The organism is Paenibacillus pinihumi DSM 23905 = JCM 16419 (genome assembly GCF_000422505.1).
Taxonomy (GTDB): Bacteria; Bacillota; Bacilli; order Paenibacillales; family Paenibacillaceae; genus Paenibacillus_D; species Paenibacillus_D pinihumi.
In genome coordinates this window covers 173,015-230,508 of record NZ_KE383869.1, presented here as the reverse complement: position 1 = coordinate 230,508, position 57,494 = coordinate 173,015, and the positions used below count along the sequence as shown (strand labels likewise).

Annotated in this window: 60 protein-coding genes (2 of these 60 running past the window's edge); 25 read left to right on the top strand and 35 right to left on the bottom strand. The window is 47.7% G+C overall.

Features of this window, described 5'->3' with window-relative positions:
* On the bottom strand, positions 1-28 hold the beginning of the coding sequence (locus H583_RS0130130; protein WP_028563735.1) for a class I SAM-dependent methyltransferase. It extends 728 nt beyond the left edge of the window; 28 of the gene's 756 nt are visible here — the first part of the coding sequence; the start codon lies at positions 26-28; its stop codon lies beyond the left edge, outside the window.
* 275 nt (positions 29-303) lie between these two features.
* On the opposite strand from H583_RS0130130, the gene H583_RS0130125 reads away from it, so the two are divergent.
* The 4 genes from H583_RS0130125 (at position 304) to H583_RS0130105 (ending at position 4,955) form a co-directional block, all read left to right on the top strand.
* Positions 304-672: a hypothetical protein gene (locus H583_RS0130125; RefSeq protein ID WP_028563734.1), complete on the top strand. Its 369-nt coding sequence runs from the start codon at positions 304-306 to the stop codon at positions 670-672.
* 244 nt (positions 673-916) lie between these two features.
* Positions 917-2,209 (top strand): UDP-N-acetylmuramate--L-alanine ligase, encoded by a 1,293-nt coding sequence (murC, locus tag H583_RS0130120; protein WP_028563733.1) that lies wholly within the window; start codon positions 917-919, stop codon positions 2,207-2,209.
* 424 nt (positions 2,210-2,633) lie between these two features.
* On the top strand, positions 2,634-3,836 hold the full coding sequence (locus H583_RS0130110) for an MFS transporter (RefSeq protein ID WP_028563731.1): 1,203 nt from the start codon (positions 2,634-2,636) through the stop codon (positions 3,834-3,836).
* Positions 3,837-4,601: 765 nt separating this feature from the next.
* Positions 4,602-4,955 (top strand): hypothetical protein, encoded by a 354-nt coding sequence (locus H583_RS0130105; RefSeq protein ID WP_028563730.1) that lies wholly within the window; start codon positions 4,602-4,604, stop codon positions 4,953-4,955.
* A gap of 148 nt (positions 4,956-5,103) precedes the next feature.
* Here the strand turns inward: H583_RS0130105 and H583_RS0130095 are convergent, their stop codons facing one another.
* Positions 5,104-6,057: a phosphotransferase enzyme family protein gene (locus H583_RS0130095; RefSeq protein ID WP_028563729.1), complete on the bottom strand. Its 954-nt coding sequence runs from the start codon at positions 6,055-6,057 to the stop codon at positions 5,104-5,106.
* 180 nt (positions 6,058-6,237) lie between these two features.
* Between H583_RS0130095 and mraY the strand changes: the two genes are divergently transcribed.
* Positions 6,238-7,191 carry a phospho-N-acetylmuramoyl-pentapeptide-transferase gene (mraY, locus tag H583_RS0130090; RefSeq protein WP_028563728.1) on the top strand — a complete coding sequence of 318 codons (954 nt, stop codon included), beginning with the start codon at positions 6,238-6,240 and terminating at the stop codon, positions 7,189-7,191.
* Between the two features lie 8 nt (positions 7,192-7,199).
* On the opposite strand, the gene H583_RS0130085 is transcribed toward mraY, so the two are convergent.
* The gene (locus tag H583_RS0130085; RefSeq protein ID WP_028563727.1) at positions 7,200-7,691 is read right to left on the bottom strand and encodes a hypothetical protein; all 492 of its coding nucleotides are present in this window, start codon (positions 7,689-7,691) and stop codon (positions 7,200-7,202) included.
* 307 nt (positions 7,692-7,998) lie between these two features.
* Here H583_RS0130085 and H583_RS0130080 point away from each other — a divergent pair, with 307 nt between their 5' ends.
* Positions 7,999-10,998: an ATP-binding response regulator gene (locus H583_RS0130080; RefSeq protein ID WP_245586040.1), complete on the top strand. Its 3,000-nt coding sequence runs from the start codon at positions 7,999-8,001 to the stop codon at positions 10,996-10,998.
* Positions 10,999-11,143: 145 nt separating this feature from the next.
* On the opposite strand, the gene H583_RS0130075 is transcribed toward H583_RS0130080, so the two are convergent.
* The 3 genes from H583_RS0130075 to H583_RS34830 are packed head-to-tail and all read right to left on the bottom strand — an operon-like array spanning position 11,144 to position 13,255.
* Entirely contained in the window at positions 11,144-12,619 is a 1,476-nt protein-coding gene (locus H583_RS0130075) for a protein adenylyltransferase SelO (RefSeq protein WP_028563725.1), read from the bottom strand.
* A gap of 58 nt (positions 12,620-12,677) precedes the next feature.
* Positions 12,678-12,842 (bottom strand): hypothetical protein, encoded by a 165-nt coding sequence (locus H583_RS37090; protein ID WP_161631231.1) that lies wholly within the window; start codon positions 12,840-12,842, stop codon positions 12,678-12,680.
* On the bottom strand, positions 12,839-13,255 hold the full coding sequence (locus H583_RS34830) for a class I SAM-dependent methyltransferase (RefSeq protein WP_051237242.1): 417 nt from the start codon (positions 13,253-13,255) through the stop codon (positions 12,839-12,841). Before H583_RS34830 ends, H583_RS37090 begins: the two co-directional genes overlap by 4 nt.
* A 354-nt stretch (positions 13,256-13,609) precedes the next feature.
* On the opposite strand from H583_RS34830, the gene H583_RS0130065 reads away from it, so the two are divergent.
* Together H583_RS0130065 and H583_RS0130060 are read left to right on the top strand one after the other, a co-directional pair.
* Positions 13,610-14,347: a glycosyltransferase family 2 protein gene (locus tag H583_RS0130065; RefSeq protein WP_028563724.1), complete on the top strand. Its 738-nt coding sequence runs from the start codon at positions 13,610-13,612 to the stop codon at positions 14,345-14,347.
* A complete protein-coding gene (locus H583_RS0130060; protein ID WP_036711518.1) occupies positions 14,347-15,066 on the top strand; it encodes a glycosyltransferase family 2 protein in 720 nt (239 codons plus the stop codon). The genes H583_RS0130065 and H583_RS0130060 overlap by 1 nt, the downstream gene beginning before the upstream one ends.
* Positions 15,067-15,219: 153 nt before the next feature.
* Here H583_RS0130060 and H583_RS0130055 read toward each other — a convergent pair whose 3' ends face one another.
* From H583_RS0130055 to H583_RS0130045, 3 genes are all read right to left on the bottom strand, one after another.
* The gene (locus H583_RS0130055) at positions 15,220-16,035 is read right to left on the bottom strand and encodes a hypothetical protein (RefSeq protein WP_028563722.1); all 816 of its coding nucleotides are present in this window, start codon (positions 16,033-16,035) and stop codon (positions 15,220-15,222) included.
* Between the two features lie 80 nt (positions 16,036-16,115).
* Positions 16,116-17,000: a cell wall hydrolase gene (locus H583_RS0130050; RefSeq protein ID WP_028563721.1), complete on the bottom strand. Its 885-nt coding sequence runs from the start codon at positions 16,998-17,000 to the stop codon at positions 16,116-16,118.
* Positions 17,001-17,029: 29 nt separating this feature from the next.
* Positions 17,030-17,527, bottom strand: coding sequence for a hypothetical protein (locus tag H583_RS0130045; RefSeq protein WP_028563720.1), 498 nt, complete (start codon positions 17,525-17,527; stop codon positions 17,030-17,032).
* A 196-nt stretch (positions 17,528-17,723) separates the two neighbouring features.
* On the opposite strand from H583_RS0130045, the gene H583_RS0130040 reads away from it, so the two are divergent.
* Together H583_RS0130040 and H583_RS0130035 are read left to right on the top strand one after the other, a co-directional pair.
* A complete protein-coding gene (locus tag H583_RS0130040; protein ID WP_036711515.1) occupies positions 17,724-18,065 on the top strand; it encodes a hypothetical protein in 342 nt (113 codons plus the stop codon).
* A gap of 95 nt (positions 18,066-18,160) precedes the next feature.
* Positions 18,161-18,664 (top strand): GNAT family N-acetyltransferase, encoded by a 504-nt coding sequence (locus H583_RS0130035; protein WP_028563718.1) that lies wholly within the window; start codon positions 18,161-18,163, stop codon positions 18,662-18,664.
* Between the two features lie 166 nt (positions 18,665-18,830).
* Here the strand turns inward: H583_RS0130035 and H583_RS0130030 are convergent, their stop codons facing one another.
* Positions 18,831-20,069, bottom strand: a complete 1,239-nt coding sequence (locus H583_RS0130030) for an ATP-binding protein (RefSeq protein WP_028563717.1) — start codon at positions 20,067-20,069, stop codon at positions 18,831-18,833.
* Between the two features lie 269 nt (positions 20,070-20,338).
* Between H583_RS0130030 and H583_RS0130025 the strand changes: the two genes are divergently transcribed.
* A complete protein-coding gene (locus H583_RS0130025) occupies positions 20,339-20,887 on the top strand; it encodes an RNA polymerase sigma factor (protein ID WP_245586039.1) in 549 nt (182 codons plus the stop codon).
* Entirely contained in the window at positions 20,871-21,650 is a 780-nt protein-coding gene (locus tag H583_RS0130020; RefSeq protein WP_028563715.1) for a hypothetical protein, read from the top strand. The genes H583_RS0130025 and H583_RS0130020 overlap by 17 nt, the downstream gene beginning before the upstream one ends.
* A gap of 162 nt (positions 21,651-21,812) precedes the next feature.
* Here the strand turns inward: H583_RS0130020 and H583_RS0130015 are convergent, their stop codons facing one another.
* A complete protein-coding gene (locus H583_RS0130015) occupies positions 21,813-22,577 on the bottom strand; it encodes a phytanoyl-CoA dioxygenase family protein (protein WP_028563714.1) in 765 nt (254 codons plus the stop codon).
* A 117-nt stretch (positions 22,578-22,694) separates the two neighbouring features.
* Here H583_RS0130015 and H583_RS34825 point away from each other — a divergent pair, with 117 nt between their 5' ends.
* A complete protein-coding gene (locus tag H583_RS34825) occupies positions 22,695-23,570 on the top strand; it encodes an AraC family transcriptional regulator (protein WP_081667662.1) in 876 nt (291 codons plus the stop codon).
* Positions 23,571-23,616: 46 nt separating this feature from the next.
* Here H583_RS34825 and H583_RS0130005 read toward each other — a convergent pair whose 3' ends face one another.
* Positions 23,617-24,072 (bottom strand): J domain-containing protein, encoded by a 456-nt coding sequence (locus H583_RS0130005; protein ID WP_036711513.1) that lies wholly within the window; start codon positions 24,070-24,072, stop codon positions 23,617-23,619.
* Positions 24,073-24,439: 367 nt separating this feature from the next.
* On the opposite strand from H583_RS0130005, the gene H583_RS0130000 reads away from it, so the two are divergent.
* Complete coding sequence (locus H583_RS0130000) at positions 24,440-25,255, top strand: DUF817 domain-containing protein (protein ID WP_028563712.1); 816 nt, start codon at positions 24,440-24,442, stop codon at positions 25,253-25,255.
* 146 nt (positions 25,256-25,401) lie between these two features.
* Here H583_RS0130000 and H583_RS0129995 read toward each other — a convergent pair whose 3' ends face one another.
* The 4 genes from H583_RS0129995 to H583_RS0129980 all read right to left on the bottom strand — a co-directional run bounded on the left by H583_RS0129995 (position 25,402) and on the right by H583_RS0129980 (position 27,896).
* Positions 25,402-25,866: a hypothetical protein gene (locus H583_RS0129995; RefSeq protein WP_028563711.1), complete on the bottom strand. Its 465-nt coding sequence runs from the start codon at positions 25,864-25,866 to the stop codon at positions 25,402-25,404.
* Positions 25,867-25,925: 59 nt separating this feature from the next.
* Positions 25,926-26,345 (bottom strand): SRPBCC family protein, encoded by a 420-nt coding sequence (locus H583_RS0129990; protein ID WP_028563710.1) that lies wholly within the window; start codon positions 26,343-26,345, stop codon positions 25,926-25,928.
* Positions 26,342-26,671 carry an ArsR/SmtB family transcription factor gene (locus H583_RS0129985; RefSeq protein WP_028563709.1) on the bottom strand — a complete coding sequence of 110 codons (330 nt, stop codon included), beginning with the start codon at positions 26,669-26,671 and terminating at the stop codon, positions 26,342-26,344. Before H583_RS0129985 ends, H583_RS0129990 begins: the two co-directional genes overlap by 4 nt.
* A gap of 163 nt (positions 26,672-26,834) precedes the next feature.
* Complete coding sequence (locus tag H583_RS0129980) at positions 26,835-27,896, bottom strand: ankyrin repeat domain-containing protein (protein ID WP_028563708.1); 1,062 nt, start codon at positions 27,894-27,896, stop codon at positions 26,835-26,837.
* 149 nt (positions 27,897-28,045) lie between these two features.
* Between H583_RS0129980 and H583_RS0129975 the strand changes: the two genes are divergently transcribed.
* On the top strand, positions 28,046-28,723 hold the full coding sequence (locus H583_RS0129975) for an alpha/beta fold hydrolase (RefSeq protein ID WP_211228370.1): 678 nt from the start codon (positions 28,046-28,048) through the stop codon (positions 28,721-28,723).
* Positions 28,724-28,825: 102 nt separating this feature from the next.
* Here H583_RS0129975 and H583_RS0129970 read toward each other — a convergent pair whose 3' ends face one another.
* The 3 genes from H583_RS0129970 to H583_RS0129960 form a co-directional block, all read right to left on the bottom strand.
* Positions 28,826-29,263 carry a hypothetical protein gene (locus H583_RS0129970; protein ID WP_028563706.1) on the bottom strand — a complete coding sequence of 146 codons (438 nt, stop codon included), beginning with the start codon at positions 29,261-29,263 and terminating at the stop codon, positions 28,826-28,828.
* 126 nt (positions 29,264-29,389) lie between these two features.
* A complete protein-coding gene (locus H583_RS0129965) occupies positions 29,390-29,809 on the bottom strand; it encodes a DNA/RNA helicase domain-containing protein (protein ID WP_028563705.1) in 420 nt (139 codons plus the stop codon).
* 51 nt (positions 29,810-29,860) lie between these two features.
* Positions 29,861-30,538 carry a YdeI/OmpD-associated family protein gene (locus H583_RS0129960; protein ID WP_028563704.1) on the bottom strand — a complete coding sequence of 226 codons (678 nt, stop codon included), beginning with the start codon at positions 30,536-30,538 and terminating at the stop codon, positions 29,861-29,863.
* A 243-nt stretch (positions 30,539-30,781) separates the two neighbouring features.
* Here H583_RS0129960 and H583_RS36975 point away from each other — a divergent pair, with 243 nt between their 5' ends.
* On the top strand, positions 30,782-30,955 hold the full coding sequence (locus tag H583_RS36975) for a hypothetical protein (protein WP_154666034.1): 174 nt from the start codon (positions 30,782-30,784) through the stop codon (positions 30,953-30,955).
* A gap of 197 nt (positions 30,956-31,152) precedes the next feature.
* Here H583_RS36975 and H583_RS0129950 read toward each other — a convergent pair whose 3' ends face one another.
* From H583_RS0129950 to H583_RS0129930, 5 genes are all read right to left on the bottom strand, one after another.
* Positions 31,153-32,043, bottom strand: coding sequence for a class I SAM-dependent methyltransferase (locus H583_RS0129950; RefSeq protein WP_028563703.1), 891 nt, complete (start codon positions 32,041-32,043; stop codon positions 31,153-31,155).
* Between the two features lie 52 nt (positions 32,044-32,095).
* Positions 32,096-33,496 carry a DHA2 family efflux MFS transporter permease subunit gene (locus tag H583_RS0129945; RefSeq protein WP_425414548.1) on the bottom strand — a complete coding sequence of 467 codons (1,401 nt, stop codon included), beginning with the start codon at positions 33,494-33,496 and terminating at the stop codon, positions 32,096-32,098.
* 55 nt (positions 33,497-33,551) lie between these two features.
* Positions 33,552-34,478, bottom strand: coding sequence for an NAD(P)/FAD-dependent oxidoreductase (locus H583_RS0129940; RefSeq protein ID WP_028563701.1), 927 nt, complete (start codon positions 34,476-34,478; stop codon positions 33,552-33,554).
* Positions 34,479-34,528: 50 nt separating this feature from the next.
* Entirely contained in the window at positions 34,529-35,008 is a 480-nt protein-coding gene (locus tag H583_RS0129935) for an RrF2 family transcriptional regulator (RefSeq protein WP_028563700.1), read from the bottom strand.
* Positions 35,009-35,121: 113 nt separating this feature from the next.
* A complete protein-coding gene (locus tag H583_RS0129930) occupies positions 35,122-35,823 on the bottom strand; it encodes an aspartate/glutamate racemase family protein (protein WP_028563699.1) in 702 nt (233 codons plus the stop codon).
* A gap of 278 nt (positions 35,824-36,101) precedes the next feature.
* Between H583_RS0129930 and H583_RS0129925 the strand changes: the two genes are divergently transcribed.
* Positions 36,102-37,076, top strand: coding sequence for an Ldh family oxidoreductase (locus H583_RS0129925; protein WP_028563698.1), 975 nt, complete (start codon positions 36,102-36,104; stop codon positions 37,074-37,076).
* 87 nt (positions 37,077-37,163) lie between these two features.
* Here H583_RS0129925 and H583_RS0129920 read toward each other — a convergent pair whose 3' ends face one another.
* The 3 genes from H583_RS0129920 to H583_RS0129910 all read right to left on the bottom strand — a co-directional run bounded on the left by H583_RS0129920 (position 37,164) and on the right by H583_RS0129910 (position 39,993).
* Positions 37,164-37,361: a hypothetical protein gene (locus tag H583_RS0129920; protein ID WP_028563697.1), complete on the bottom strand. Its 198-nt coding sequence runs from the start codon at positions 37,359-37,361 to the stop codon at positions 37,164-37,166.
* An 84-nt stretch (positions 37,362-37,445) separates the two neighbouring features.
* Positions 37,446-39,152 (bottom strand): alpha/beta fold hydrolase, encoded by a 1,707-nt coding sequence (locus H583_RS35795; protein ID WP_051237239.1) that lies wholly within the window; start codon positions 39,150-39,152, stop codon positions 37,446-37,448.
* A gap of 130 nt (positions 39,153-39,282) precedes the next feature.
* A complete protein-coding gene (locus H583_RS0129910; RefSeq protein WP_028563695.1) occupies positions 39,283-39,993 on the bottom strand; it encodes a MerR family DNA-binding transcriptional regulator in 711 nt (236 codons plus the stop codon).
* Positions 39,994-40,146: 153 nt separating this feature from the next.
* Here H583_RS0129910 and H583_RS0129905 point away from each other — a divergent pair, with 153 nt between their 5' ends.
* The 6 genes from H583_RS0129905 (at position 40,147) to H583_RS0129880 (ending at position 45,449) form a co-directional block, all read left to right on the top strand.
* Entirely contained in the window at positions 40,147-41,031 is an 885-nt protein-coding gene (locus H583_RS0129905) for an alpha/beta fold hydrolase (protein ID WP_028563694.1), read from the top strand.
* 249 nt (positions 41,032-41,280) lie between these two features.
* Complete coding sequence (locus H583_RS0129900; protein ID WP_028563693.1) at positions 41,281-41,862, top strand: TetR/AcrR family transcriptional regulator; 582 nt, start codon at positions 41,281-41,283, stop codon at positions 41,860-41,862.
* A gap of 43 nt (positions 41,863-41,905) precedes the next feature.
* Complete coding sequence (locus H583_RS0129895; protein ID WP_028563692.1) at positions 41,906-42,760, top strand: transporter substrate-binding domain-containing protein; 855 nt, start codon at positions 41,906-41,908, stop codon at positions 42,758-42,760.
* A gap of 29 nt (positions 42,761-42,789) precedes the next feature.
* Positions 42,790-43,434: an amino acid ABC transporter permease gene (locus H583_RS0129890; protein ID WP_028563691.1), complete on the top strand. Its 645-nt coding sequence runs from the start codon at positions 42,790-42,792 to the stop codon at positions 43,432-43,434.
* Positions 43,435-43,449: 15 nt separating this feature from the next.
* Complete coding sequence (locus tag H583_RS0129885; RefSeq protein WP_028563690.1) at positions 43,450-44,208, top strand: amino acid ABC transporter ATP-binding protein; 759 nt, start codon at positions 43,450-43,452, stop codon at positions 44,206-44,208.
* A gap of 23 nt (positions 44,209-44,231) precedes the next feature.
* On the top strand, positions 44,232-45,449 hold the full coding sequence (locus tag H583_RS0129880; RefSeq protein ID WP_036711580.1) for a M24 family metallopeptidase: 1,218 nt from the start codon (positions 44,232-44,234) through the stop codon (positions 45,447-45,449).
* Between the two features lie 54 nt (positions 45,450-45,503).
* Here H583_RS0129880 and H583_RS37770 read toward each other — a convergent pair whose 3' ends face one another.
* From H583_RS37770 to H583_RS34810, 7 genes are all read right to left on the bottom strand, one after another.
* Positions 45,504-45,782, bottom strand: a complete 279-nt coding sequence (locus tag H583_RS37770) for an SMI1/KNR4 family protein (protein ID WP_483823579.1) — start codon at positions 45,780-45,782, stop codon at positions 45,504-45,506.
* A gap of 14 nt (positions 45,783-45,796) precedes the next feature.
* Entirely contained in the window at positions 45,797-45,949 is a 153-nt protein-coding gene (locus H583_RS37765) for a hypothetical protein (protein ID WP_169456528.1), read from the bottom strand.
* A 212-nt stretch (positions 45,950-46,161) separates the two neighbouring features.
* Entirely contained in the window at positions 46,162-48,858 is a 2,697-nt protein-coding gene (locus H583_RS0129870) for a glycoside hydrolase family 38 N-terminal domain-containing protein (RefSeq protein WP_028563688.1), read from the bottom strand.
* An 87-nt stretch (positions 48,859-48,945) separates the two neighbouring features.
* Positions 48,946-50,586, bottom strand: a complete 1,641-nt coding sequence (locus H583_RS0129865) for an extracellular solute-binding protein (protein ID WP_028563687.1) — start codon at positions 50,584-50,586, stop codon at positions 48,946-48,948.
* Between the two features lie 100 nt (positions 50,587-50,686).
* Positions 50,687-51,577, bottom strand: a complete 891-nt coding sequence (locus H583_RS0129860; RefSeq protein ID WP_028563686.1) for a carbohydrate ABC transporter permease — start codon at positions 51,575-51,577, stop codon at positions 50,687-50,689.
* Between the two features lie 13 nt (positions 51,578-51,590).
* Positions 51,591-52,445, bottom strand: coding sequence for an ABC transporter permease (locus H583_RS0129855; protein WP_051237249.1), 855 nt, complete (start codon positions 52,443-52,445; stop codon positions 51,591-51,593).
* Between the two features lie 319 nt (positions 52,446-52,764).
* Positions 52,765-53,550 (bottom strand): DeoR/GlpR family DNA-binding transcription regulator, encoded by a 786-nt coding sequence (locus H583_RS34810; RefSeq protein ID WP_051237237.1) that lies wholly within the window; start codon positions 53,548-53,550, stop codon positions 52,765-52,767.
* Positions 53,551-53,760: 210 nt separating this feature from the next.
* Here H583_RS34810 and H583_RS0129845 point away from each other — a divergent pair, with 210 nt between their 5' ends.
* Both H583_RS0129845 and H583_RS34805 read left to right on the top strand, forming a co-directional pair.
* Positions 53,761-55,512, top strand: a complete 1,752-nt coding sequence (locus H583_RS0129845) for a class I mannose-6-phosphate isomerase (protein WP_028563684.1) — start codon at positions 53,761-53,763, stop codon at positions 55,510-55,512.
* 14 nt (positions 55,513-55,526) lie between these two features.
* Positions 55,527-56,453: an ROK family protein gene (locus tag H583_RS34805; protein ID WP_051237235.1), complete on the top strand. Its 927-nt coding sequence runs from the start codon at positions 55,527-55,529 to the stop codon at positions 56,451-56,453.
* Positions 56,454-56,629: 176 nt separating this feature from the next.
* On the opposite strand, the gene H583_RS0129835 is transcribed toward H583_RS34805, so the two are convergent.
* Positions 56,630-57,494, bottom strand: the 3' end of a protein-coding gene (locus H583_RS0129835; RefSeq protein ID WP_028563683.1) for a family 16 glycosylhydrolase. It continues 1,748 nt past the right edge of the window; the window shows 865 of its 2,613 coding nt (coding positions 1,749-2,613); the start codon falls outside the window, past its right edge; it ends in the stop codon at positions 56,630-56,632.

The window sequence follows — 57,494 nt, the reverse complement described above, 5'->3', positions numbered from 1 at the left end:
GGTTGGAAAACCGCTCTTTGCTGTTCATCAGATTCACTCTCCTGATCCTATGAGGAATGGTCTTTCAATGCTGAACTGAGTTTCGCTGGATGAAATTTTATTTCGTTTATTTTTCCCAGTTTATAATAATCCCCGTCGATTAACCACCTCTATTAACCAATTGGGGCAGGTATGAACAGCGGCTGCAACTTCCCCATATAACAAATTCCATCCAGAGCACATCCATACTCCATTCAAACTCCAGATACACAAGCTAAACTTCTAATTGTTCAACAAATTCAAACCTAGAGGAGCTTGATCACAATGAAGAAGAAATTGATGATGTTAGGAACTGTTTTGGTTATTTCCGCCGTGTCCGCACAGGCTGCATTTGCTGCCACACCGAATGAAAATTTGCAGGGTCAAGCAACGCTCTCCGTCTCCGAAACCCAATTTGATATGTCCAAGTTTGACTGGTCCAAGGTTAAACAAGGAAAGGCTGTGGAGGCGGGCAAAGTGTCCGAAGCAGCAAAAGGCACATTGACATCTCCTGGCGGAGGCAAGAGTATCAGTGCTCCTTCGCTTGCAGCGACTGACGCTGAGATTGACCTTTCCAATGTCAGAGAAGGCAAAGCCAAAGCCATCGGAAAAGTGTCCGGTACCTCGAAAGGCGCAACTACAACCAAGAAATAAACAATAGACATGAGGTATTTCCCTGCATGAATCCTCCCCTTTAAGCATTCGGGTTTAACCAAAACCCGGCTGCTTAAAGGGGAGTTTCTTTTGTCACAAAGTGAAGCGACTAATGTTAAAATTCCTTCAGATCCCGGATTCCGGGTGAAGTTCAGGAGACGAGCTTGTATAATAGTTTTTATGGGCAATCGCACAATTCGTTCTCTAACATATACTATCTCGATTACTTTTTCTGGAGGTCGCTATGGACAACTTTCACTTTATCGGCATTAAAGGCAGCGGAGTGAGTGCACTCGCACAAATTCTCTCCGATCTTGGCCACCAGGTTCAAGGAGAGGATACGGATGCCTTCCTCTTTACGCAGACCCCTCTTGATGCACGTAATATTCCGCTGTACCCGTTTGGGGAGGCGCCTTTGACACCCCATATGAAGGTGATCGCCTCTAATGCTTATGACAATAATCATCCCTCCGTCCTTCGATGCAAGGAGCTGGGCATCCCCGTACAGCGTTATCATCATTTCCTCGGCGAATGGATGAAGGGCTATACGAGCATCGCGGTGACGGGAGCTCACGGCAAGACGACAACAACCGGGATGCTCGTTCATGCGCTGCAGGCCGGAGAACCGCCATGCAGTCTCATTGGGGACGGGACAGGGACAGGGAACCCGGATTCCAATTTGTTTGTATTTGAGAGCTGCGAGTACCGGCGGCACTTCCTGGCCTATGAGCCCGATATCGCGGTCATTACGAATATTGATTTTGACCATCCCGATTACTTCACAGATGTTGATGATGTCCGCAGCGCTTTTCAGGCTATGGCTGCCCAGACAGGCAAGCAACTGGTCGTATGCGGGGATGATCCTCAGGTGCGGCTGCTCGAGACCGCCAAGGACACGATTTACTACGGCTTTGGGACAGATAATGAGCTCAGGGCATCCAATGTAACGGTAGAGCGGGACGGCGTAGTCTTCGATGTTCATTATAAAAATACCGCCATCAGCCGGTTCAAAATACCGGTATTCGGGAACCACAACGTACTTAACGCTTTGGCGGTCATCGGTGTCGCACTTGTATTGGATCGCGATATGGAAGGGGTAAAAGCGCAGCTGGCCACTTTCGCGGGAGTGAAGCGCAGATTTACGGAAAGGCAGTGGGGCAGCAACGTTGTCATTGATGATTATGCCCATCATCCATCAGAAATCCGGGTCACCCTTGAAGCTGTCCGCAGCAAATATCCGCAAAGGAAGGTCGTCAGCATCTTCCAGCCGCATACGTTCAGCCGTCTGGAGAAGCTGATGGATGATTTTGCCCTGTCACTCAAGGATGCCGATGATGTATTCCTGTGTCAGATTTTCAGTTCCGCCAGGGAGGGGGCCGGTAACGTCTCGATTGAAGACTTGAGATCACGAATTCCGAACGCCCGTCTTGTCTCCGATGATATTCGCTCTGATATGTCCGGTTACGATGATTCCATTCTCGTGTTTATGGGAGCCGGGGATATCCAAAAATATCAGGACCAATTGCTCCAATCATAAAACGCCCGGCATTTAAAATAGACCGCCCTGCCACAACAGCTACTGTCATGGCAGGGTTTTGTATTGCAAAAATCAGCTTCTCTCCACATCGAGCCGGAACAATAATGAATTCCGGCCCATCTATTCCCAAATGGTCTATCACAAAAATAAATGGCTCTCCCCTGCACTGTCCGAATTTATCAAGCTGACCTTAAAACATGCAGCGGACTGGACCTCGTCGCGTCCATCTGCCTCAGAAGCGATTGGACAAGAATTCTGAGAGCAAACAGGGATTCGCAAATTTGGGAACAATTTTTACACAAAAGTCCTTGATTCCTGAGCCGGAAAGTCACAAAATAGGGAAGGTGGCTGCTGCTGCGGGCAGTGTCCGGCAGCTGAGACCGGCAGCACAAATGACATATCATTGAAAGGTGAACACAGCATCATGGGATTATCTGATTCTGCTCTACCCAATGAGAAGGCCGCGAACAAATCGTTCCCCATCTCATTGATTTCCTTAACCGTCGGTGCCTTTGCCATCGGGATGACTGAATTCGTCATTATGGGCATTCTCCCGAATGTTGCCGATGACTTAGGCGTCAGTATTTCGGCGGCTGGACAGCTCATTACGATGTACGCCCTGGGCGTAGCCGTAGGGGCGCCCATACTGACGGTTCTAACGCGCAAAATCCCGCAAAAGAAACTGTTACTTTTTCTGATGGGATTATTTATTTTTGGCAATGTCATGGCAGTAGTAGCTCCCAACTATTCGATTCTAATGGTTGCCCGGCTAATTACCGCACTCACGCACGGGACGTTCTTTGGGGTTGGCGCCGTTATCGCCTCGAATCTGGTCCATCCCGACAGGCGCGCCGGGGCTGTTTCTCTGATGATGGCTGGTCTTACAATCGCCAACATTATCGGGGTTCCGATCGGGACCTTCATCGGGCAAAACATGGGATGGCGGGCTTCCTTCGCCGCGATTGCCATTATGGGTGTCGTTACGATGATCGGCATTATCATCTTTATTCCGAAGCTCAAGCAGGAGAAAGCTGCAGGCATCATGCAGCAAATTTCGGAACTGGTTAATCCGCGGCTATTGATTTTCCTGCTGATTGCTGTACTAGGGAACGCCGGATTGTTCGCGGTTTTCACCTACATCACACCGCTGCTGGTGCAGGTGACCGGCTTTGCCGAGCATAGCGTAACGTGGATTCTGATCCTGTTCGGTGTCGGCGTTACCATCGGTAATCTTATCGGCGGCAAGCTCGCAGACTGGAAGCTGATGCCTGCCCTTCTCGGCATTTACTTCACGATCTGCGTCCTGCTGACGCTGTTTACCTTTACCGTCTATAATCCGATTGCCGCTGTCATTACCATCTTCCTGTGGGGCGCCGCTTCGTTCGCCGTATTCCCGGGGATGCAGGTGCGCATTATGAGTCTGGCCCAATCAGCTCCTGCCTTGGCTTCCACGACCAGCCATTCCGCCGGTAACCTGGGGAATGCAACAGGCGCCTTCATCGGAGGACTGGTCATTACGCACATGTCCTTAACGGCTCTGCCATGGGTTGGAGCTATACTGGTAGGGCTGGCCTTGTTGCTAGGAATCGCCTGTCTGATGTGGGACCGCAAGTTCGAGCGTGCATAGCAGTGTAGGAAACAGAGCCCCGGCTTCGCGAAGAAGCCGGGGCTTGTATGTGTAATCGTTATTTTGAGTTATTTGCATACCCATACCGGGTTGTATGAACTAACTCATTCATTTGTTAATAAATAAGAAATGATGGTTATTTTTGTCGGATTTAATACATAGCGACTTTATATTCTTATTTCTGTTGACCAAATTTTACCTTATAATTATAATAGAATTAATTTACTAAATAGTAAGTAGTTTCATATATAAAAACACTCAAAATCGACGTTACCTGAACCTCCCGGAGCTCCTTTCTTCAACCCGGAGCATCTGGTAAAATCCTCTACTCTTCTATTATATAGTCGTTGTACAACAAATCACTAAAATGACTACGCTATTCAAATAACCTCATCCTAGTCTTTCTCTCACAGCTCTAGTGCGCATATGTTCAGCCAGGACAAGCAACTCTCCAACAACTTCTCCCTTACACCTTGGTCCGGATGACCTCCAGATCAGACTTTTACAATAACTCAGCAAGATCACCGCTTAAAATTGTCTATGTGCACCATAATTTCCCAAGCTCGCATTTTGATCATGAATTATAATCAATAACCCTATAAGGAGGTGGTGAACAGCTAACCCGGCTCATCAAGCTCTTGGTACAAAATGAATAATCGTTCCACTATTGCTATGCCCATTAATACCCCTTCCCATGCCTCATTGCTATCGTTTGGCTGGCGTTTTTTTGCTGATCCATAACCCAATTACAAGGAGGATTTTGTTATGAAAAAATTAAATTTGGCTTTGCTCGTCATGGTGATGCTTTTCACTTTTGCTACCACAGCATTCGCCTCTCAACGGGAATCCAGCGGGACATACACACACTCCGGCGGGGAGCTCCGGGTGCACTATCAATTCAACGATTCACATGTGCACGGTTTCTTGAGGGTGGAAGTGTATCGGGTAACGGCCAGTGGCGAAGCCTTTGTTTCATCTTTCTGGGAAGAAGGAGGCAGACCCGGACACGATATTCATAACGGGTCCTGGAGCTTAGGCACCCAGCCTGCGGGAACCTACAAATATGTGGCTACCGTTCCTAATGCCTGGATGGGACCTGCAATTTGGTTCAATCTTTAATTTGAAGATTCACAATGACAACGGCCCCCTTGGAATCCGAAAAGATTCCAAGGGGGCTTTTCACCGTGAAGCCGGAGGTTGCTGTAAGCCCCGTAATCTCACAGTTATAAATGTCCACAACGGAATATCCGCTGCCGCTTTGGAATGATTATTCACCGTTTAACGCTTGCAGTTCCCTGATCAGATGGTTCACGGAATCCTCCCTGTCCTGCTCGCTTTGTGTATCAAACAGGAGCTGCTCCACGAACTCCCATATATCCTCCAGCCGCCTGCGGGTCTGGTAAAACGCCAATGCTTCTTCATTCATGACGAAGCCGGGATGTACCTTGGTATAGACAGACAAAAACGTCTCGATATAGGGCTGATCCACAAGCGACATGAAGTCCGCTTCCACCGGAGCCAGCTTCAAGCCTTCCCAATCGATTAGAATAAGCCGGTCGTTCTCCAGCATCAGGTTCCAATGGTGAAGATCCGTATGGCACAGCCGCATGGGCAGGCTGCACTTTTGTAATCGGGAGGAAAGCCGCCGCAGGTTGTTGATCTTTTCCTGCACAACCAGTTCGTATGCCGCAACGATTTCTCTTAATCCTTCGGGAAGCTTGTCCACATTCGTTATCCATTCTTGCAGTTCATTCAGAAAAGGCACCTTGTAATTCTCGGTCAGACTCGAAACAGCATGAGGAATCTCACTGCCATAACGATGAAGCTCTGCAATAAGGGCGGCTAACTGCTGAATTTGGTCATTGCCCGGTTTCTTCTCCCCGATCGTCTCCCCTTGAATATACGGATAGAGCAAATAGTATCCCTGCTCATCCTCACACACATAGCCTCCGTTATTTGAAAGTAGTGGTACCGGGATCTTCCCGGCCAGATTCGTATGTGCATTCAGCCATAATGTTATGGGGATATAGGTATTCAGATTGGCTGTAAGCTTCGGGGTGGAAGCCCGCTTTTTATCATAGACTTTGAGAAAATAGGCCCGGTAATCGTCCATTTCAATTTTGTATGCCAAGGAGGCCCAGCCTCCCTGTTGAGAGGCAATCCGGGAAGGACTCAGGTTGTATTGAGCCTCCAACATCGTTTGGATCGGGTTAAGTTCCATTTCCGCCTCCTGAGTATAAGGTATCGCAGCAGGTTTCTGCCGCAACACTGCATATTGCCAACTTACTTCTATTCTAGTAAAATTTCGGACATGCTCTTTTTTTTGGAATTCTGGAATATTTGTCCGCTTCCTAAAAATATAATATATGAAAATGATATTGTCAGAGGGAGAAACTATTTTATGGAGACATCCTTGCTCACGGCTTTAGGAGTTTCATTTGTGATGGTGACACTGCTTACACCATTCCTTATTTGGGGCTTGCGCATATTGAAGCTGACACAGCCGATCCGTATGGAGCTTCCGCCGGACCATCAGGCCAAGCGGGGCACACCGCTTATGGCAGGGCTCATTCTGCTTATTGGCGTGTTCACTTCCGCTTACTTTCATCCTGAGCCGATGGTGCTTTTCCTGGGTGCCACGTTTGTTTTATTTGGTTTGGTTGGATTCCTTGATGATTTTAAGAAAGCGGCCTTTCAGGACCCGGCCGGCATATCCGGGAAGACGAAGCTTGTGTTTCAATTCGCCTTTACCATTGGATTGCTGCTTGTCCTGCTGAACATATTTAATTTGACCTCAGGCATTGCTTTGTTTGCAGGATTTACGCTTGAATTGCCGCTACACGTATATATAGGGATCATGACCCTGTTTATTGTCGGCAATGCCAATGCGATCAATTTTACGGATGGACTGGACGGGCTGCTGATCAATGTCTCGATTCCGACCTTCTTTTTCTTCTTTGCCATCTCAGACCGCATAGAGGTCCAGACCTTCTCGCTGGTGATGATCGGCTGCCTGCTGGGGTTGTTTATTTATAACATTTATCCGGCAAAAGCCTTTATGGGCGATACGGGTTCCATGGCAATCGGCGGCTCCCTTTCCTTTCTGGCGGTTCTTGAGAAGGTCGAAATTCTGATTCCGATCCTGTTCTTCGTCTATCTGGCGGAGCAACTATCGGTCATCCTGCAGGTGTGGTACTTCAGGAAGACGAAGCTGCGGCTGTTCCGCATGGCGCCAATACACTTTCACTTTAGCCTGAAATACGGCTGGAGCGAGAATAAAATTGTAATGGTATTCGGATTTATATCCTGGCTTTGTGCGGGGATCGCCTGGGTATTGTGGAAGTATGTGATGTAGCGGGGGCATCATTTGCTATCGGGAGGCTGCCCGGTGGGTCTTACGAGCCTCCCTCCATCAAAATGTCTGCCATACGTTCTAATCATGTGTTCAATCTCTTGTTCATCCGGAATGCAACCCGTGATTTTCCACGTCAGAAAATACGCCTGTACACCACCGCTATAAAAAACCCACGAAAAAAATCGTTTTGCGAATTTATGAGCCCCATTCGTTCGGAAATGATTCATATCTGTTCCGCTCCTCCACACGGTAACGGTCTGTCCAATTCCGCCCTCCAATTGTCCCGTTAATTCGGCGTAAAGCAATTTTTGATTCCGTATCAGTTGTTTCTTTACAAACTCATTTATGACGCCATTGATCATCAATTTGACAAGACTAAAGTTCTCGCCGCGCGTCACGGAAATGATTGCTTGCTCCGGCAGCTCGATATTTCGGTCTCCCCACGTATATTTGGCTCCATATTTCTGATGCGGATCTGCATGCTTTGTCCACCTCACCATAGCCACACCCCCATGTATCCATATGTATGTGATTCATCCCGCATCAGACCTGTTTGACAGATGATAATATATGACGTATTATTTCCGGTTTTGCTGCAGTCGTGAAAGCGTGGAAATCGCCTTGCCTAAAGGAAAAAGAATGCTCTGTATCGAATTCCCTTGTATGATGCCAATAAAAAAACATGCCGTTTTCAAAAATATAGCAACGATATTACTATTTCTCTTAATTCTCTTTGGCCTGCGGATAGTCTTCCTCCATCATTTCGGAGCGTTCGATCAGGCTCGCATCGTTGGCGGCGTACTGGATATGCGCGGCACCAACATGAAGAATTTGAACTCCATTAAGCTAAATGGCGAGTGGGAATTTTACCCCGGTAAATTACTCTCCCGGCAGGATCAGTCTTGGACTACAGAAGGGCCCCGTCTGATTCAAGTCCCGGGCAATTGGAGCTCATCCATGTCTGACGGGGCGGTCTCATCATTTGGGTATGGCACATACCGGCTGCGTATCCTGATTGATCCGCTTGAGAAGCCTGTCTCCTTTTGGAGCAGAAGCATCGAGACTTCCGCCTCTGTAGAAATTAACGGTCACCAGTCGGCCAATTCAGGGGTTCCGGCAACTACCCATGCTGAATACACTTCCCGGAACGTCCCTTTCACCGCGTCTTATTTCGAAAAGGGTGTAACGGAGCTGGAATTGTTGATTCATGTGGCCAATTTCGATAATCCGTCCAAAGGCGGTATTCTGCGCTCCATCCGTTTTGGCCCTCAGGAGACGGTTGAGTCCTTGCGCTGGTACTCCATGTCCTTTCAGTTGACGACCTTTATTATTTTGCTGCTGCACGGGATATACGGGTGTGTGGCGTATTTATTAAATCCAAAGGAGCGGACGTTGCTTCTCGCGGCGTTGTTTGTGACGGTTACGGGGCTTTCCGTTCTCGTCCGTCATGACAATCTCATGCTGACATGGGTGCATATTGATCATATATGGGCAGTCAAACTGAAGCAACTGCTGCTTATATGGCAGACCTTCTTCATACTGCTCATTTTCAGGAAGTTTTCCCTTGCTTCTGAGAATAACAGGTGGTTCAAAATGTATACGGCCCTTCATGTTGGCTATTCCCTCTTTTTATTGCTTGGGCCAGCACCGCTTGTATATAAGTCTATTGATATTGGACTGGGCAATTTCTTCTATATGTTCCCCTTTGCCTGGTTTCTATACATTATGGGGACCCTGCTCTTCAGAAGGCAGGAGGACAAGGATTTCGTATTCATCCTGTTATCTGTAGCCGGCATTCTCTCCAACATGCTGTGGAGCACTTGGAATTCCGTTGCGGATGTGATCGTGGTCTATTATCCGGTCGATATTATTTCCGCGATTATCGGATTTTCGGCATACTGGTTCAAACAATATTTCCGCAATGCCAGTGAGAACCGGAAGCTGAACGAGCAGTTAAGAGAAGCCGACAGGATGAAGGACCAGTTCCTGGCCAATACGTCACATGAGCTGCGGACACCCTTACATGGCATTATGAATATTGCAGAGGCTGTGGTCACCAAGGAGCGAAACAAACTGGAGGAAAATAGCCTGCACGACATGCGGCTGCTGATCAAAATCAGCCGCCGCATGTCCCATATGCTCGGCGATCTGCTGGATGTGGTCCGGCTTCAGGAACACCGGATTGTGCTCAAGCAGGAGCCTGTGCGATTGCAATCCATCGTACAAGGAATTATGAGCATGCTCAAGTTTATGATTGAAGGCAAGCCCGTCGAACTGAAGAATAAGATCAGGAATTCCGATCTGATCGTAATGGCAGACGAGAAACGGCTGGTGCAAATTCTATATAACCTCGTGCATAATGCCCTGAAATATACAGAGAATGGCACGGTTTCCGTATTTGCCGAGTCCCAGCACGGGAGAGCGACCATTCATGTTTCCGATACAGGGGTAGGCATGGACGAAGAGACGCTTGCCCGGATATTTCTGCCGTATGAGCAAGGGACTTACGGGATGAACGATGGGCGGGGGATCGGGCTGGGCTTGAGCATATGCAAGCAGCTTGTGGAGCTGCATGGCGGCACCTTGTCTGTATTCTCCCAACCGGGCAAAGGCTCTGTTTTCACCTTTGAGCTGCCCTTGGCTGAGGCTCAGCCTTCGGACAGGGTGGACGCAAAGCCTTCAGACTGGCTGGATTACCTGGTGCCTGCGGAAGAGCTCCGCCTGCATACGGAGGCCGTCTTTACTGGTGTCGCGGCAAATGAGTCGGCTGGCGCGGAGGCTGTTCCGCCCTTGCTTCATGAGGAGCCGATCCATATTCTCGCTGTGGATGACGACCCTGTCAATCTGAGTGTGCTTGTCGGCATCCTGTCAGCGGAGCCTTACCATATTACAACTGTGCAATCTGCCTCCGAGGTCTTAAAGCTAATCCAGACAAAGCCATGGGATTTGCTTATTGCGGATGTGATGATGCCCAATATGTCCGGATACGAGCTGACAGAGCGGATACGCGAGGATTACTCCATATCCAAACTTCCTGTCCTGCTGCTCACTGCACGGAGCCAGCCGGAGGACATCTACACCGGATTCTTGTCCGGAGCCAATGATTATGTAACCAAGCCTGTCGACGCAATGGAGCTGAAATACCGGATTCGGGCATTAACGACGCTAAAGCGTTCCATCCATGAACATCAGCGTATCGAGGCAGCTTATTTGCAGGCACAGATCAAGCCGCATTTCCTGTTCAACACCATGAACTCCATTCTTGCACTGAGCACATTGGATATTGACCGGATGCGGGGACAGCTGGAGGCATTTGCTTCCTATTTGCGGATCAGCTTTGACTTTCTGAATACAGGCGAGCTGGTAGAGCTGTCCCATGAGCTGGAGCTGACGAAGGCTTACTTGCATATTGAGAAAGAGCGTTTCCCTAACCGGCTGACCATTGAATGGGATGTCCAGCCCGGAATCAGCCTGCGGATTCCGCCGCTGTCCATTCAGCCTCTAGTCGAGAATGCCCTTAAGCACGGGCTGCTGGGACAATTCAAAGGCGGCATGGTGCAAATCCGGATTGCCCGCACAGACGATGCTACAATCATTGAGGTACGTGATAACGGCAAGGGCATGGAGCAGGAGACAATTGCCCGGATCTTAAGTCCGACAATGGAGGGCAAGGGCGGAATTGGCCTCGCCAATACCAACCGGCGTCTGACTCAGCGCTATGGGAAAGGGCTGCAAATCGACAGCAAGCTGAATGAGGGGACAACCGTGTGGTTTGTTGTGCCGGATGGAGAAAGCAAGAACGAATAACGCATCATATGAAAATAATAATAGTGGTGCGTTCATGTTGAACAGCCTCCGGCGGACAAGTCCGGGGGCTGTTATTGTATTTATTATAGTGTGACCATTCAAATGTCCCTACTGATCCTCACCTTTTGTTGCCGGCATTTCAGTTCTAAGTTCCGCAAAACGTCTGATACGGCATCTTTGAGCTTGGGGGCACTGTGGCATATTCAGCCTGCTCTTCAGAATGTGCATATGGGTTCCGAAGCGCATGAAGCAGTTCTTCCATTACACTGTAATCCGCCTCTTCCACGGCGGCGTCCAGCGCCTCCTCCACACGGTGGTTACGCGGGATTACTGCCGGATTGCTCCGCTTCATCAGTTCCCGGGAGGCTTCCCATGGCTCCTGCTGCCGCTGCAGGCGGGCCTGCCAACGTTCATGCCACTCTATAAATTCGCTGCTGCCATGCAGGCCGGAGCTGTCCTTCCGGTTGAAGGTTAAATCCAGAAATGTATTCGTGTAATCGGCCTGATGCTTTTGCATCGTTGCAAGCAGGCTTTCGATCAGGTCCCCATCCTGCTCCTCCTGATTGAACAAACCAAGCTTCGCCCTCATCCCGTCCAGCCAGTGACCGCGGAACAGATCAGGATATTCCGATATCGCATCCTGGGCAATGTTCACAGCCTCCTCCGGGTTCTCATGAAGGAGCGGTAGCAGTGTCTCCGCAAGCCTTGCGAGGTTCCACCCGGCAATCTGAGGCTGGTTGCCAAAAGCATAGCGGCCGTCTGCATCAATTGAGCTAAACACCGTACCAGGATCATAAGTGTCCATGAACGCACAAGGGCCGTAATCGATCGTCTCCCCGCTAATCGCCATATTATCCGTATTCATGACCCCATGAATAAAACCAACAAGCTGCCACTTTGCGATCAAAGAAGCCTGACGTCTGACAACTTCCCGGAACAATTGAAGATAACGGTCCGCGGAGCCGGCAATGTCCGGGAAATGCCTTTGCAGAACGTAATCCGCCAGCTCCCGGATCTCACCGTGCTTGCCCCAGTTCGCAGCATATTGAAAAGTCCCTACCCGGATATGACTCGCAGCGACGCGGGTCAATATCGCCCCCGGAAGCACGGTCTCCCGCAATATATCCTCGCCAGTTGCCACTACAGCAAGACTGCGTGTCGTCGGTATCCCCAGGCCGTGCATCGCTTCGCTAATGATATACTCACGCAGCATCGGTCCAAGTGCTGCCCGTCCATCGCCGCCGCGGGAATATGGCGTTCTCCCGGAGCCTTTCAGTTGAATATCAAAACGTTCACCGGAAGGTGTAATCTGCTCGCCAAGCAGTAGCGCGCGGCCGTCACCCAATCTGTTAAAATAGCCGAATTGATGTCCGGCATAAGCCTGGGCCAGCGGTTCTGCCCCCTCTGGAACATCGTTTCCTGCCAACACCGCCACACCCTCATCACTTTTCAGCACTTGTGCCTGCAATCCCAGTGTTTTTGCAACTTCCTCATTGAAAATGATCAGCTTCGGCGCACTTACCGGACCTGCATGGAGCTTCGTATAAAATAATTCAGGAAGACGGGAATAGCTGTTATCGAAATGCCATCCCGCTCCCGGAGCTTGTGTATTCTTCACCATTTTTGATCCTCTTCTCTTGTATTGGCTTGAATGTCTCTTCTCACCTAAGTATACCCTTTTATTGGAGAGATGACCTAATGGCCAGAGAAATGGAGTCTACTTTTGAGGTTTGGAGCATTTGATTATCATGGTCGCCGGAAGAAGCGCTGCTTTTGCGGATGGCGGTGTGCTCCCCCCATGCTTCACATTGATGGAGTCCTTCTTCAAAATAGGATTTGGTCATGACAAAAGCCTCGTTCTCATACTTGATCCGGTTGTGCAGCGGATGCTCCCAGCTAAAAATAAATAGGCCTGTGGCAGCCCCGGGTTCGTCTCCATTGGGCCTTGGAAAAGATTGAGGCTTGGCTCATGATCAGCCAGCAATCCTCTTGCCGCGGTAATTTGAGTATCGGATAAATCAAGGCCCCATAGCTCTGCAGCTCCTCTGGATGCCATGTACGCCAGCGAATGCCCGCTCCCGCATCCAATCTCCAATACTTTAAGCCGGGATACATCACCGAACAAATTCAAATCATCTTCCGTCGGCGCAAATGGTCCATACATCGGGAGCGCCGTCCGGCCGAAAAACTTGGGTGCCACCTGGTCCCAGCTCTTCTTGTTGGATGAAAGCAATTCTTCCTGAGTCTGATTTACCAATGGATTTCATCTCCTTTACCAGTTTTAAGATTGCGGCTTTAGCCTTATTCCTGCTAGTGGGGCTGGAGAAGTATTCGGCTGGATTGCCGGACACTGCCGGACATTCAGAATCTGAAAAATCATCTATTTATATTTTAGCAGAAAATGGAACTTTTTGTGATTGGAGACTACCAAATGCGAATGGAATTGGCAGATTATCATAGCGAAACAGATTGGCAGTACACTATTGGACTGAGCTAAAAGCTGCGTCAAGCCTGTGCTTATGCTCTATTTTGTAAATAGCCGTTACCCTTACCTGTTGTGGACATATTGTAGAAGGAGAAGAATCTATCTGTGATTAAGGGGAGCGATATAATGGGAGCCAGCCCGAAGAATTCTGCCAGAAAGCAGGGAGTTTCCATTATTACATGCACAAATCGCCAAGGTTATCTTGACAACCTGTTTCGTAATTACATCCGGCAGGCCCACCCTAAGAAAGAACTCATTATTATTGTGAATCATAACAATATATCTCTTGTACCTTACCAGCGGCTAGCCAAAAAGCTGAAAAACATACATGTCTTCCGCGTTCCGGGGCAATTATCTCTTGGGGCTTGCCTGAATTACGCGGTCGGGAAAGCCAGATACAGCTATATTGCCAAGTTCGATGACGATGATTACTATGCCCCTTATTATTTGACCGAAAGCTTGCAGACATTTCGCAGAACAAAAGCTGATGTCATCGGGAAACGCGCACATTATATGTATTTGCGCGGCTCGAAGACGCTGATCCTCCGGTTTCCCCGGGATGAGTATCGTCCCGCTACCAGGCTTCCCGGCGCAACCCTGGTTATGAAACGAAATGTGTTCAATAAGGTTCGCTTTCCTCATGTAAACGTCGGTGAGGACGATCTTTTTTGCCTCAGAAGCAAGAGAAAGGGATTCAAGGTGTATTCAGCAGGAAAATACAATTTCGCAGCCATTCGCCGAAAAAACTCTTCCAACCATACGTGGATCATCAGCGACCAAAAACTGCTTGCCCATCATCAGAAGGTTCCTTATGTTCACAATTTCAGAAAGTTTGTACAACGCAAGCCAAAGGGTGCTGTGTAATGGTGATTCATGGCCCTAAACTTGACCAGAAGTCCGTCTCGATTATTACCTGTACCAAACGCCGGCCTTGCATGCATACCCTTTTTCAAAACTACAGCAGACAGAATTACAGCCGTAAAGAGCTGATCGTTATCCTGAATAGCAAAAACCTGATGCTAAGTGAGTATAGAAAGGCAGCAAAATGCTATCCGGACGTCAGAGTTTTCAGTGTGCCGGAATATGTATCACTTGGGAACTGTCTGAATTACGGCGTGAAGTTAACAAAATACAGCCTTATTGCCAAATTCGATGACGACGATTATTATGCCCCTAACTATCTGACAGAAAGTGTCCGAAGCTTGTCCAGACACAACGCGGACATTTCCGGAAAAAGGGCCCATTATATGTATCTACAAGGTAAAAAGCTGCTTCTCCACCGCTATTATAATAAGGCGAATCAATATGTCCAACTGGTTCAAGGTGCGACCCTGCTTGTCAAGCTTCACGTATTCCGCAAGGTCCGCTTCCCGAACAGAAACCGGGGAGAATGTGTAAAATTTTGCTCCAACAGCCGGGCCAAAGGCTTTAAAATTTACTCCGGAAGCCCGTACAACTTCGTCGCAATACGCAGGAGAAACTCCCGGGATCATACCTGGATCGTCAGCGACAAGCAGTTGATCTCGCGAAACGTCAAAGTACTGAAAGTGAGGAATATCCGAAAGTATATAAGCCGGAGTTAATTCCTAGCAGTAATTCTCCTGGTTTCTAGAGTTGCACAAACCAAACTTTTTACAGGATGCCGTTCTTTTCATAAAATCACAACTAACCTCCTCGGAGACAGTTATCATCATAATTGTCCCCGTGGTGGTTAGTTGCAAATTTGTAATGAAACTCTACGAATCACAGGTGAACTGCAGCACTGCATCTCCTGTATCCCGCTCATACATAAACCTTGCAAGATCATTCGGATCAAGCGATTCGACAGCTTCGATTTCAAATCCTTTTGCGCCACCTGCTTTAATAGTCGCATCCTTTTCCACAAATCCTACCGGTGTGTAAGATACAACCCCATCATTACGGACAATCCACGCGGAAGCTCCATCTTCATATTCATAAAAGTCTGCAAGGTATACACGGGCACCCTTCCATTTTTCACTTTCAGTACCCTTAGCGAAATCCTCGCAAAGTACAAATCTTAAATATTCCTCCGCGGCAACAATCATTTTTTCTTTACGGGGAGAACTCCCATAGTTTGGTTTGTGTGGCTCTTCTACAAGAACTGAAAAATTGGAAACCACCCTATATTTCCCTTGTGGCCAACCTGGTTCATCTTTAGCCACACGACCGTCCCCATAAACGATACCATCTTTAATTTTCAGGAGTATCAACCATTCCCCAATATTGGTTTCTATGTACAACTCCTTCTCCGGCATATCATCATACTTTCTTACTTTAAAATCAATTATCTGATTTATGTAAGGCTCGAAGCTTTTCTCACTTACCGTCCCGGTGATACGGATAGGATTAACCCACAGCTGATAATTTATATATTCTTTAGTAGCGCTTTTTATATTTTCATGTGAAAAGCCTTCTGGCAGCAGGACATGATTATTATCATTTTTCCCTCTAAAACTATCAATTGAAGAACAAGAAGCAAGTATCAAGATATTACTAATCAATAGAAATAAAATTAGTGCTCTATTTTTCACTTCATACACTCCTGGTTTTTGATTTACACTAAGAGATAGTGCAGCAGAGTACTGTTTCCCTGCTGCACTAAAATTCGATACTAATTATCTAAGTTAAAAAAGATATTATGTCTCAGTCTTTTGGCAGAGTTGTCCAGATTGGAGTGGCTCAATATAGCGTCCTTCTTTGAAGGATTTTGAAATGATGTTGTTGTATCAAAAACAATAACTACATTTTTTATATTAATATAATTACTCCCCATTTTATATCTTAAACCAGTACCTGATGGGGTCTTATCCTGACTAATAGTACCCGATAAGAAATAAGGTAACCCAACAAAGAATAATTGGTTTGAAATTCCTGGTGCTTTTGGTATTAAGCTGTTGTAATCAGAAGTGCTTGACGTGTACATAAGCGTACAAGCAGACCATACAGCAGTATTCCATTGGTTAGAACTAGTGTTAGGGACCCGGGCATTTTCTGTACCATTTTCTCCTCCTGTTATTGGCTCAAATGCTCCTGACTTGGTGGCTACGCCCTTATACGTACTCCCCCCAAACTCAGACGAATTTGCGTTTTTACGATTAATAAGCACCCATGCCACAGCATACTGATCTCCTGCATTAAAAGTATTCTCACCATATAGTAAGCGGGACAATAACTCAATATCTGATAGATTATTATACCAAGATGAACTGTACGTAATAGGCTTGCCAAAATTATTATCATTCAAGCGTGTAGTTTGACAATTTTGAATCTGCATTATTAATTGAACATCTGCAAAAGGTGTAATAACAGATTCTTTATTTTTTAAAACATCATTTAAGGAAGGTGGCTGCAGCTTAACTGCACCTTTTAAAAATTCATTTTTATTTGAATCATAGTACCGGGAGCCCGTATAGTACCAACCAGTTTCTTCATCATAATAAAAAGAATGTAACCGTATCAGATTGATAGTTCCGATAAATGATTCGTCCGTGCCCATATCAACCCAATTACCCTCTTGATCTTGACCTAAATGGAGTTTGCTTTCCCATCAATCTCATACTCATATTTTGCAATAATAGATTGGTTAGAATCTTTAATCGCTACAATATTAAGATCATAGTCTTTCTCATAGTAATATGCCGAGTTGTCTAGCGTAAAGCCTGCTATAGACTCTAATTCATCGTAAATATATGAAATTTTATAATTACCTCTAAGTTCAGAAATAAGCTTGGATTCATTATAGGTGTAAGTGATTACACTATCTCCTATAGTTTTTGAAATTCTATTATTATTTTCATTATATGAATAGAGCACGTCCACATTATTTGAAGTTGCATGGGATAAAGACTCTTTCCCTGTAGATACATCCCATGTTAAATTATATGCTTCTCGCTGACTGTTGATTTGAAAGTTTTGACCCGTTGAGCTAAATTCAGAAGCATCTGCTTGCACAGGGAGAATATTAAATGAACTTAATACTACAGCAATTGCTAGAGAAACTTTTAATTTTTTGAAATTTAACATAACTTTCGCCTCCTATTTACTCTGTTTATAGAATGTCTTCTATTGATTCTGATTTTCAGTTGTTATCGCCCCCTTTGCTAACATCATAAATTCTTCGGATTTGATTTTAACATAAATACCAAAAATATCAATTAAAACTTTTATTTAGAAACTATTTAATCCTGTGACCCATTTGACCCGCGAAATGGCCAAGGTTATGTATAGCATCGATCCAGTTGCTTTGCCTAAGCCGCCTGAGCGCATCGCATGTACACATGGTGAATCTCTCACTGGCATCTACTCCATAAATGACGGGACAACAACCTTGGAAATTTCCATTAATCATGAGGAGCTTTATTTAACTGTATCCAAAATGTACGGAGTGCCTTATAAATTCAAGCTCTTGCCTGTCAGCCATGAAGCTGGGCGCACCACATGCATTACGGAAATGATTCATGAACAGCTTGTCTTTCATTATGTATCGTCCGGTGAAGCCGAATGCTTGGAGTATACCGATTATTATGGAGTCAAGCATATTGGTTCCAGGGTCAGATTGTAATACAAGCATCAGAAGTTGGCTGTCCCGCCCACATTTTCTTTCCTCCCGTTGTATCGGTATAATAATTACCACAACCCTAACAACCGGAGGAAATTATGATTCGAGAAGGCCGTACAGAAGACTTACCCTCCATACAGGAGCTCATTCATCAAACCATAGATATGATGCACGCGGAAGGAAGCGACCAGTGGGATGCATCTTACCCGCAAATGGAGCAATTTGAACAAGACATTGAGCATCACTCCCTATTTGTGAAAGAAACGGACGAAGGTGTCCAGGCTTGCATCACAGTCGATCAGGAAATGGCTCCGCAATATCTGGATATCCCTTGGACGAGTCCGGACGAGCCTGCTATGACCTTCCATCGGCTCGCTGTAAGCCCCCATGCACGTCAGGGCGGTCTGGCCAAAGAACTGATCCGGTTCGGTGAGAATCTTGCCGCGGCACGGGGAATTCGTTGGATACGTATCGATACCTATTCATTGAACGATAAAGCTCAGGCTCTCTTCAACCGATTGGGCTATGCGAAAAAAGGAGAAATGACCTATCACGGCAAAGCCAAGCCCTTTTACTGCTACGAAAAGGATTTGCAGGGGTAGCTCGCCCGCCGCTATTGCGGATGGTATAAGAGTCCCCCGTGAAAAGGATTGCCGATAGAAATCCATAAGACAGCATATAAAAAAGCTAAAATCCCGGCTCAGGGATTTTAGCTTTTTTATAGTGAAACAACTGTTATTTTCAGATGATTTCCATTCAACCTTCCATTTAAGCAGGAATCGTAATCAAAAACGTCGTCCCTTTTCCCTTCTCACTTTGAACGTCAATGCTTCCTTTGACCTTTTGAATTGCACTATAAACCATGAACATGCCCAAGCCTGTTCCTTCCTTCTTGGTGGAGTAGTAAGGCTGGCCCAGACAAGCAATCTCGTCCTTCGTCATCCCGATTCCCGTATCCCGCACGAGGATGATAATATTTTGCTTGTTCTCCCAAACCTCAATATCCAGAATGCCCCCACCCTTTTCCTTCATCGCCTCAACCGCATTTTTGAATAAATTAATGAAGCATTGCTGTATTTCATTGCGGTCATAGTCTTTACTCAAGGTATTGTTAAAGCTAAAATGAATCTCCACCTTATGCGTTGAAGCATATGGCATGATAATATTTTTGGTATACTCCAGCTCCGCACTCATATTTGAATATATCATGGTTTCCGACTGCGGCTTGGCGAACGAAAGATAATCATTTACAATCTTCTCCGCCCGGTTCAGCTCTTGCAAAGATAAATCAACGTACCCCTTCTCCTCTGAAGAAAGGGACTTGGACTTATTCAGCAGTTGGAGAAAGCCGCTGATGACCGTTAGCGGATTCTTTATCTCATGGGACACACTTGCCGCCAACTCACTCACTACATTCAATCGTTCCGACTGCATGATCCGTTCACGATTTTTAATATTGGCAAGTATGCGTTCAATGAGAATCATTATGACACATGTTACCCCCGCATAAGTCGTTAATGCATTCATTGTAAGAATCCAGAATTCGCGATCGACCTCCACCTCAATGATGCTTAACGTGATCAGATAGCATCCTATTGTCAGAAAAGCGATGGCAGCTGCCGATATAATCCGCCCTTTAGCATTGAGCTGAATAAATCTCCGGCTATATAGCGGTACCAGAAGCAGAACCGCTGTTGAAAAGATTAGGGAGCTAATCGTTCCGTCCCCGCCTACCATGAACCGGTGAATGTTCAGGACGATATACAGTGGCAGCACATGCTTATATCCGCCAAACAACGCCACGATAATGAACGGAATGTATCTTAAATCAAATATGAATCCGATATCCAGTTGAATCGGCTTGGCAATACAGAGGCTCATCGTCACAGCCGACAGCAAAACGAGAATTTTTCGGTTATAGGAATGGGCTTTATGTTCAAAAAAGATAAGAAAGGTAACTACGGGAAGCAGCAAAAACAAGAAATTTAACAACAACGTCTCAAACAAAGGGATGACTTCCTCTCGGCCAACAAAAATAGATTGCTTACATTATAAAACATTACATGGCTTAATGGTTATAAATTAAGTTAAACCTGTTAAGCGAATCCTTAATGAATTCATAGCTGAGAGGAATAGCTGATCCGATTGATTCACTCCAATTTCAGACCTTTACCGTCAAAGAGCCGATCTTCTCCCCTCCCTTCGGAGCAGACTTGCTGGAATAAAATGAACTGGGAGACGGCCTATTTTGTCTATTCTATAGGAGGTGAACGCCGGTGGACTATGATTACTTAAAATACGCCGCTTCAATGAATCCCGATATGCTGGAATCGCTCATACGGGATTACGGGCAGGAAGTCTGGAACTATGCCTTCCTGATCGGCCGCAACCGCAGCCTGGCTGACGATATTACGCAGGACGTATTTATAAGGGCATACCGCCACCTTGATTCATTCCGGGGAGAAGCATCCGTGAAGACCTGGCTGCTCCGCATCACACGCAACCTGAGCTACAATTACAAAAATTCAGCCTTCTTCCGCAGAACAATTCTGCCTGGCCGTATTATCCCAAATGGACAACAACGTTCTGCCGAGCAAGCATTCCTGGACGAAGAAGCAACGAACGAGGTTTGGCGGCATGTATTCAGCCTGCCTGCCAAGCATAGGGAGATTCTGCTGCTTCATGCGCGTCATCAACTGTCTATGACGGAGATCGCCTCGCTGCTCGGCATTCCCGAAGGAACAGCCAAGTCGAGATTATTCGCTGCACGTCAAAAGCTATCCCGACTGTTGAAGGAGGAAGGAACCTATGAAACGTTCATCTAACCCGGAATGGTACACTACACTGAAGGAAGATCAGCCGCTCAGAAAACGCATGTTCAACGAAAAACTCGCCACCCATATTTATAAGCAGGCTTTGGGGGAAGGCGACCATAGCATTCGTCCCCGGCACTGGCTGAAGGTGTTTGGAGCCGTGGCGGCGGCTGCAGCCCTATGTGCGGTCTTCATTTTCTCCGACATACTGGCACCTGACAGCGCACCAGCATTCCCATTAATTATAGGTAAATCTACTGTCGTGCTTGAACCCCAAATCCGGGACACATTAATTAATTCCGGCCGGGGTGACGATGAGAAGAAACAGGTGCTCTTAGAAAAGCATATCGCCGGAAATTTTGCATTGATCTATTCCGCTCCGCCAAAAGATGCAGACAACACTGGCGTATATATTGATGTTTTGAAATGGACAGATTACAATGGCAATTATTCGACCGGTACCGGGCTGGGCGGCTGGTCTCGTGATTACAGCGGTCAACGAACAGGGACGGAAAGCTCCATTATGCCCGGAGTTGTATTCGATGGGCAGATAACCTACGGTAATCTGAATATTTTCTCCGGGAATCTGTCACAGTCCGGCATTGCCGGCATTAGGATCAGAGACAGGCTCGGCAACCACTGGGATGCGGATATTATCCCAAGCCCTGACGGCTCCCGATATTGGTTGGCGGACACTCAAAATACGGGAAAAGGGACTACTATAGAGGCTATCGATGGCCATGGAACCGTGCTATCTTCTTATACGCTGCATTAACGGCTTTCTGGCGAATCATACATTCTTCAATAAGCCCCACCGGGCTGATGCTTCGAGAAAAAACGCAAGTCCCGAGGCTTCCTCAGCCTTGGAACTTGCGTTTTTTCAATTGCGGCTACAGGCCAAACCTGCTTGCAATTTAAACTTATCGTCAAACCTCGCTCAATGCGCCCCTTTATAAGCTTTAAAAATCGGATTTTGACCGCATACCATAAGCCCCTGTCCCCAATTCACATGTGTCTCTTCACTTGGCATATCCTCAGGATCGCGGTACTGGAACAGCACATTGCGCCGTGTCCGCTCGCTGCGGTTCGGGCCCGAACCGTGAATCGTCAAATAATTGAAGAACAATACGTCCCCTGCCTTGGCCGGACAAGGAGTTCCCATCGAAATCGGGTATTGCTCATGATTCAAATAGTGTCGCCCTACGTGCCCAACCGGGCCGTCCTTGTGAGATTTAGGGATAACACACAAGCATCCGTTCTGCTCGTCCGTGTCGTCCAGGTGCACGCTGGCAGCCATCATTGTATGCTTCTCATGGGGAAAATACGGGTGATCCTGATGCATTGGGAATGCGGCTCCATTCTCCGGCGGCTTCACCAGCATTTTCGAATGATGAAGCTGTACATTCGGGCCGATCAGCATCGACAGAATCGACGCCATGTTGGGATGGGACAAAGCCCGTGTAAAAATCGCATCGTGATAATGAACATCGTGAAACCCTTTGAGTACCAGCTTCTTCAGTTCCTCTGAAGGCAAAAAATCGCCCTGCCATGCCGCATTATGGTCAAATTTCGTGCTTGCTGCGCGTTCAATAATCCCATCCATCGCCTTGCGCATCATCCCGATCTCATCGGTACTGAAGACACCCTCCACTAACAAATAACCGTTTTCCTTGTAAAAATCCGCCTGCTCCTTCGTAATCATCGAACCCGCTCCCTCGGCTTGTGGTGTTGGCCTTTCGATGTTATTGTAAAATGAATCGGCAGCATCGTATTTGACCGGATCGGACTTCTTTTTGCACTTTTGAGACAGAGGAGGCAGATGATGAGGGCGCTGGAATTCAAGGATCGTGAAAATTGGCTCAATATCGCGGCGGAACGCCCAACTGGCGGTCAGCTTTCGTTTCAGGTTCAATACTGGGGTATCAATCCGAATCATTACGATAATCCTCTGCACAAGCACTCTTTTTACGAAGCATGCTACGTGCGTGAGGGAGAAGGTACTTACCTGGACCACGATACCGAATACCCGCTGTACAAGGATACATTATTCCTGTCCAAGCCGGGCATTCTTCACCAAATCCGTAGTAAAAGTGGTCTTGATCTGTGCTATGTGGCTTTCGAAATCGATGAATCGGGTTCAGCGCCGGAGGCCCTTGCAAGCTGCCGTGAGTTGGAGAGCTCTTCAGACTGCATTCGCTATGGAATCGGGGAGACACCGACTGCGCTCATCTGGCGTGCATTGATTGAGCAGACCCGGAACTATGATTCTCTCAACGATACGCTGCTGAACAGTACCGCACAGTCACTGCTGCTCTCCTTATGCAACGCCTTTGCAGAGGAGAACGAAGGGAAACGGACGCCGCCTCCACGCAAGCTATCGCATCATTCCCTGCGCAGTGTGGTCCTGTATATCCGTGACAACCTGTCAGCTGACTTGTCTGTGGGCGATATCGCCCGTTACATGCATTTATCCAGCCGCAGTGTATCCCGCTTGTTTCAAGAAAATTTGCAGACCAGCTGCCAGGACTATATCCAACGGGAAAAATTAAAGCGCGCCGCGCATCTGATCCGGCACACCGACCTTGGCTTCTCAGAGATCGCCGAACGCGCAGGTTATGCAAGCGTGCATTATTTTACAAGAGTATTTACCAGAACCTACGGAATGTCACCGGGAAAATATAGAAGCGGCCGCTAAGGGCCGCTTCTATATGACAAATTCAGGGGTATCAGCCATCAGCGCTCTACCCTTGCCCGCCTAATAACTTCTTATAGGAATTCATGAGCTCAATAAACATCGCGGCGTCTCCGCCTGCGTCAGGATGGTATTTCTTTGCAAGCTCCCGGAATCTTTTTTTAATTTGATACTCATCCGCATTACACGGCAGCCCAAGATTTGAAAGAATAACAGGGTCATGCATTCCGGACTCGCCAGCCATCCCGTTATCTTTATAATACTCATAATAAACCATTGATGAATATTCATTCATGACACTCTCATACTCTTCACGACTCATCGATACTAACATTCGCAAGGAGTATTTCGCGTTACTGTTATTGGTCTCACGAAGCTCAAAGAATTGATCCCAAATGAGCTTGTTATGGGGCTTCAAGATACCGTTAAACCGAATTTTGACTTCAAGCTTTTTGAGCCTTCTCAACTTTCGCTTTATTTCATCCATTCTATAAACAGCATCCATTTCTATCACCCCCGCTACACTTGATCATACACCGTCTGATGGTTCTCAATGTATTCCTCAGCACCCCTTTTGCCACACATAGAATACAATTTCCTTTTCTTATAACTGCAAAAATCTGATCAATCCACAAAAGTCATAAGAAAATTTTGGCAATTGTATCATATCCATGTCGCAGTGCCAAGATTGCTTTTAAAAATGTGCGTGGGCAACTATTCCGTGCCCTTAATCTTAATTCGTCATTTAACAACAATAATATTTCCCATTTCAATAATAAATTATTGTAAAACAATAAATTTTATGATAAATTCAAGTCGATACAAATGCATGGATTCTATCTGCGATTACTCTCAGAATGGAGAGAAATATAATGCAAAACCGCATATGGCATGCCGTCCAGCAGTTGGTACACTTTGGCTGGCAGCAAGCACTGTCTTGTATTTTTCCCGTGGTCATCTTTGCTTCATTGGCGCTGACCAAGCTGATTTCACTCCCTTGGGTACCCCGTTATGATTTGCTGCTTATCATTTGTCTGGCCATGCAGGTATGGATGCTGCGTTCAGGGCTGGAGACACGCGATGAGCTGAAGGTCATTACGGTCTTCCACCTGATTGGTCTCGCGCTGGAGCTGTTCAAGGTTCACATGGGGTCCTGGTCTTATCCGGGAGAAGGCTGGACGAAGGTCGGCGGAGTTCCCCTGTACAGCGGGTTTATGTATGCGAGCGTAGCGAGCTACCTATGCCAGGCATGGCGGCGTATGAAGGTCGATCTTGTGCGTTGGCCTTCACTCTGGCTGGTCACCCCGCTGGCCGCAGCCATCTATCTGAACTTTTTCACGCACCATTATTGGATCGATATCCGCTGGTGGCTGTCGGCACTGGTGCTGATCGTATTTTGGCGGACATGGGTTACCTTTGAAGTCGGCCGTCATCGTTACCGGATGCCGCTGGCACTCTCTTTCGTGCTGATTGGCTTCTTTATTTGGGTTGCAGAGAACATCGCGACCTTCTTTAGCGCATGGGAATATCCGGATCAGTCTGATGTCTGGCGTCTCGTCCATGTCAGCAAGGTCAGCTCATGGCTCCTGCTTGTCATCGTCAGTTTTCTCATTGTCGCCACATTGAAGCGAGTGAAGGGGCAGCGGCCTCCGGTCCGGGAAGGCAGCCACAACTCCTTGCAGAACTGAAGCAGATTGCAGCTGCATATTTTTAGGAGCTGAACAGCTATGGAGCGAAAAAAGGAGACCCCTATGTTAGAGGTCTCCCCATTTGCGAATTCTATTTCTGCTTTCCTTGCCTGTCCAAACACACAGCCATTATGCATTTGTATAATTCAATATTCCCCTTTAATGACAAAAAACGAACCGCGAATTGTTCCGGCCAGTTTAGACTTCTGCCTGGCAAACTTAAACTTCCCTTCCAACTCGGCTGGTACCTCCATCCCCTCAGAAAGCTTGAAACCAACGGCCCGCTTCTTAGGGTCATCCACCGTATACATCACATTGATCGCAAGACCATCCTCATAAAAGACGTAGGCGAATTGGATATTCTCTACTTGAAAACGCGACGTTTCTAATGGCTTCGCCGCAAATTCCAGATTTCGTTCTTCCTTCAAAATCCGGTTCACATAATCAAGGGTCTCCTGGCTTTCTCCAGCCTGCACAACCGTAAATTCATGCTTGTATTTGTTCATAAAGTAACGGGCTTCATTAGCACGCAGACCGGCAAGCGCATCAACTACAGGTGAAGATTCTAAACCAGCCGTAGACACCTTATTAAAATCAACGATAGGGGACATTTCCATTTCTCTTTTTGTGTCATTATTCCCAAAAAATCGGCCGTTAACTATGATGAGGTTCAGGAAACGACCTGTTCAAGCTTGCCGCACCAACTGCTCCAGCCATACTTGGCTCCATTGAGTGCCGGTTCACTTGAAATTCCGGTCTGTTCAAGATGAAGGTTAATCTTCCCTTCCCCCAGATCCTGCAGAGTCCAGGTAATTGTGTGCTTCTCCCCTCCGCTGTTCCATGTATAGGACAAGTGGTTCGGTTCGTCCACAATAAGGACTTCACCCTCTATAACTCCATTCCACCATTCGGTCGGCTGTGTACGGAACTGAAATGCGTGTCCTACAACAGGCTTAAAATTGTTTTCCATTGCTTCACCTGTATGGATGTTGGCCACCCACTTGGCAAGTTTGCTTGAATCAGTCAAAGCCAACCAAAGCTTCTCGATTGATGTCTTGTATTCAAAATCCAGGGATAATGTCAAACTCATTCTTCTTCCTCCTCTAATAGTTGGTTCAAACGTAATAAATTTGCACTCCAGAACTGGCTATAGAAGGCTACCCAATCTTGAATTTCTCTGAGCGGGGCGGCGTTTAGCCTAAATAGCGTTTCCCTGCCGGCTTTTCGGTCAAGTACCAGTCCTGCCTCTCTAAGTATGGTCAAATGCTTGGATACGGCTGTACGGCCCATCTGAAAGTGTGCCGTTAATTCATGCAGCGGTGTCTCCTTCGCCTCTGCTAACAGACGAATGAGCCGGCGCCTGGTTGGATCGGCAATCGCGGCAAATACATCTCGCAATTGATCTCTCTCGCTCAAAACACCCTCTCCTAAGCATTTTTTGTTATATTTAATTGGACACCATTTGGTGACGGTTTTATTATAGGACACCATTCAGTGTCGTGTCAACAAGGTTTTTAAGAGTCTTTATTAAAACGTTGAAATGTAAAAGACACCCTTGTTGTACAAGAGTGCCCCAGGTTTAAAAAATATGATTGCCGGATAAGAGCATATTATAAATTACTTCGTTTTCACAGGTTTTAGCCAAATCCACAGGTGTCTTCCCGTCTCGGTCTGCAGCTTGAACGTCCGCACCATGCTCTAACAGCATTTCAGTTGCGGCAACATTTCTCCTCATAATCGCTCTATGCAAGGCGGTTTGCTTATACTCATTTCTGCAATCAACATTAGCCCCGTGAGCTAACAAGAATTTTATTCCTGTTGCGTTATTGTAATCCGCGAAGTTATGTAGAGGCGGGAATGGTTTTCTCTCCTGATTCACATCACAGCCCAGCATGAATATCTCTTTCAGCAGAGCTTCATCCTTACAATGATAAGAAATTGAAAATCCCTTCTTTTTTACCTCTTTTTGATAAACCTCCGGAAATGCGTAACTCATATAATTCACAATATCACTTGAGTATCTAAATGCGAGTTCAAGAGGTGTTTGAGTAAGAGCACGTTTTCCTACATTCGCGCCCTTCTCGGCTAACAACCTGAATGCCTCTAAATTATCGTGCTTGCTGCAGAACTGCAATGAAGTACCGGAATATTCAAGAACCTTGTCTAAATCGGATTTTCTCGCTCGGCCTGCCCGTTCCTTGATTTTGTCCATATCATTCATGTAACATGCAAATACCAAGGTATCCTTGATTTTTTCCGCCTTTAAAGATTTCTGCAACGTTTCCTTTCTTTCCTGCCCATCAGGCTCCAACCCATATCTCTGATAAATAATTAATTCCAGGACATCGGAATCAAAAAGCTCAGGATTCATATCGTTCACGATGCCCTGATCGACTATTCTGCCAGCATCTACTTTGACACATAGAATTCCCTTCCCTAGCATAAACTCTTCGATTTGGTTATTATATTTATCAAAAAGAGCAATCGTGATTTTGCCATCATACGAGACTTCATCTCCAGACACAGCAAAATACCCGCTCGTATACGAATTTTTAGTGCCTAAAATCAAATAGACATACGTTTCTCCACTTAGCATGGGTTCATTGATAATATGGTTTACTAACTCATCAAGGCTGTGCATGTTGTTACCTCCATATTTTTACTATAAAGTATACTGAAATCACGCTGCTTTAGCTGCTAATAAAAAGATGGCGAGCATACGAAGGAGGAAGATGAATTAATTCAAACTTGGGGCTTCATGAGGAAGCAACTCCAGTACCAATCATCCTCGTGCCCGGTTTCTGGCTCGGCGCTTGGGCGTGGGATGATGTCGCTGCGGTTCTCAGGACTGACGGGCACGACGTCACGGCACTTACGCTGCCAGGGCTTGAATCGGCGGATACCGACCGCTCCAAGATTACCCTGTCCGACCATGTGGATGCAATTTGTGATGCCATCGAAGCAGCGGGACAACCCGTCGTGCTCGCTGTGCACAGCGGGGCCGGAGTATCAGGCTATGCTGCGAGTGAGCGCTTGCCTGGACAGATCGCAGCTATGATCTACATCGATTCCGCTCCTGCAACAGGCGCAATTAACCCTGGCTTCCACGCTGTCGAAATGCCGCTGCCTCCTTGGGAGGAACTGGCGGACGATGGCATCCGCCTGATGAGCGACGAGCATCAGGAAATATTCAGGCAGCGTGCCATCCCCGAACCGGGTGCCGCGGTACGTGAAGCACCCGTTCTGACGAATGAGCGGCGACGCGGCGTGCGAAGCATCGTCGTATGCACCTCCAATACATCTGAGGAGATGAAATCCATGATCGATAAGGGCTATCCATGGCTCGCCGGTCTCGCTGAACTGCGCGATGTCTCCTATGAAGACCTCCCGACACACCACTGGCCCATGTGGTCACGCCCCGTTGAACTTGCTGCCATAATTGGGGCGGCGGCACATCGGGGGTCCTAAATTAAGATTTTTGTCCCCTAATCAAGAATAGACACTTGCCTATCCACATTGTCCCAAGGTTCAACTATTCATGAATACGAATCCAAAATGACAGGCACGCCATTAAATTTTAAAGAAATGATAGTCTACCGGGCCATCCAACAGCGTCGGTCCAGTTAAGCACATTCGTATCCGTTCACCCTCCAGAAATTCCACTTGAAACGGTAATGATTGTACATGATACAAGTTTGCTGACTTCGGAATTAACGTGGTTCTTGTCCACACTTGGGGAAGTCCGTCTGCGATTAGATTACCCCTTTCAATTTCGATACAGCAGTCGGGCGTGCCTTCTGTTTCTGAGCGATAGGTTCCGAGCAGGCGCTGATAATTTTGTTGAACCACAGAATCCTTATCTGATCCGATAATGCCTAAGAAATCCAATAATATGCGACCATACCCGGACCAATCTCCTTCCGAGTTTTCAATGGCGATTTTATTGCAGCCCAAACCTTGAAAGGCCGCATCTGCCATATTTCGGTAGTCAATCCAATAGGCTGCCATGCCTGCAAATCCATGCAAACCCCGCGATTGTCCATAGGGAGATTGGGTAGCAGCGCGAATAAAGTTTTGTTCTGTACTTCCGCCCCTGCGTGTACAGATTTTTTTGAGCGCTTCACCAATGTCTCTTTAATAGAAATAAATAATGTATGGATTCAAGGGCATGATAATTTGTTCTATATCTTTCACGTATGCCTCAATCTCTTGCCTGGACACCCCGAAAGGGAATAAAGTCCAGGTTAGATACCCGAAAAGGCAACTATCTACAATGATAATTCCATCCGACGACTGCACGGCCTCAACAAATTGTTGCCATTGCTTTAAAGCCTTATGTATAACCTGCTGATAGTTTCCGTCTGACAACTCGTTAATGATTGTCTGCATGACATCGTAGTTATCATATATGTAAACAGGGTGTCCTTTCTCCTCTTCGTACCACCATTTATGACGCAATCCCTGTCGCAACAATTCATGAGAAATCAACTGTGCTGTTGTTGATTTTCCCGAGCCCGGAATGCCCTCAATCATAATCAGTTTGGTATTCTTCATTCTCACACCTCTATATTGAAATGATAACTTCTTATTGTCCAAGTGGTTGGCCTATTCAGACCGCCGGCCTCTCCGGTAAATATCAATACTTTTATACCCCTCACCCAGAATCTTTTTCATTTCTGTCCTCCGGTTGGCTCTGGTGCCCTCTTGTACGGCGCTGTACACATAACGGGCCCAGTCCTTTCGGTAACCTGGGGCAAGAGACTGGTAAAAGGCCAATGCCTCCGGGCTGTCATGCAAATCTTGTTCAACAGCAGGTATCATCGCAATATAGTCATCTACACGTTGACTTGGTTTTGACGACGCATCACGTTTCTTCCGTGTCTCCACTTTAAAACCAACCACGGTGAATACCTCATTTAAACCCGCCATACGCGCAAATCGCAGATTGCCCGTTCCAATATAGCCGTCCTCATCAGCCCCTAACCCTTCAAAAAGGCTGTCTCTGTGAATATAAGTCGGGTACACTTTATTCCCCTTTTTCGGATAAGCTGCGTACAAATAGCCCCCTTGGTCCAAATAGTTGTGATCCATGACTTTGTTGACGAGCTCCTGCATCGATTCCATATCGAGGACGTAAGCAAAAATGAGGTCGTAGCGGCCCCCTGTCAATTCGGTATCATGCTCCTCCAGCCCTGATAGGCCATGTTCACCTTCTGGTTTGTACAATACTGCAATCCTTTTATATTTATGGAGATTCAATTTGTCTACAATGGTTTTCGTCATATAGGGAACCTCCATTAATGTTTTTATTTATCCTGTATTTATCATCGCAGCCATTTAAAAAGGCTGCCAATTAGTTATCCCCATACTACAACATGGGTGTAACCTATAGCAGCCTTTGATTAACAGGAGTCACAATTTTTATATAGACCTTATTCAACATCATAACAAAGCGAAAATTATAAGTCTATATTTTTTTGGAAAAATGTGAAAAAATCTCTATATCTTCAATGAAGGAGTGCGGTTATGGAGATTAAAATAGTAGAATTAAATGATTCTTTCGTGCACGAGGCAGGTTTTCTATTAGCCGCCTACAAATTTGCAAGCGGATGGGACGGTCAGAAGCAGAAGGAAGTGTATATGCTGCCGTTACATCAATGGAACCGTCCACCCCGGCAGGAGGACGCAGATGAGCAATAATAAAACTCCCCTTGTCATCGCAATGGCACGGTGAATTCTCCGAGATTATGAAGACAGTCCGATCGAAGCCGTAAGAAGCGATGCGGGGCACTTAGAAAATTCCACTCCAGATGGTGAAGTGGAGTGGATTCTCTATAATAATTCTTGCTATCCGTCCGTTCCCAAACCGTTGGCTACGGCTCAGATCAGTTCCGGGCCTACAGATCCTTACTGTACATGCTTTGTTCCTGCAAGCGGATCAAAACCTTGCCAAAGCGCCCGCCCTGACGGACCGTCACTTTGCCGGACGGATACGCTTGCTTCAGATAGTCTGCCAGCAATTTCAGGTTTCTGTCATCTGGAGACAGGCCATACCTGGGGAGGAAGCTCTTCAATTCCTGCAACGCCTCTTCATGGGAGAGCTCTGTCGTTTTGTCCTCCCGTGTTACAAGTGACTCGTAGGCATAACCTTTGAGATAGAGAAGATGGAGCAAATACCCCATTTCGAGCGGTCTTGGCTGGATGGGCTTGGCTCCGAGGAGCGGCAACACTTCATTAAAAAGACTATGTTCGGCATGAGCCACCGGCATGCTGATATAGCAAAACTGCTTCGCGCATTGAAGTAACTTCTCTACACCTTCCCAGTCATAAATGACCGGGCACATGGACACAAATACGAGATCAAAGGAATGGCTCCAGCCTCGGGCCGGAACGTCAATATTCTCGAACGGTTCCGGTACGATTTGCACTTTGTTTTCCCTAAATTTAGCCGTATTTTCCTCAAGCAGCTCCACCAGAGGCTGTGAAGACTCTACCGCAGTTACGCGGGCGCCCCGCTCTGCCAGCGGGACCGTAAAAACACCGGAGGCGGCGCCAACATCCAGTACGGAAGCGTCATCGAATTGAACCCCTTGCCCTTCAATCCAGTTCAGGATGCGCGCACTCCTTTTTTTCCCCTCTTCGCTAAACGATTGCCCGTTGAACGTTTTGGCTTTAAGATCAAAAGCGTTGGCTGGCGAGATGCCATCCTTTTTCATCTTCTGTAAAACGGCCTCGCCATGGTCATTCCAGGCTTGTTCCCAAACCGCAGCATTAAAAAAATCGTTCATGGTCATTCCTCTCTTTCACTATGATTTAATGGTCTGCCCGGTAAACAACCCTTTATGCCGAGGCTTTAACTTCTTTGTCTGCAGATTTTGAATTCCGGATGAACAGACCGAGAATGAGCGCGACAACCGCGATAACAACGCCAAGCCAGAACGCCTGATTGATGCCGGCCCCCAGCCCGTTGGCTATTTCCACAGGAGACTGCGGATCACTTGAGCCACTCAAATATTTCTTCTGTCCGCCCGACATGATACTGATGTACAGGGCGGTACCAATCGCTCCGGCTACCTGCTGCAGCGTGTTCAGAATTGCTGTCCCATGAGGGAGCAGAGGTCTCGGAAGCTGGTTAAGAGCGGCTGTCTGTGCAGGCATCATCACCAGCGCAACACCGACCATCAGCGTAATATGCACGGCGACAAGGACGCCCAGGCTGGTCGTGCTGTTAAACTGGGTTAACAACCATAGTGCGACAACAGCTATTGCAAGGCCGGGGATGACAAGCACACGCGGTCCAAATTTATCGAACAATTTGCCTGAGACCGGAGCCATAAACCCGTTCAAGATACCGCCAGGAAGGAGAATCAAGCCGGACTGGAACGCCGTAATCATAAGTACGCCCTGCATAAACATCGGAAGCATGATCGCTGACGAGAAAAATGTCATCAGAAGCACGAACTGCAGCACGGTGACGAGCGCAAATGTCGGATAACGAAATACCCTTAAATCCATGACTGGCTGTTTTAATAGTAACTGCCTCCAGGCAAACAGCAGCAAGCCGACACCACCTGCGGCGATCATCCAGATCACGACCGGCTTCGACCAGCCGTGCTCACCAGCACTGCTGAACCCATAGACGATTCCACCAAAGCCGATCGTCGACAATCCGATGGATAACAAATCTATTCGCGGTTTTGTAACGTCCGACACGTTCTTCAGGAAGACAGCGCCGATAATAATAGCGAGCAGTGCAAATGGCAGCACGAGAAGGAACAGCCAGCGCCACGACAGACCATCCACAATCAGTCCCGACAGTGTCGGACCGATTGCAGGCGCGAACATGATGACAAGCCCGAACATTCCCATTGCGCCTCCCCGTTTTTCCGGCGGGAACATGACCATAATCGTGTTGATTGCAAGCGGCAGCATGATGCCTGTGCCCATCGCCTGGATAATTCGCCCAACCAGCAGCACGGTGAATTCAGGCGCCATCGCCGAAGTCAGTGTTCCGGCCAGGAACAGGCTCATCGCCGACAAGAACATTTGACGGGTTGTGAACCACTGCTGCAATACTGCCGTAATAGGGACAAGCACACCGACAACAAGCATATAAGCGGTAGCCAGCCACTGAACCGTCGGCGCGGGTAAGCCGAACGTTCTCATAAGTTCAGGAAGGGCGTTGCCCATTAACGTCTCATTCAAAGCGGCTACGAACGTGCCTACAATAATGGCCAACATGATCGGACCGCGTTTGAGGCTGCTCAAATCAATCGATGATGAGGCTGTATTTGTATCAGATATGTTCATTCATTTCACCCCATGCCTCGGCATTCAATTCATTGTTAACGGCTGCTGCGGCTACTGAACCGTTAGAGGCGGCAACAATGGACTGATAAACCCGCGATGCCATATCTCCGGCGCTGTAGACGCCCGGAACACTTGTTTTACCCAAAATATCCACAACCACATTGCCCGTTTCTGCGATCTCGCATCCGATGTCCCGGGGCAAGGCTGATCCCATAACCAGATCCGGCTTGAAAAAGATTCCTCTGCATGGAATCACCGTTCCATCCTCCAACACGACTTCCCGCACAATTCCATCTTCAGAGTCGATATGATGAATCGGCGATTCGTATAGTTGCACCTTTCGCCGCAGCACCTCGCGCTCCGTGTCCGACAGCTCATCAGGGCCGTTCGTACAGATCGTAAAACGATCCGTCCATCCGGATATTAACGGGGCAAAATGCATCAGTTCAGCACCCTTGTTAATGATGACAAGCGGTTGATCTCTTAATTCCCATCCATCACAATACGGACAGACAAATGCGCTTTCCCCGTAAACCTCTGCCAGGCCGGGGATATCCAGCGGGCGGTCCTTCATGCCGACAGCTAACAGCACCTTCTTGCTTTCAATACTGCTCCCTTGAGCAGTCGCAATTTGAAAATGGCCATCTGATCCCGTAATCGAGACCGCAGTATCCGCCAAAAATGAGACTGAAGGATAAGCTTCAATTTGTTCTTTGGCTACGCGCCGGAATTCGCCGGGACTTACTCCATCACGGGTCAGAAATCCATGGGCCTCTCCAGTCACAGCATTGCGTGGACGGCCCTCGTCAATTACGATTACGTTTTTCCGGGCTCTCCCCAGTACAAGGGCCGCGCTCAAGCCTGCCGGACCGCCGCCTACAATAACAACATCGATCTTTTTCGAATTTCTCATAATTACCTCCGTGGATCTATTATATCCATAATTAAAGTACAAGAAGTGTATCACTTCTTGTTTGTGTCATGTGTGCAGCGTTTCCTGGATTCATCCAGTATGGTTTGAATCGTGTGCCCCTTCAAGTATTGACGCAGATGCTGTTCCGCGCCATCCATGACCTTCTCAATCAGGCAACCTTCTCTTTTGGGGCTTTCCTGCTCAGCAATCTCCGCTTCCGTGAGCAACAGGTGCTGCTGTGAGCTGGAATTTGAGCATTCGAACATCCGCTGTCTTCCTTCAATCACCTCAATGATATCCAGAAATGAGATCTGTTCAGCCGGTCGTGCGAGTTCATAACCGCCGTTCACCCCGGGCACTGCCCGCACGATGCCATCCTGCCTAAGCTTGGACATAATCTTGGATAAATAGCTTTCAGAAACACCAAGTGCCCCGGATAACTGCTTAATCCCAACATTATGGCGCCGTTCCGAGTGGCCCAAATGAACCAAAGCATGCAGAGCGTAATCTGTGCTTTTAGAAAATTGCATGGTTTCCTCCCTCCATTCAATATCACTTTAATTATAGATCCGTTATGTCCATAATAAACAATTCCTTTTTTATTTGCAACCCTTAATTTATTTTGCATGTCTCAATTCAAAAATTACTCCTTGTCCCCTAGCGCAAAATCAACGGCAGCTTCGGCATGAATTCTTGTTGTATCATACACCGGGATACTGCAATCTTCCTGCGAGATGAGCATTGTAATTTCCGTACATCCCAAAATGACAGCCTCCGCTCCCTGCAAGGCAAGCCTCTCAATGATATCCAGATACTTTTGCTTTGAGTTCTCACTAACAATTCCAAGACATAGCTCTTGATAAATGATATCGTGAACGACTTCCCGGTCAGCTTCATCCGGAACGGCAACCTCAAGCCCGAACTGCTCAACAAGCCTGCCCTTGTAAAATTCCTGCTCCATCGTAAACGCTGTCCCGAGCAAAGCGACCTTTTTTATATTGTCCGCAGCAATTTTATTTGCCGTTGCGTCGGCGATGTGAAGCAGCGGAATCGATACGGAATTCCTCACTTCCGCCGCCATCTTGTGCATCGTATTCGTGCATATGACGATAAGATCGGCTCCGCCTGCTTCAAGCTTCCGGGCTGCTTCTGTCATGAACCTGGCAGCCTCGCCCCAATTTCCCTGGTGCTGCAATTTTTTAATTTCCTGAAAATCCACGGAATACATCAAGCTCTTTGCGGAGTGATGCCCGCCTTTCTTCTCTTTTACCCGCTCATTGATGATCTGGTAATAAAGCATCGATGACTCCCAGCTCATTCCGCCTATAAGACCTATTGTTTTCACAGTTCGATTCACATCCCGTCCAGTTTTATTCTATTTTGCCATAAACAATTTGGATTTGCATGAATTTCAGGATAAATCTTGTCAAACAAATAGCGGGATTGGCTAACCATGACTTGTCTGGGCTAAGGTAGTTCTATGATATAATTATAAAAAATTGTATTTACATATATGTAAAAGGAAATTCAACGGGGAGCGTGACGAAATGCTAACTGAAAATCATACTTCAAAAAATATAAAAGGAATCAATCCAATTCACTCGGATATCAGGATAATAGCCCATGCGATATGATCTCAAGAGCGCAAAAGAGTTGGCTGTTCGCGTATGTATTGCCGCTGGCGCAAGCAAAGCGGCGGCAACCTCTCTTGCTGAAGCAACTGTAGCTGCAGAATGTTCCGGTCGGAGATCGGTTGGATTTGCTCATCTTCCCGACTATTTGGACGGCTTTTTGTGTGGCCGCATTGCAAGCACAGAAGAACCTGCACTCTCCTTTCCAACCCCTGCGCTCATTCAAGTCGACGCTAAGGGCGGTATCGCCCAACTTGGTTTTGATCGTGCATTTGAGGAATTGCATACCCGGGCAAGCGTTTATGGCGTCACTATATTTACGTTAAAGAACAGCTATACGGCTGGAGAGTTGGGCTATTACGTAAGGCGGCTTGCCCGTAAAGGTCTGGTAGCGCTGGCTGCGACCAATGGATGTGCTTTACTGGCTGCGGGACAGAGCAGCGAAGCTGTTTACGGCACTAACCCGCTGGCATTTGCCGCGCCCGTCGACAACAGGGCACCCTTGGTTATCGACCAGGCATCCAGCGCCACGGCGTTTGTCAATATTCGGCAAGCGGCAGAGCAGGGGGAGATGATCCCCGAAGGCTGGGCAATTGATAGGAAGGGACAAGCCACAATGGATTCGCGTGAAGCGATCAAAGGTGCTTTACTTGCTTTTGGCGGTACTCGTGGAGCTAATATCGCACTCATGGTTGAAGTACTCGCCGCAGGTACGACAGGCGGGAACTGGTCACTGGATGCTCCATCCTTCGAGGACGGGAGTGATTCGCCTGGTGCTGGCCTGTTCATTGTGGCCCTGAATCCTGAACTGCTCGCTCCAGGTTTTTCCGCTCGATTGGCGTCACAGATCGAACGATTGTCCTCCAAAGGTATTCATATCCCCGGAGGCAGCTGCACGGAGGATGAAATTGAAATCGACCTTCCTTCTTCACTTGTTGCCGCCCTTGAGGAATATTGTTTGCCTTAGCTAAGCTTTTTTCTGAACAAAGTTCTTCCCCCAAAGCTGCTGAGAGGGCTATTGCTTTTTCATCGCTATGCAGCCAGTTTAATTCGATTATACAACGAGCATGATAGGTGCCATAACGGGCAGCGGGTCATGTGCCGTCTCAAAAATGGTTGCAAGCCTGATGATCCCGGTAGCAATGTCACCAACCAGATCAGAGTATGCTTGCCAGATTTTGAAATATTGGTCGGTTGTGACGGCAACCGGTTCTGTAATACTGGTAAACGGCACCCGCGCTTTCGGGAGCAAAAAAGAGACTGCCCCCAAGTAGTCATAACAACTACCTCGCAGACAGCCTTAGCCTTTGCATCTCATCTTCTTTTTAAGCCAAAACTAGCGTTTGCTTTTTTTCAGAATCCAGCTTGCCAAATCGTCAATCAGCTTCTGCGAGACAAGGCCCGGAATCCAGTATTCCTGGACAGTACCTGCGCCTGGACCGTCGTATTCCGTAAGGAAGTGATTCATGTTCGGATACAGCTTGAAGGTCGCATTGGATTTGCCCTTGAACAGCTCCTGCCAGCGGACATAATCCTTATCCGCGTAGACTTGGAAGTCGTTCTCTCCTTGCAGCACCAAGACCGGCTTCGTTAGTTGCGCCGCATACTGACCGGCGCTGTGGCTGTCCATTTCCTTATAGTAAATGGCAGGGTATTGGAAGATGGTTGTATTGGCCGCCTCCTCATCCGACAGCTTGGAAAGCGTCTTGGCCCTGGCATATTCGGCCTTTACCCAGGCTTCCGTAGCTGCACGCGCAGGGTCTTTGGAATCCATTGCGTTTACCACCTCGGTCCATTGATCATACAAAATTTCCCACAATGGTCTTGGCGAACCCGCAATCAGAACAAGGCCAGCAAAATCGCCGCCTTGGGCGTCAATCCGCGGTCCGAGTAATCCGCCAAGACTGTGGCCTGCCATATACACGTTGTCCGGATCAATGCGCTTGTCGCTTTTCAGCAGCCTCGCAGCCAGTATGGCGTCATCGACGGTTTCTTCCTTGACGGTAATATAGGCTGCATCTCCAGGGATCGATTTGCTGCCATATACATAAGTCCGCTTGTCGTAACGCAGGACAGCGATACCCTGCCCGGCCAATCCATAGGCAAGATCACGGAAGGTCTTGAATCCGAATGCTGTTTCATCACGGTCATTTGGCCCGGATCCATGAACAAGCACAATAGCCGGCACAGGGCTTGTTGCCCCCTTTGGCAGGGTCAACGTGCCGCCAAGCTCGTACGCAGTGCCTTTGCCTATCGTCAATTCCTCCTCGACGACCGTATGCGGCTTTTCCACGTCAATCGTAACCGGCTGGATTACCAGTCCAATAAGCTGACCGGTACTGTTCATCGGCAGAATCAGCCTAATGCTTGTTTTCTCAAATTTGAGACGGGCTTCCGTCAGCATAATATGCTCATCGATCTTCTCTTGGAATATATGACTCACTTCGATATAGCGGCCGATTATTCCGGCAGCTTGCTTCCACGCTTCAACCAGTTTGTCTGCGGGGAGCGCCTGTTTGAGATTATCGTCAAAATAACGCTCAATGAGCTTTTGGAACTCGCCTGCCTGGAGCAGCGCAGTGACATCCTTGACGATCTCCTCCGGCTGGGCAATTGGAGCCGTAATGGAGACCGTATGCGTTCCTTTGTCATACTTTGTGGTCAATCCAAGCACGTTCTCGAAAAATGATATCGGTACATATACCCGGTTTTTCACCGATATTGCCGCAGGACTGAAAGCCACCACAGCCCCGCCAACTTTGGCCTCTTTGGCTCCTGTCTTGAAGGAGACGTTAAGCCCCGACTTGGCCAGTACGATGCGCTCTGTTTTCTTATCTGAGGTAATTCCAATTTGGAGATATTGTGCAATCGTGCGAAGCGGCAACATCAGGCTGCCTTTTCTTTCAAGAGGCGCTGCGTCGGAGAATTGAACCTGAGTGCCGTTAACCTTTACGATGACCTTTGTCGTGGAACCTGCTGCGAATGCAGGCACAGATGTCAGCAACAACATCAGCGCCATAACTGAAGCAACGTACTTTTTCATCGATTTCTTCCTCCTCTGGAAATTTGCCGAACAGTCCTACATACGGACGTTTCCCTGCCCCGTTGCATCCTTAAGGAAATCTTAAGATAGTAAGGACGTAGAACCTACCTTGCAAAACTGCTAATCTCTTTTAAAAATTCTCTTTGCATAAACCGATATACTTTACCAGCTCGGCTATTCCTTTTAGTTGCACCACCAGTTTTTGGTCCAGCCGTTCAAGCGCATACTGGAACGACCGGTCTACCTCCGTAAAACGATGGAATTCCAATTCACTTAGCAGGTCTTTCAAATTCTCAATATAGTAGATCGTCTTTCTTAAACTGCTGATTACCAGTATCTTGCGCAGCTCCGGCAACGTAAAAATCCGATAGCCGTTTTGCGCGTCCCGTTCGGAGGCAATCAGCCCCTCCTTTTCCCAATGGCGGATGGCAGAAGCGTTGACCCCGGCAATTTCAGCTGCTTGGCCAATCGTCATCGTCGAGTTTAATTTCACATTCCGGTAATAGCCGAAATCCGCACTCCGAATCATACCCATTATTTCCTCTGCACGGTGCTTCTCTTCTTGCGTCAGGCACAACTGCGAATTCACCAGCCAGAGCGCATCCGTAATATCGCCTCTATTGATTTTCCTCATGACGTCATAAGCTACTGGGATGTCATAGCCTATTAATAGCGACCGAATCGTGATAAATGCCTGAAGATGTGCGTGGTTATATATTCTGTGATGTCCGGCCGTTCTCGGCACATCTGGAATTAATCCCTGCTCCTCGTATCTCCTTAGCGTTGTGGTACTTACATTCAGCTGCTCGGCAATTTGTGCAGGTGTGTACACGTTCTGCATGCTCACACTTCCCCAATCTTAAAGTCAAACCCTCAAGTGCTACGTTAATTTTAAAACTTCATATCTATAGCGCTGCCGCTGTTTCTTTCCGAAAAACCGGAATATTGCATTCATGTTATATGCTAGTAGTATATCAGGTTGGGAGTGATCAGATTGAACAAAATTATAACTTTAAATGACGGCTCAAAATTAGAGGCGGGCCTTACCGGAAACCCTGCTAATAAGGTCATTATGCTGCCAATAGCCAAAAAACCGGTATTTGGTGAAGAAGCAGAAACGCTCAAAATGTGGGGTGTCGATCCGGAGCTCGGACGGCATTTTGTCGAAGGACTCTCCGACATCTTTCAGGTTTTGCATTTTGATTATGAGGGCCATCTGTTTGCCAATCCCCAGCCCGATCTGCTCACACCCGGGCACCTTGCACATGATTTTTTGCGCATCGCAGATGAGATGCAGGTGAATACGTTTAGTTATTATGGCTACTCGTGGCTGGCACTTGCGGGTTTGCAACTGGCCATCCGGACAAAGCGGCTGGACAGTTTGATTATGGGCGGGTTCCCGCCTTATGAGGGCCCGTATCAGGAAATGTTGACCGTCACCGCCAAGACGTATGAGCAGGCAATGCAGCATCAGCAGACTTCTGCCTCTGATGACAATTCCCACTATGAAGCGCATCGTAGTCCTGACGAATTCGATTGGGATAACGCCAAGATCTCGATAGACCCGAATCAAACGAAGCAATTTTACACCATGTATCAGAACCTAATGGACTTTGACGATACGAAAGTTCAAGATAGACTGCTTTTTCCCAAACTCGCATTCGCCGGAGAACAAGACAGCATTGTGTATGGCCGGAACTTTGGGGATGTTACAGTCGATATTATCGGGCGCTTGGAAAAAAACGAGGGTCTATTGAAGCAATTCGGGTGGGATGTCCATATCATGCGCGGCGACAACATGGACCATACAAAGGCCATGCAGCCCCAAGCTGTACTTCCCTTGATCAAGCCCTGGTTAATTAAGAACTTGTTGAAATAAAGGACTTGCAACAATATCCTGCCTCAATCCCGCCTAACAATTGGATAATTTTGATTCCCTTAGGTTACGCTAAAACCACCACCTTCCCAAGTTCGACAGCAGTCGTATTTTGGCACTTGACAGAAGGGTCTCTTTTAAAATATAGTAAACCCATCGGAATTAACATTGACTGACTAATCAGTTAGGTGGGGAGAGTGATGGAACCTGTCTGCTACATCAGAACAAGATCAGGACCGCCGTCAGCAATTGATGAACGCGGCGCTCGACTTATTTGCCCGCAAGGGATATCACGGCACGAAGATTTCGGATGTCGTTAAGGCCGCAGGCGTGTCGCAAGGCACATTCTACTGGCACTTTCAGAGCAAGGAACAGCTCACGCTGGATTTAATTGAAGAAGGCAAGGACAAGCTGATCCAGGTCATTCAGCAAGGTTACCGCAAGCATGCAGGCACATTGGACGACATGGTGAATTCATCTGCACGGCTGCTTACGGACTTGTTCGCTTTTGCCGACCAGAACCGGAACTTAATGGCTCTGCTGCTCATGAAAGGCCAGGGCGCTGATCAACCGGTCCGCGAGGCCGTTTCTCAAACCTGGATCACCTTTGAAGAGGCGTTCAAAAGCAACATCGAGCGGGCAACGGAGCTGGACATGCTGCCAAGAACAGAAGATCTTGCGCTGCGGGCCAACATTCTAGTCTGCCTCATCTCAGGCGTGCTGTCCAAGTGGCTGTTCGGGCCGATGCACGACGTGGATTATCAATCACCCTACTCGCCTGCGGCGATAGCCGAAGAAACCGCCAAATTCGAATTCCGGGGCTTGCTCGGATAGTTTTATACAACATTTTGCTTTAGACCCAAGGAGGGCAACTGAAATGTCTATCAACCTGAGCAAATTATTCAAATCTGTTACGGTGTTAAGTATTCTGGCAATCGCACTTGCGGCATGCGGCAGCAAGCCGGCCCCGGACACGAATCCCGGACAGGCGCCATCCGGAACGAATACCACTGCCAATGATCTGGAGAAAATCAAGAAAGCGGGCAAAATCAAAATCGGGCTCATGGGCACCTATGCACCCTACAACTTCCTGAACGACAAGCACGAGGTGGACGGCTTCGATGCGGACGTTTCCAAGGCGGTAGCCAAACATCTGGGCGTTGAAGTCGAATTCATCACCGGTGAATTTTCCGGTCTGATCGAGGGACTGCAAAAGAATAAATATGATGCCCTTATCAGCCAGGTTACAATTACCGACGATCGCAAAAAAACGATGGACTTCTCGGAGCCGTATATTAAAAATGCCGTGAATGTCATCGTCAAGAGCGACAACACGACGATCCAGAAAATCGAAGACTTCAAAGGCAAAAAGATCGGTGTCGGACTTGGCACGAACGATGAGAAATACCTGCGCGACGTCGCTATGCCAAAAGTCGGCACATTCGAAATCGCCACCTACAACGATGTCATCACATCGCTGAAGGATCTGGATGTAGGCCGTATCGATGCGACCGTGAACAACGTATTCGCCATCAAGCCGCTGATTGAGAAGAACCAATTCAAGATCAAAGCCGTCGGAGAGCCGATCAAAGAGGATTTCGCAGGCGTCGCCGTCCGCAAGAACAATCCGGAGCTGGTCGAGGCAATCAATAAAGCGCTGGACGAAATGAAGTCGGACGGCACATTCAAAGAGATTTTCCAAAAATGGTTTGGCGTAGAACCGAACATCTAAGCCAGCGTTAAACCGGGAGGATGCATGACATGGAACTGGTTTTTCAGAACTTCGAATTTCTGCTGACGGGCGCCTACTATACCTTGCTGATCACAGTTGTATCCATGTTCTTCGGATTGATTATCGGCATGATCGTCGCCATCGCCCGTCTCAAGGGAAATTGGCTCATAAGCAATCTGGCCAAAGTTTACGTGTCCATCATTCGTGGAACCCCGATTCTGGTACAGATTTTCATTATCTATTTCGGATTACCCGACTTCGGAATTACACTCGGGCCGCTCACAGCGGCCTTTATTGCACTTAGTGTCAACATCGGCGCCTACTTGTCCGAGACGTTCCGCGGCGCGATACTTTCTGTTCCCAAGGGACAGACGGAAGCCGCCCAGTCGCTTGGCTTGACGCCTTGGCAGACGATGCGGCAGGTGGTGCTGCCGCAAGCGGCCCGTGTAGCCATTCCGCCGATGGGCAACACATTTGTCGGCATACTGAAGGAGACCTCGCTCGTGTCCGTCGTAACGGTGACCGAACTGCTGCGCTCCGCACAGCTGCTGATTGCACAGTATTATGTCGCCATGCCGTTTTATATTGCGATTGCTATCATGTATTGGGTCATGAGCACGTTCTTTACTTATATTCTGGGCCGTATCGAAGCCCGGTTGTCAAAAGCTTATTAAGGGTGTGTGAACTGCATGATCGAGGTCAATAATCTTGGCAAAAGCTTCGGGGATCTGGTTGTGTTCCGCGACATTCATTTACATATTCAATCCCGTGAAATCGTCGTCCTGGTCGGTCCGAGCGGCTCCGGCAAAAGCACCTTGCTGCGCTGCCTGAACGGGCTGGAGGTGCCGGACACAGGCTCGATTCGCATAGGAGATGCGTCATGGGACGCTTCACAGAATGCTGCAAGCAAGAAGCAGGCCATCCAGCAAATCCGCCTGTTAACCGGAATGGTGTTCCAGTCGTTCAACCTGTTCCCGCACATGACCGCTTTGGAGAACGTCACAATGGCCCCAATGATCGTCAAGAAGATGAGTCAGACACAGGCCGCTGAGCTTGGAGAATCCCTGCTCGCCAAGGTAGGGCTGTCGCAGAAGAAGAACGAGTATCCCTCCCGGCTGTCCGGGGGCCAGCAGCAGCGGGTTGCGATTGCAAGGGCACTTGCCATGCAGCCGGAGCTGATGTTGTTCGATGAGCCGACGTCGGCACTCGACCCCGAATTGACAGGCGAGGTGCTGGCAGTCATGAAGCAGCTAGCTGCGGAAGGTACGACCATGGTTGTCGTGACCCATGAGATGAAGTTTGCGCGGGAAGCCGCGAATCGGGTAATCTTTATGAGTGACGGCAAGATTCAGGAAGAAGGAACGCCGGAACAATTTTTCGACCAGACGAAGACTGAACGGGCACGCCGGTTTTTGAGACAAATTGAAGGCGATGCAGCAACAGAGTAACAATGAAGATTGAAGGGGTGGAAATGGTGCTACTCAACAAAGCAGAGCATTTGAGGGACGTCACGGAGCGCGCACGCGCGATCATGGAGAAGGAGAAAGTCGAAGCGATTGTGGCGTCAGGCTGCGAGAATTTCTACTATCTGTCCGGCCACCCCAGCACGTTTATGTACACGCTGCGCATGAGCGAGGTCGCGCTGGCGGTCATGTTCCGGGACCCGTCCCGGCGTACGGTCATCATTATGAATGAGTTTGAAGCTGCAGGTGTACCGGAGGATTTGCCCGGGTGCGAGCTGCGCACATACCCGACCTGGGTCGATGTCGATGATCCGCTCGGATTGCGTGGAAACCGGTATGAGGGGCGCCGGCCTGTGAACCATCAGGTGCAGGAGATGTTCGGACTGCTTGGGGAGGTATTGAACGAGTATGGCATAAGCAGCGGTACGGTCGCTGCGGAGCTGAATGCCATGCGTTACCCCGCTGTAGAGGCTTTGCGCGAAGCCGTTCCTGGTCTTCAATTGACGGAGGCAGGTCCGGTTCTGACTGAGCTGCGCGCGCTCAAGACACCTTGGGAAATCGCACAGCTTCGCAAGAGCTGTGAATATGCGGAGATCGGCATTACGGAGACGATCAAGAACATCCGGGCGGGCAGCTCGGCTGCCGAGATTGCTGATACTTTCCGGCTCGCTCTGCTCACCCATGCGGACGGCTCGAATTCCCGCTTCCATATGATTTCGGTCGGGTCGCATTTTGCGCCTGCCCATATCTTCGACACGCGTCCCGGCCAGCCGGGTGATCTGGTCAAATTCGATGTGGGCGTTGATGTAGCCGGGTATGGTTCAGACATTGCACGCACCTTTGTGCTTGGTACCCCGTCAGATACGGTGAAGCGCATCTACAGCGCACTCCGGACCGGACACGACCGGCTGCTGGAGCTGATTGAGCCTGGAATGCCGATGAAGCATGCCTTTGACGAGGTGATGCCGGTGATCCGCCGTTCCGGCCTCCCGAATTACAACCGTGGACATCTGGGGCACAGCGCGGGCCTGAGCCTGGCAGCAGAGGAAGCCCCGTTTCTCAGCCCGTCCGAGGAGACGATCTTCCGTCCGGGCATGGTTATCTGTCTGGAGACACCATACTACGGTTACGGCATAGGCTCGATTATGATCGAGGATATGGTGCTCGTTACGGAGAACGGCTGCGAGCGGCTGAATAAGCTTTCGCGGGAATTGATATCGCTGTAAAACAATAACAAGAAAGGGCAAAAGACGTGGTGATGCGTCTTTTGCCCTTTTTCATTACGAACGCTCATCGATCAACCGTTCCAAAAACTCTGCAAACGTCGTAGCATACGTTTCGGTGATATCATTCATAAGATCATGAAGCAAAATCGGAAATTCACCCTGTTCATCTCTTGCGGTCGTGTCAAAATGATAAAGCTCATCACTGTCCGGAGAGAACAACTCCAGTCTGCCCGGATACCGGCTTACCCACCAATCCTCGGCCAAATTCAACCTGTGTATATAGAGAATGTCGCTGTCGTCATAGTCTCTGTGTTCCGGCGAACCGACCGTCAGAATTTCTCCGCCGCTCAGCCGGGCATTTCCGTAATGAACCAGCCACCATCTGTATGAAGGCGCAGCTCCTCCTCCACTTCCGTGATCCAGCTCTCTTCCGCCCCATGGTTAGGAAACCATTTTAAAGCCGAGGTCGTCTTCAGTTTTTCTTCTAAACGCTCATACATTGATTTTACCCCTCCCTGCACCTTTATACCTCCGAAACTCTATCTATATATTGTCTCACATTCAAAAGGGCAGTTCCAATAGGGCTGCCCGGTGCGTCAATTTTCCTAATTTGTAAAACAAAAAGAAACCTTTCCCCGGCAAAATGGAGGGACCGCCCAGCCAGTTGCCAGAAGGAGAGGTTTCTTTGTTAACCCGGATCGAATCCGGTTCATCAGCCTTCAAAAACTACAAGAAGATGCAGCATTTGCTTCGCCTCAAGACCGAACTCAATCGTGTCGTTATGAATACAAGATATTTCCGTTTGTATTTCCTCCAGAACATTCGTCTTGTATGCGGCTTTAATGCGTCTTTCCGGAAAATGAAGCCGGACATCCACATGCTCATCTGTACAATTGCCCAGACGCAGTATAATTCCTGCCTCTTCCTCGGCCGGCTTGACATCAAAGACCTGAACCCCGTTGCCGGTGATCTGTATAAACTGTCCGGCCTCCTCCTTCTTGCAGTCAATAACAGGGACAGTGACAACTGGCGATACAGCCTCAACAGCAGCTTGCATTGTAATCACAGGGTCAAATTGAGAAAAAGTAGTCAGCGTATAAGTGAAAGAAGCAAATCCGGGTTGACGCGCCCGGAAATTGGTATCCCAATAATTATTCATTGGCCAAGCCAATAGAAGCGGGTTGGAATCCCTTGTGATCCTTTTTTGCTCCTTGCCGAAGTTAAAATTCCCTACCTGAACCAACGGTGCATCCGGACAAACAAGCGTTGCCCCATGAGAGCCGTCATAGACCGAAACACTCTTGTCTACAGTCATATAATCTCTGCACACTCCCGGCAGCTGCCCGGCGTCCAATTCGACGAATTGTCCGGCCGTATCGTAATGGCATCGCCATTGTTTCAAGTTTAACGGAATCGCGAAATAAGTTCCTTCCGGTGTTGTAATGTCCTGTTTGTAATAGGAGGCTTTCATTTCAATATCTGCGCGATGGCTAAAGAATGTAAACCTCTGCTCCAGATCCTCTACACCGGGTGCTTCGAATTGAAGAACCAGTGTGGCCGAATGCGCACTACGCTCGACGTGGCATGACTTTATTCCAGTATGCGTTAGCCTTCTGGCGCTCCAATTATGATTCCATACGCTGATGCTGTTGTTCCCCTTCTCCAAATCCCTTGGAAAAATGGTGCTGCGATGATTACGCTGGCAGGTTGGATCAATCGTCTCCTGCACATATTGGAATAGACTCCAGGGACTGGATACATCCAGCACCTCCCAATCCGCCTTCTTATCGTACAGACTCAAAATTCTTCCTGTTGAAGGGTCGAAGGAGCACTTATGAAAGGGGGTTTCTATGCTCCCTGCATCTACGGTAATATCTTGGGCGCGTGATAAAGCTTCTGTCATGGATTGAACTTGGCGGAAACCGGCAGGAGACACATCATCAAGACCGTAAATGGCGCCCTGCCCGATGGTTATATCCTCTGACATCGCTGCCTCTTGCAGCCTGTTCAATGGAATCTTCCGCCAACTGAACGGGGGCAGTTCAATAATTCCATAGCTTGTTGCTGAATGGTCCGTTTCCGTATTCATCAGTATCTGACGGCTTCGATCGGCACTAAGATGTCTGCCTCGCGCAGTAAAACTTGAAGGAATACGAATATCATGTGTTACAGGAACTGAAGATGAATTCAGTACCAGAATTCCTTCGGGCTCGTCCGATTGCAGCGGATTACTTGCTATTTTCTCCATCTGTACGCCCAGCAAATAACCGGTCAAGCTGTTTGCCAAATAGGCATAGTGTGCTTTATGCATCCACTGGATTTCCACATTCAAATGGTCCGGCTCGGTGACGGAATTGAAAGTCCCCCATGTGTGTTCATCATATAAATGAATTTGTTCCCAGGCTTGCTTCTCAATTTGAACATAGGACGGGTCATACTCTCTCTGAAAAGCATTTAAGAGCTCCGCTGTCTTCATTCCTTGCTTCGTACGGCGGTTCAGCTTGGTCTCCTTAGCCGAGCTGCCCGAACCAAAATTCCAATAATCCGTCCAATCACCCGAATGAACAGGCAAGTTCTCCTCATGCTTTTTGACCCTCGCATATAATTGCTCCGGCGTTACAAACGATATCTTCTGTTCCCGGTTTTCCCCGTTCCATCTCTTGATTACCCCGGCCAACTCCCGGTCAGGAGGACCATTGTCATAAAGCGGCAAGTTCGTTGCGGTCAGGTATACAAAATCAAAGGGATAGTCCGGGTTCGCGTCGATTTTCTCCAAATACCGGGCAAGTCCCTCGGCCATTATATTCGTATCCAGGGCATTCACATTACAGATTTGGCTGAAAAGTGAATAATGCTCGCCATTGAAAGTCAGCAGCTTTCTCCGATCCGGCGTTTCCCAATGAAAGGCCATCGGCCTCGTCAATGGAATTCCCCCAAAATGAACATTGATGCCCATAATGAAAAATTCCACGCCTGCATCCAACATAAGTTGGCTATAAGGCCAGGGCTGCCCATTCACATCATGATGGATGGCTGTCTTGATCTCATAGCCTAAGCGGCTGCGTATCTCCTTGACCGGCTGGAGCATTCGTGCAAGCTGCTCAGCTGTCACAAGCGGGGTCGAATGCAAGAACGAAGCAGTAATGCTCATTTGTCCGTTCTGCAAGAACTGGCGAAATTTCTGTATCTGCTGCCCGCTTGCTGTGTCCAGCCAGCGAAGTACCGGATAACTGGCTTCACACGTCCAGCGGAATTTATTTTCCTCCGCCCAATCTTCGGTCAATTCGCACATCTCCAACGCCTGATCAATATATTTCTTATGCATCTCAATCAGCACAGGCTGGGAATGTGTATAGCCAACATCCAAGTGACTATGATGGAGAATCAGTATTTCTTTAATTTTAGACACGAGCACTCACCCTATTTCCCTGAATTATTAATCAATCACTGATGTATTGTTGTCTTCTTAAGCCGATATGCGGACTCGTTCATAGCGCTATTTCTTAACCCTGTCCTGATATCTTTTCAGAGCATCGTCATAGATCTGAAGGACTTTATCAATATCGCCCATCTTTTTAATTTTGTCTTGGAACTCTGCCCAGTTGTCGAAGCTCTCTTTACCATTAATAAATTTGTTTTGCATTTCGGCTACGAACGTGTTAACCGGTGACATAACCGCAGTTATTTGTTCCCGTTCATCATCGGTAAACTCCAGGAAAGGTTCGTTCACCATAGGAGGTGTATATTCATTCGGAAAAGGCATATCCGCGAATGCAGTTTCCCACGGTTTTTCAACGATATTGCCATTTACAAATCCAAGGTCGTTCTGGGCAAAATCGACGAATGCCATGGTATCAATCGCCATTTGTAATCCAGGGCGGTACGAGCTGCTTGCTCTCATGCCGTATTTGTCCCCTTCTTCCCAAGCGTTGGCTGCCGTTTTAATCGAATCAACAAAAGTAGGTTTGCCGTCGGCATTTCTTGTAAAGGTCGTTCCCTCTATACCCCATGTCACCATTTCGATGATTTCCGGTTTGTATTGCAAATCCATCAACTCGATTAGATTTTTCGCATTCTTTGCCTTCGAGTTGACGACCATCACGGCATTCTGGTCCACACCTACAGTGCTGAAATCATTGATACTCTGCCAGGCTTTCCCGTATTTCGGGTTGTCCGGAAACAGCGAGATGACAAATTTCTCTCCCCCTGTTGCCGAACGGTTCCATTCTGCTGCAAAGTTAAACCAGCTTTGCAACAATATAAAATTCGTGCCGTTCACGATTTTCTTCTTGACTGCATCATCCTTATCCGAGAACACTTCCGGGTCCAGCAATTTCTCAGCATACAGTTTGTTGGCAAACTGCAGAGCTTCCTTATGCGACTCTTCCATCGGGCCATATACATATGTCTCGCCGTTCCAGTAAATTTTGGCTCCTCCGTTATGATGGGCAAGGAAGAGCGGATCAAACGAACTCCATAGTGTATTGACCGGGAACGATTGAGGATACCGTTCCTTCAGCTTTTTGGCAGCCTCGTACAGCTCGTCTATCGTATTTGGAATCTGAATCCCATTCTGCTCCATAATATCGTACCGGTAAGTTGCCGGAGTATATACTCCCATGCCCTTGTCTTTGGCTTGTCTTGGCAAGTTGATATTCCATAATCCATAAAATTCACCGTCGGATCTAATTGCTTTGGTTTCGCCGTTTGTCGCCTGGCTAACCAAATTCATGTAATTAGGCAGGAGATCTTTATATGGACTAAGATCCATAAACATGCCCTCTGCTTCATAACGATTAAACAGGTCTTTATCCATGATTAATAACAGATCCGTAAAATTGCCGCTTGCGAGCAAAAGCTTCGACTTATCGCTGTATTCGCTTATAGGGATATAATTAAATTTAATATCAAGCTTTTTGCCCGTCAGGGACTCCATTTGGGCTACCCATTCTTTTTGCACCATGGAATCCTCGATTTTCTTGCCGAATGAAGGCAACGTAACGGAGAAACTTAGGGTGTCGCCTGAATCGCTCATATTTGCCTCAGAATTTGTGTCAGAGCTGCAACCCGCCAGGATTGTTCCCGACACCAACAATATCGCAAGCATAAATGAAAAGAACCGATTATGTTGTCTCATATTTACCTCTCCATTATCAAATTTCATCTTTGATTGCCCCTTCTATGCTTATTGCAGGGACTCCCCTTTAGTCACTATCCATATGTGAAATGCCTTTAAACTAACCTTTAACTGCCCCTATCATGACGCCTTTTACAAAATATTTTTGGAGAAACGGATAGATTAACATGATTGGAAACATTACAATGACCACAATTGCCATTTGAATATTTTTCGGATCCATCTTCATTTGCGAAAGCATCGCTTGCATGGCTGCCGAGCCGGAACCGGCTTCAAAGGACAGCGTAAATAGATATTTTCTGAGGATTAATTGCAGCGGATATTTGCTCTCGTCATTGAGATAGACCAGTGCCTCAAACCATCCGTTCCAACTCCCGACAATCCCAAACAACGCAAAAGTCGCCAATAACGGTTTTGAAAGCGGCAAAAAAATTCTAAACAGAATTTGAACGTCGTTGGCGCCGTCAATAACAGCGGATTCACGCAAGTCGGTCGGTATAGATTGATAAAACGACCGGAACAACAATACATTGAAGGCGGAAATACATCCCGGGATAATCATGACCCAGTATGTATCAAGCAGGTTAAGGCTGCGCATAAGCAAATACGATGGAATCATGCCGCCACTAAAGAACATCGTGATGACCAGGAAAATCGCAAAAAACTTTTTCGCAACAAAGTCATTAATGGTTAACGGATACGCCATGAGCGAAGTAAAGGCCAACATACAAAATGTCGATCCTGCCGCATAGATGATCGAGTGCAGATACCCCGAATATAAAAACGGGTCTTTAAATATGTAACTATACCCGTTGATATTAAATCCTTTTGGAAAAATCGTAATATCGCCCCGAAGGATATGTTCGGAACTGCTTAAAGATATCGCGATTACGTTTAAGAACGGATAAAGCATAACGACACACAAAAGCAGCATCATACATGTATTTACAAGGTCAAATATTCTTGAACCGATACCCTCTTTGCCAACCATCCCGCAATTCCCCCTACCAAAGACTGGTGTCTGAAACTTTTCGGCTTATCATATTGGCCGCAACAAGCAATATAAAAGCAACTACTGATTGGAAGAGTCCAATTGCCGTCGTATATTCAAACCTTGCTCCTATAATGCCTTCACGGTATAGAAACGTACCGATTACATCGGCGACTTCGTACGTGTCCGGACTGTACAATAACAGCACCTTTTGAAAGTCCGTACCCAATATGCCGCTTACAGAAAAAATCAGTAATATAATTGTCGTCGATTTAATATGAGGCCAATTGATATGCAGCACTTTTCTCCAACGGCTTGCTCCATCAATATTAGCAGCATCATATAAGGCAGGATTAATACTGCTTAATGCAGCCAAGTACAGGATGGTTCCAAATCCGATTCCCTGCCATATATTTGAACTGATAAATATAGTCCTGAACCAGCTTGGTTCCGAGAGAAAAACGATAGGATCGACACCAAAAAACGAGGCAATCTTGTTAAATAGTCCCTCCCTCTCAGTAAATGTCCTAATAATTCCTATGATGATCACAGTGGATATAAAGTGAGGCAAATAGGAAATCGTCTGAACCAACTTTTTGAAAACAGAGTTTTTGATTTCGTTAAACAGCAAAGCCAGTATAATCGGAGCGGGAAACCCCCATAACAGGGAATAGATCCCCAGCAACAGCGTGTTCTTAAGAACCCTCAGCGCTGTCGGGTCATTAAAAAACATAATAAAGTATTTAAGACCCACCCAATTGCTTTCCCATATCCCTCGTGCCGCACTGTATTTTTTGAATGCAATTTGTATGCCGTACATCGGAAAATAACTGAACACCAACACAATCAGAAAGCCTGGCAATACCATTAAAAATAAGTATCGCTGATTCCATGATTTACCCAAAAAATTACGCAGATTTGCCACCCGCTCCACTCCCCACTAGAACATAAACGATTACCATTCACTAAAGAAAGCGCTTTAAACCCGATTCGGTAAGACAGATGGTATAATAAACAAATTTCTGTGTCAATAAAAAGTTTATTTGTGTCACTTAAACAATAATGTTTAATACAGAAGTTGATGCAGATTTGAATGCAATAAAAATGACTCACAACCTTTGATGTGGTCGTGAGTCATTTTTACTTCGAGAACGTGGGGAAGATTAGAAAAACGAACTGTAGAGTTGTTAGGAGACCGGTACGATATGCAGCTCGACTCCACTATTTTCAATAACCGTTTGATCGGCAGCTTGTATGCCCGAATCGGTAACGAGGATGTCAATATCAGACAAATTCGCTACCATCGTGAAATAACTGCTGCCCATTTTGGAAGAGTCGAGGATCATAACCACTTTTTTGGCCGCCTGAATCATCGCTTTCTTCACCTGGGTATCCAACAGATTAGGGTCGGTAAAACCATATTCCGGGGTGAAGCCCAATGCAGAGATAAACAGCGTATCGGCATTGTAGCTCGCAAAAAATTGCTCTGCCAGCGGGCCAACGAAAGTACCCGACACTTCGCGCAGCATGCCGCCACAGCAAATCATGGACCGCCTTTCCGTCACCAGCGGCCGGAACAGGTTCAACGTATCCAGTCCGTTGGTTAGCAGGTTCAATTCGGAATAGTCGTCCAAAAATTCTGCCATACGGGACACGGTTGTTCCGTTCTCCAGAATCAGCACATCCCCTTCCCGCACGAACATTTTCGCAGAATACGCAGCCAGCCGTTCTTTTACATCGCGATTGCGCGCCTGCTTGGAGGCCGAATCGGGCTCTCCGGGCACCGGCGATGCACCGAGATAGACCGCGCCTCCATGCGATCGCTGCACGTGGTCTTCTTGTTCCAGTGCGATCAGGTCGCGTCTGACCGTCATTTCCGATACGCCGAAATGGTCGCTCAATTCTTTCATAGTCGCGGCGCCATGTTGCGATAAATAGTTTAAAATCGCCTGTTTTCTTTGCAAAGGGAGCATAACCGCACCTCAATTTTTTCACTCATTTTAACACAAATGATCATCGCCGACAAAATAGCCTTTCATGGTGGTAAGCAGATTTTGTTGTAAGGAGACCTTTTGAGAGACGTTAATTTCTTAAGATCAGTTTATTTTTAACGTTAATGGGTGTTTATTTGTGAAATATTATGTTATATTGTGTTAAAACATGATAAGGAGTTTGTTAGTTATATGCGCAAGTTATACAACAAGCATCCGTATACACGGATTAAAAACAAGGAGAACGAGGCGTGGGCAGGTTATGAGGCGATCGCTTCTGTAATTCAAGCGGCCGTGGCGAATAAAAACCAACGAAAGACCATTATCGTAGTCGAATGTTATCCGGGAGTGAGGCAGGAAGAAATCATCTCGGGTCTGGTCGCATCGCTCGCTCCGGCCTTGGTGGTTCGCTCGGAAGACGCGGCAATGGAACCTTCTGAAGTGGATCGTATCGTAGAACGCTACATGACCGATGACAGGGTATTCGGATACATGGCACCGTTTAGAATCGACGAATTCTATGATTCGGACAAGATAGACGGGGTCCGCCGCCTGTTGGACACTGCCAAAGACGGGATAACGATTGTAATCGGATTCGGTGCGTCGCTGATCACCAATGGTGACATTATCGTCTATGCCGACTTGGCCCGCTGGGAAATCCAACAACGCTATCGGGCGAAAGAGATTGGCAACTGGCGAATGAACCGGATTGAGAACGATATTCTGCGTCTGTATAAACGCGGCTTTTTCTTCGAGTGGCGGATGGCGGACCGGTTGAAAAAGTCATTGCTGGGCCGAATCGACTTTTATTTGGACACGAATGTGAAAGATGAGCCGAAGATGGTCACACGGCAAGCACTGTTCGCCGGCTTTGCCCAAACTGCGAGCCAACCGTTCCGGCTTGTACCCTATTTCGATCCCGGCGTATGGGGCGGAACATGGCTGGAAGCCAATATCGAACTGCCGAAAAAGGAACAGCCTTATGCCTGGGGCTTCGATGGGGTTCCGGAAGAGAACAGCCTCTATTTTCAGTACGGGGATGTCAGATTGGAGCTGCCTGCTCTCAATCTCGTCTTTTTCGAATCGGTCAAGCTGCTCGGCGATAGAGTCTATTCCCGATTCGGCGCGGAATTTCCGATCCGCTTCGATTTTCTGGATACGGTCGGCGGACAAAACCTTAGCCTGCAAGTCCATCCCACAACCGAATATATTCGCGAGTTTTTCGGCATGACGTACACGCAAGACGAAAGCTATTATATTCTCGACGCAGAACCGGGAGCAGTCGTGTATTTGGGTTTAAAGGATGGCGTTGAGCCGGAAGCAATGGTGGCCGATTTGCACAAAGCACAAGAGGGAGACTTCACGTTCCCGGCCGAAAAGTACGTCAACGTGTATCCTGCCGCCAAGCATGATCATTTCCTCATTCCTGCCGGAACGGTTCATTGCTCGGCAACAGGCTGCATGGTGCTGGAGATTAGTGCGACCCCTTATATTTTCACCTTTAAGCTGTGGGATTGGGATCGGCTTGGGCTGGACGGAAAACCCCGACCGATTCATGTGGAACATGGAAGCAAAGTCATTCAATGGGACCGTAAGACGGATTGGACAACCTCGGAATGCGTAAACCGTGTAACAACCGTTGCGGAAGGAGAAGATTGGAAGCAAGAGCGTACGGGAATGCATGCGCTTCAATTCATTGAAACCCATCGTTTCTGGTTCTCGGCCCCGGTCATGCATGAGGGCAACGGCAGCGTTCAAATGTTGAATTTGGTTGAAGGCGAAGAGGCCACAATCGAAAGCCCAACCGGATCATTCGAACAGTTCGTTGTGCGATTCGCGGAAACGTTCATCATCCCGGCTTCTGTGGAAGCCTATACCATAAGGCCCAGCGGCCCTAGTGAGGGCAAAACGGTCGGAATCATCAAAGCTTATGTCAGACCTTAAGGAGAGCGGATGAAATGGATCGGAAGATCATACTCGCTTTTGATGTCGGAGGGACGCAAATTAAGGCGGCAGCGGTCATCGGCGGATCAATTGTCGATGAGACGGTCGCACAATACGAGTCACGGGCAGAACAGAGCGCAGAAGACATTATCACTCACTTCGCAGGAATTGCCGCCGATATCGTCAAGAAGATAAGCGGAGAACCTTTGCCAATAGGCGGGCTGGGTCTAGCATTCCCCGGTCCATTTGATTACGCAAACGGCATTAGCCGGATTAAGGGCCTTGGCAAGTTCGAGTCTTTATTTGGACTCCCTGTAGGCAAGTTATTGTTGGAAGCCATCCAATCTAATAGTGAACTGGGGGCCCGGCTTCTTCCTTCATTCGACATCAAATTCGAAAATGACGCCGCTTTGTTCGGGCTCGGGGAAGCCCGCTATGGCGAGGCCCGCTTCTGTGAAAGGGCCGTATGCCTGACAATCGGCACCGGACTCGGTTCCTGCTTCCTGGAAAATGGCAGATTGGTCAAGAATCACGATCTTATTCCGGATCAAGGTTGGCTATATAACGTTCCTTATCAGGGCAAGCTTGCGGACGATTGGATTTCCAAGAGAGGGATTCTGCAATTGGGCGCGGAAATGGGGATCAAACAGGAAGGGCATGATGTCCGCGATTTTGCAAGGATGGCCCAAGCCGGTGATCGCGCGTCAACGGAGCTGTTCGAGGTATTCGGCAGGCGAATGGCCGACATTCTGGCTCCCCCACTCCGTGCTTATGCGCCTGACCGCATTGTGATCGGTGGTCAAATATCCAAGAGCGGAAGCTTATTCGTGCCGTTTTTTGCGGAGGGATTGATAGAGGCGGGTATTCAATCCGACATTAGGTTAAGCAATAACACGCTCTACAGCACATTAAAAGGCATCTATGATATCCTGGTCTTTTAATCTCCTATATTAGCAGGTTCTTAGCGTAATCCTTCAAAGCTGCCATCAGACCTGCAGCATATGCTGTCTAAGCAGCAAAGGAGGACGGCACAGAGGCCGTTCTCCTTTGTATTTAAGTAACACGGTCATGATGAAGCCGCTTGGCCTTGGTAACGCATATGAAAAATCTCCCTGCCCTACTCTATTGTTCCTTGCGTCACCCCATGAACATACGTGAACCACGGGGTATCCAGTGCTCCTTGCCCCGGATTATAGGTGAAGAAATACTCCAGAGTATCGCCGTGCTGCAGATTATTTACAGGGTGGGTGTAGTTGCCGTTCCCTGCTGCATTCATGGCTACGTTCTGCTGCGGACCATTATTCAGCTTATAATGTACATCCGCAAAAGTCGCGCCATTGACGTAGAACTGTATGTTATTGCCTGTTTTCTTCAAGCCGCGCACCGCATCGCCGATGGTGATCACGGTGGATGCCTGCGGCACAACTGTAATGGTGCTGCTTGCGACTTTATTGCCGTCTGCTGTTGTAGCTGTCACTGTCGCCGTGCCCGGAGCCAGCCCCGTCACCTTGCCGGCCTGATTGACAGAAGCAACACCGGAACCGGACACTGCCCAGTTAACCTGCTTATTCGTTGCATTTGAAGGGGCAACAGTAGCGCTTAACTGCACATCCTTGCCAACTTCCACCTGTGCAGCACCCTGATTCAACGTCACACCAGTAACGGGCACATTAGAAGGATTATTATTGCCGCCTTCTTTATATACCCGCACGTAATCCACTTGCATCGTTGCAGGGATATCTGAAGGGTCCGGGGACAGCCCGCCGTCAAAGTACCCGCCGACAGCCAGATTCATAATGAGGTAGAACGGCTGGTCAAATGGCGCATTCGGATTATTCGGTGCTGCTACGGAGTACCATTGGTCTCTGGAGATTTTGAAGAAGAACTCGCCATTCACATACCATTTGAAATTATCTTCCTCCCAGACCATGCTGTAAACATGATAGTCATTGGCAAAGGTATCCCCTTCAGGGAAGTGGTAG

Excerpts from the sequence above, each read along its gene's own strand:
- H583_RS0129940 (WP_028563701.1), bottom strand. The coding sequence starts at position 34,478 with ATGAGAAATTCGAAAAAGATCGATGTTGTTATTGTAGGCGGCGGTCCG.
- H583_RS0130075 (WP_028563725.1), bottom strand. The coding sequence starts at position 12,619 with ATGGTGAAGAATACACAAGCTCCGGGAGCGGGATGGCATTTCGATAAC.
- H583_RS37765 (WP_169456528.1), bottom strand. The coding sequence starts at position 45,949 with ATGTATGAGCGTTTAGAAGAAAAACTGAAGACGACCTCGGCTTTAAAA.
- H583_RS0130000 (WP_028563712.1), top strand. The coding sequence starts at position 24,440 with ATGCAAAACCGCATATGGCATGCCGTCCAGCAGTTGGTACACTTTGGC.
- H583_RS0129935 (WP_028563700.1), bottom strand. The coding sequence starts at position 35,008 with ATGCAATTTTCTAAAAGCACAGATTACGCTCTGCATGCTTTGGTTCAT.
- H583_RS0130105 (WP_028563730.1), top strand. The coding sequence starts at position 4,602 with ATGAAAAAATTAAATTTGGCTTTGCTCGTCATGGTGATGCTTTTCACT.
- H583_RS0130080 (WP_245586040.1), top strand. The coding sequence starts at position 7,999 with ATGCGCGGCACCAACATGAAGAATTTGAACTCCATTAAGCTAAATGGC.
- H583_RS0130125 (WP_028563734.1), top strand. The coding sequence starts at position 304 with ATGAAGAAGAAATTGATGATGTTAGGAACTGTTTTGGTTATTTCCGCC.
- H583_RS0129855 (WP_051237249.1), bottom strand. The coding sequence starts at position 52,445 with ATGGTATTGCCAGGCTTTCTGATTGTGTTGGTGTTCAGTTATTTTCCG.
- H583_RS0129885 (WP_028563690.1), top strand. The coding sequence starts at position 43,450 with ATGATCGAGGTCAATAATCTTGGCAAAAGCTTCGGGGATCTGGTTGTG.
- H583_RS0130060 (WP_036711518.1), top strand. The coding sequence starts at position 14,347 with ATGGTGATTCATGGCCCTAAACTTGACCAGAAGTCCGTCTCGATTATT.
- H583_RS0130095 (WP_028563729.1), bottom strand. The coding sequence starts at position 6,057 with ATGGAACTTAACCCGATCCAAACGATGTTGGAGGCTCAATACAACCTG.
- H583_RS0129980 (WP_028563708.1), bottom strand. The coding sequence starts at position 27,896 with ATGCACAGCCTTGATGAGTTAGTAAACCATATTATCAATGAACCCATG.
- H583_RS0129845 (WP_028563684.1), top strand. The coding sequence starts at position 53,761 with ATGCGCAAGTTATACAACAAGCATCCGTATACACGGATTAAAAACAAG.
- H583_RS0129945 (WP_425414548.1), bottom strand. The coding sequence starts at position 33,496 with ATGTTGGCCATTATTGTAGGCACGTTCGTAGCCGCTTTGAATGAGACG.
- H583_RS34825 (WP_081667662.1), top strand. The coding sequence starts at position 22,695 with ATGATGAGGGCGCTGGAATTCAAGGATCGTGAAAATTGGCTCAATATC.
- H583_RS35795 (WP_051237239.1), bottom strand. The coding sequence starts at position 39,152 with ATGAAAAAGTACGTTGCTTCAGTTATGGCGCTGATGTTGTTGCTGACA.
- H583_RS0130085 (WP_028563727.1), bottom strand. The coding sequence starts at position 7,691 with ATGGTGAGGTGGACAAAGCATGCAGATCCGCATCAGAAATATGGAGCC.
- H583_RS0129900 (WP_028563693.1), top strand. The coding sequence starts at position 41,281 with ATGAACGCGGCGCTCGACTTATTTGCCCGCAAGGGATATCACGGCACG.
- H583_RS0129865 (WP_028563687.1), bottom strand. The coding sequence starts at position 50,586 with ATGAGACAACATAATCGGTTCTTTTCATTTATGCTTGCGATATTGTTG.
- mraY (WP_028563728.1), top strand. The coding sequence starts at position 6,238 with ATGGAGACATCCTTGCTCACGGCTTTAGGAGTTTCATTTGTGATGGTG.
- H583_RS0130045 (WP_028563720.1), bottom strand. The coding sequence starts at position 17,527 with ATGTTAAATTTCAAAAAATTAAAAGTTTCTCTAGCAATTGCTGTAGTA.
- H583_RS0129910 (WP_028563695.1), bottom strand. The coding sequence starts at position 39,993 with ATGCAGAACGTGTACACACCTGCACAAATTGCCGAGCAGCTGAATGTA.
- H583_RS0130015 (WP_028563714.1), bottom strand. The coding sequence starts at position 22,577 with ATGATTACGAAGGAGCAGGCGGATTTTTACAAGGAAAACGGTTATTTG.
- H583_RS0129890 (WP_028563691.1), top strand. The coding sequence starts at position 42,790 with ATGGAACTGGTTTTTCAGAACTTCGAATTTCTGCTGACGGGCGCCTAC.
- H583_RS0130035 (WP_028563718.1), top strand. The coding sequence starts at position 18,161 with ATGATTCGAGAAGGCCGTACAGAAGACTTACCCTCCATACAGGAGCTC.
- H583_RS0129995 (WP_028563711.1), bottom strand. The coding sequence starts at position 25,866 with ATGTCCCCTATCGTTGATTTTAATAAGGTGTCTACGGCTGGTTTAGAA.
- H583_RS0129950 (WP_028563703.1), bottom strand. The coding sequence starts at position 32,043 with ATGAACGATTTTTTTAATGCTGCGGTTTGGGAACAAGCCTGGAATGAC.
- H583_RS0129880 (WP_036711580.1), top strand. The coding sequence starts at position 44,232 with ATGGTGCTACTCAACAAAGCAGAGCATTTGAGGGACGTCACGGAGCGC.
- H583_RS34810 (WP_051237237.1), bottom strand. The coding sequence starts at position 53,550 with ATGCTCCCTTTGCAAAGAAAACAGGCGATTTTAAACTATTTATCGCAA.
- murC (WP_028563733.1), top strand. The coding sequence starts at position 917 with ATGGACAACTTTCACTTTATCGGCATTAAAGGCAGCGGAGTGAGTGCA.
- H583_RS0130040 (WP_036711515.1), top strand. The coding sequence starts at position 17,724 with ATGTATAGCATCGATCCAGTTGCTTTGCCTAAGCCGCCTGAGCGCATC.
- H583_RS0129990 (WP_028563710.1), bottom strand. The coding sequence starts at position 26,345 with ATGAGTTTGACATTATCCCTGGATTTTGAATACAAGACATCAATCGAG.
- H583_RS0129965 (WP_028563705.1), bottom strand. The coding sequence starts at position 29,809 with ATGAAGAATACCAAACTGATTATGATTGAGGGCATTCCGGGCTCGGGA.
- H583_RS0129970 (WP_028563706.1), bottom strand. The coding sequence starts at position 29,263 with ATGGCAGCCTATTGGATTGACTACCGAAATATGGCAGATGCGGCCTTT.
- H583_RS0129895 (WP_028563692.1), top strand. The coding sequence starts at position 41,906 with ATGTCTATCAACCTGAGCAAATTATTCAAATCTGTTACGGTGTTAAGT.
- H583_RS36975 (WP_154666034.1), top strand. The coding sequence starts at position 30,782 with ATGGAGATTAAAATAGTAGAATTAAATGATTCTTTCGTGCACGAGGCA.
- H583_RS0129960 (WP_028563704.1), bottom strand. The coding sequence starts at position 30,538 with ATGACGAAAACCATTGTAGACAAATTGAATCTCCATAAATATAAAAGG.
- H583_RS0129925 (WP_028563698.1), top strand. The coding sequence starts at position 36,102 with ATGCGATATGATCTCAAGAGCGCAAAAGAGTTGGCTGTTCGCGTATGT.
- H583_RS37090 (WP_161631231.1), bottom strand. The coding sequence starts at position 12,842 with ATGACCAAATCCTATTTTGAAGAAGGACTCCATCAATGTGAAGCATGG.
- H583_RS0129860 (WP_028563686.1), bottom strand. The coding sequence starts at position 51,577 with ATGGTTGGCAAAGAGGGTATCGGTTCAAGAATATTTGACCTTGTAAAT.
- H583_RS0130110 (WP_028563731.1), top strand. The coding sequence starts at position 2,634 with ATGGGATTATCTGATTCTGCTCTACCCAATGAGAAGGCCGCGAACAAA.
- H583_RS0130020 (WP_028563715.1), top strand. The coding sequence starts at position 20,871 with ATGAAACGTTCATCTAACCCGGAATGGTACACTACACTGAAGGAAGAT.
- H583_RS0130050 (WP_028563721.1), bottom strand. The coding sequence starts at position 17,000 with ATGGGCACGGACGAATCATTTATCGGAACTATCAATCTGATACGGTTA.
- H583_RS0130065 (WP_028563724.1), top strand. The coding sequence starts at position 13,610 with ATGGGAGCCAGCCCGAAGAATTCTGCCAGAAAGCAGGGAGTTTCCATT.
- H583_RS0130005 (WP_036711513.1), bottom strand. The coding sequence starts at position 24,072 with ATGGATGCTGTTTATAGAATGGATGAAATAAAGCGAAAGTTGAGAAGG.
- H583_RS34805 (WP_051237235.1), top strand. The coding sequence starts at position 55,527 with ATGGATCGGAAGATCATACTCGCTTTTGATGTCGGAGGGACGCAAATT.